General features: G+C 44.6%; 57 protein-coding genes (2 of these 57 cut by a window edge). 38 read left to right on the forward strand and 19 right to left on the reverse strand.

Annotated features, from left to right (window positions below; genetic code table 11):
* The 4 genes in view from MZO41_RS03635 to MZO41_RS03650 are tightly spaced (at most 36 nt apart) and all read left to right on the forward strand, a layout consistent with a single transcriptional unit that may run on beyond the window.
* On the forward strand, positions 1 to 716 hold the 3' end of the coding sequence (locus MZO41_RS03635; RefSeq protein ID WP_013355133.1) for a PTS mannitol transporter subunit IIBC. The gene continues 1,123 nt to the left of window position 1, outside the view; 716 of the gene's 1,839 nt are visible here — the last part of the coding sequence; its start codon lies off the left edge, out of view; it ends in the stop codon at positions 714 to 716.
* A 36-nt stretch (positions 717 to 752) separates the two neighbouring features.
* Entirely contained in the window at positions 753 to 2,828 is a 2,076-nt protein-coding gene (locus MZO41_RS03640; protein ID WP_003641823.1) for a BglG family transcription antiterminator, read from the forward strand.
* Positions 2,829 to 2,842: 14 nt separating this feature from the next.
* Positions 2,843 to 3,292, forward strand: a complete 450-nt coding sequence (locus MZO41_RS03645; protein WP_003641824.1) for a PTS mannitol transporter subunit IIA — start codon at positions 2,843 to 2,845, stop codon at positions 3,290 to 3,292.
* Position 3,293: 1 nt separating this feature from the next.
* On the forward strand, positions 3,294 to 4,451 hold the full coding sequence (locus tag MZO41_RS03650) for a mannitol-1-phosphate 5-dehydrogenase (RefSeq protein ID WP_011100927.1): 1,158 nt from the start codon (positions 3,294 to 3,296) through the stop codon (positions 4,449 to 4,451).
* Positions 4,452 to 4,705: 254 nt separating this feature from the next.
* Here MZO41_RS03650 and MZO41_RS03655 read toward each other — a convergent pair whose 3' ends face one another.
* Positions 4,706 to 5,257, reverse strand: a complete 552-nt coding sequence (locus MZO41_RS03655; RefSeq protein ID WP_003641826.1) for a MerR family transcriptional regulator — start codon at positions 5,255 to 5,257, stop codon at positions 4,706 to 4,708.
* 180 nt (positions 5,258 to 5,437) lie between these two features.
* Between MZO41_RS03655 and trxA the strand changes: the two genes are divergently transcribed.
* Positions 5,438 to 5,770 carry a thioredoxin gene (gene trxA / locus MZO41_RS03660; RefSeq protein ID WP_013355134.1) on the forward strand — a complete coding sequence of 111 codons (333 nt, stop codon included), beginning with the start codon at positions 5,438 to 5,440 and terminating at the stop codon, positions 5,768 to 5,770.
* Positions 5,771 to 5,863: 93 nt separating this feature from the next.
* Here the strand turns inward: trxA and MZO41_RS03665 are convergent, their stop codons facing one another.
* Positions 5,864 to 6,190: a hypothetical protein gene (locus tag MZO41_RS03665; RefSeq protein ID WP_013355135.1), complete on the reverse strand. Its 327-nt coding sequence runs from the start codon at positions 6,188 to 6,190 to the stop codon at positions 5,864 to 5,866.
* Positions 6,191 to 6,480: 290 nt separating this feature from the next.
* On the opposite strand from MZO41_RS03665, the gene MZO41_RS03670 reads away from it, so the two are divergent.
* On the forward strand, positions 6,481 to 7,035 hold the full coding sequence (locus tag MZO41_RS03670; protein ID WP_003641829.1) for a YdeJ family lipoprotein: 555 nt from the start codon (positions 6,481 to 6,483) through the stop codon (positions 7,033 to 7,035).
* Between the two features lie 64 nt (positions 7,036 to 7,099).
* On the opposite strand, the gene MZO41_RS03675 is transcribed toward MZO41_RS03670, so the two are convergent.
* Positions 7,100 to 7,501 (reverse strand): hypothetical protein, encoded by a 402-nt coding sequence (locus MZO41_RS03675; protein WP_003641830.1) that lies wholly within the window; start codon positions 7,499 to 7,501, stop codon positions 7,100 to 7,102.
* A 241-nt stretch (positions 7,502 to 7,742) separates the two neighbouring features.
* The gene (gene ndk / locus MZO41_RS03680) at positions 7,743 to 8,207 is read right to left on the reverse strand and encodes a nucleoside-diphosphate kinase (protein ID WP_003641831.1); all 465 of its coding nucleotides are present in this window, start codon (positions 8,205 to 8,207) and stop codon (positions 7,743 to 7,745) included.
* Between the two features lie 234 nt (positions 8,208 to 8,441).
* Between ndk and MZO41_RS03685 the strand changes: the two genes are divergently transcribed.
* From MZO41_RS03685 to MZO41_RS03730, 10 genes are all read left to right on the forward strand, one after another.
* Positions 8,442 to 9,788, forward strand: coding sequence for a DUF2252 domain-containing protein (locus MZO41_RS03685; RefSeq protein ID WP_003641832.1), 1,347 nt, complete (start codon positions 8,442 to 8,444; stop codon positions 9,786 to 9,788).
* Between the two features lie 300 nt (positions 9,789 to 10,088).
* Positions 10,089 to 10,637 carry an NADPH-dependent FMN reductase gene (locus MZO41_RS03690; RefSeq protein WP_011100931.1) on the forward strand — a complete coding sequence of 183 codons (549 nt, stop codon included), beginning with the start codon at positions 10,089 to 10,091 and terminating at the stop codon, positions 10,635 to 10,637.
* Positions 10,638 to 10,914: 277 nt separating this feature from the next.
* On the forward strand, positions 10,915 to 11,610 hold the full coding sequence (locus MZO41_RS03695) for a GntR family transcriptional regulator (protein ID WP_013355137.1): 696 nt from the start codon (positions 10,915 to 10,917) through the stop codon (positions 11,608 to 11,610).
* 577 nt (positions 11,611 to 12,187) lie between these two features.
* Entirely contained in the window at positions 12,188 to 13,465 is a 1,278-nt protein-coding gene (locus MZO41_RS03700) for a PTS sugar transporter subunit IIC (RefSeq protein ID WP_011100933.1), read from the forward strand.
* Between the two features lie 9 nt (positions 13,466 to 13,474).
* Positions 13,475 to 13,741 carry a hypothetical protein gene (locus tag MZO41_RS03705; RefSeq protein WP_011100934.1) on the forward strand — a complete coding sequence of 89 codons (267 nt, stop codon included), beginning with the start codon at positions 13,475 to 13,477 and terminating at the stop codon, positions 13,739 to 13,741.
* The gene (locus MZO41_RS03710) at positions 13,738 to 14,832 is read left to right on the forward strand and encodes a DUF871 domain-containing protein (RefSeq protein WP_013355138.1); all 1,095 of its coding nucleotides are present in this window, start codon (positions 13,738 to 13,740) and stop codon (positions 14,830 to 14,832) included. The genes MZO41_RS03705 and MZO41_RS03710 overlap by 4 nt, the downstream gene beginning before the upstream one ends.
* Positions 14,825 to 15,943 (forward strand): amidohydrolase/deacetylase family metallohydrolase, encoded by a 1,119-nt coding sequence (locus MZO41_RS03715; RefSeq protein ID WP_013355139.1) that lies wholly within the window; start codon positions 14,825 to 14,827, stop codon positions 15,941 to 15,943. Before MZO41_RS03710 ends, MZO41_RS03715 begins: the two co-directional genes overlap by 8 nt.
* 69 nt (positions 15,944 to 16,012) lie before the next feature.
* Positions 16,013 to 17,113 (forward strand): DgaE family pyridoxal phosphate-dependent ammonia lyase, encoded by a 1,101-nt coding sequence (locus MZO41_RS03720; protein ID WP_011100937.1) that lies wholly within the window; start codon positions 16,013 to 16,015, stop codon positions 17,111 to 17,113.
* Entirely contained in the window at positions 17,104 to 17,838 is a 735-nt protein-coding gene (dagF, locus tag MZO41_RS03725; protein ID WP_011100938.1) for a 2-dehydro-3-deoxy-phosphogluconate aldolase, read from the forward strand. Before MZO41_RS03720 ends, dagF begins: the two co-directional genes overlap by 10 nt.
* A 13-nt stretch (positions 17,839 to 17,851) precedes the next feature.
* Positions 17,852 to 18,874 carry a sugar kinase gene (locus MZO41_RS03730; RefSeq protein WP_013355140.1) on the forward strand — a complete coding sequence of 341 codons (1,023 nt, stop codon included), beginning with the start codon at positions 17,852 to 17,854 and terminating at the stop codon, positions 18,872 to 18,874.
* A 163-nt stretch (positions 18,875 to 19,037) separates the two neighbouring features.
* Here the strand turns inward: MZO41_RS03730 and epsC are convergent, their stop codons facing one another.
* The 4 genes from epsC to map all read right to left on the reverse strand — a co-directional run bounded on the left by epsC (position 19,038) and on the right by map (position 23,057).
* Positions 19,038 to 19,580, reverse strand: coding sequence for a serine O-acetyltransferase EpsC (epsC, locus tag MZO41_RS03735; RefSeq protein WP_013355141.1), 543 nt, complete (start codon positions 19,578 to 19,580; stop codon positions 19,038 to 19,040).
* A gap of 4 nt (positions 19,581 to 19,584) precedes the next feature.
* Positions 19,585 to 20,730: a trans-sulfuration enzyme family protein gene (locus MZO41_RS03740; protein WP_003643702.1), complete on the reverse strand. Its 1,146-nt coding sequence runs from the start codon at positions 20,728 to 20,730 to the stop codon at positions 19,585 to 19,587.
* 11 nt (positions 20,731 to 20,741) lie between these two features.
* Positions 20,742 to 21,653 carry a PLP-dependent cysteine synthase family protein gene (locus MZO41_RS03745; RefSeq protein WP_003641836.1) on the reverse strand — a complete coding sequence of 304 codons (912 nt, stop codon included), beginning with the start codon at positions 21,651 to 21,653 and terminating at the stop codon, positions 20,742 to 20,744.
* Between the two features lie 612 nt (positions 21,654 to 22,265).
* Complete coding sequence (gene map, locus MZO41_RS03750) at positions 22,266 to 23,057, reverse strand: type I methionyl aminopeptidase (protein ID WP_003641837.1); 792 nt, start codon at positions 23,055 to 23,057, stop codon at positions 22,266 to 22,268.
* Between the two features lie 362 nt (positions 23,058 to 23,419).
* Here map and pnuC point away from each other — a divergent pair, with 362 nt between their 5' ends.
* The 7 genes from pnuC (at position 23,420) to MZO41_RS03785 (ending at position 31,872) form a co-directional block, all read left to right on the forward strand.
* A complete protein-coding gene (gene pnuC / locus MZO41_RS03755; RefSeq protein ID WP_003641839.1) occupies positions 23,420 to 24,208 on the forward strand; it encodes a nicotinamide riboside transporter PnuC in 789 nt (262 codons plus the stop codon).
* 198 nt (positions 24,209 to 24,406) lie between these two features.
* Complete coding sequence (locus MZO41_RS03760; RefSeq protein WP_003641840.1) at positions 24,407 to 24,685, forward strand: DUF2089 family protein; 279 nt, start codon at positions 24,407 to 24,409, stop codon at positions 24,683 to 24,685.
* On the forward strand, positions 24,678 to 24,965 hold the full coding sequence (locus tag MZO41_RS03765; RefSeq protein ID WP_003641841.1) for a hypothetical protein: 288 nt from the start codon (positions 24,678 to 24,680) through the stop codon (positions 24,963 to 24,965). The genes MZO41_RS03760 and MZO41_RS03765 overlap by 8 nt, the downstream gene beginning before the upstream one ends.
* Positions 24,966 to 25,280: 315 nt before the next feature.
* Positions 25,281 to 26,000 (forward strand): trehalose operon repressor, encoded by a 720-nt coding sequence (treR, locus tag MZO41_RS03770; protein ID WP_003643703.1) that lies wholly within the window; start codon positions 25,281 to 25,283, stop codon positions 25,998 to 26,000.
* Between the two features lie 24 nt (positions 26,001 to 26,024).
* Positions 26,025 to 27,668 carry an alpha,alpha-phosphotrehalase gene (gene treC, locus MZO41_RS03775; protein ID WP_003643704.1) on the forward strand — a complete coding sequence of 548 codons (1,644 nt, stop codon included), beginning with the start codon at positions 26,025 to 26,027 and terminating at the stop codon, positions 27,666 to 27,668.
* A 16-nt stretch (positions 27,669 to 27,684) separates the two neighbouring features.
* Entirely contained in the window at positions 27,685 to 29,682 is a 1,998-nt protein-coding gene (locus MZO41_RS03780; RefSeq protein ID WP_003643705.1) for a PTS sugar transporter subunit IIABC, read from the forward strand.
* A 219-nt stretch (positions 29,683 to 29,901) separates the two neighbouring features.
* Positions 29,902 to 31,872, forward strand: a complete 1,971-nt coding sequence (locus MZO41_RS03785) for a PTS sugar transporter subunit IIABC (RefSeq protein WP_003643706.1) — start codon at positions 29,902 to 29,904, stop codon at positions 31,870 to 31,872.
* Positions 31,873 to 31,913: 41 nt separating this feature from the next.
* Here MZO41_RS03785 and MZO41_RS03790 read toward each other — a convergent pair whose 3' ends face one another.
* The gene (locus MZO41_RS03790) at positions 31,914 to 32,696 is read right to left on the reverse strand and encodes a hypothetical protein (protein WP_003641846.1); all 783 of its coding nucleotides are present in this window, start codon (positions 32,694 to 32,696) and stop codon (positions 31,914 to 31,916) included.
* A gap of 246 nt (positions 32,697 to 32,942) precedes the next feature.
* Here MZO41_RS03790 and MZO41_RS03795 point away from each other — a divergent pair, with 246 nt between their 5' ends.
* Positions 32,943 to 33,506, forward strand: a complete 564-nt coding sequence (locus MZO41_RS03795) for a UbiX family flavin prenyltransferase (protein WP_003643707.1) — start codon at positions 32,943 to 32,945, stop codon at positions 33,504 to 33,506.
* A gap of 2 nt (positions 33,507 to 33,508) precedes the next feature.
* Positions 33,509 to 33,919, forward strand: a complete 411-nt coding sequence (gene lpdD / locus MZO41_RS03800; protein WP_003643708.1) for a gallate decarboxylase subunit LpdD — start codon at positions 33,509 to 33,511, stop codon at positions 33,917 to 33,919.
* A 290-nt stretch (positions 33,920 to 34,209) separates the two neighbouring features.
* Here lpdD and MZO41_RS03805 read toward each other — a convergent pair whose 3' ends face one another.
* Entirely contained in the window at positions 34,210 to 34,650 is a 441-nt protein-coding gene (locus tag MZO41_RS03805; RefSeq protein ID WP_003641849.1) for an Rrf2 family transcriptional regulator, read from the reverse strand.
* 184 nt (positions 34,651 to 34,834) lie between these two features.
* Between MZO41_RS03805 and MZO41_RS03810 the strand changes: the two genes are divergently transcribed.
* Together MZO41_RS03810 and MZO41_RS03815 are read left to right on the forward strand one after the other, a co-directional pair.
* Positions 34,835 to 35,524, forward strand: coding sequence for a TetR/AcrR family transcriptional regulator (locus tag MZO41_RS03810; protein ID WP_003643709.1), 690 nt, complete (start codon positions 34,835 to 34,837; stop codon positions 35,522 to 35,524).
* Positions 35,525 to 35,727: 203 nt separating this feature from the next.
* Positions 35,728 to 37,089 (forward strand): Nramp family divalent metal transporter, encoded by a 1,362-nt coding sequence (locus MZO41_RS03815; protein ID WP_033099006.1) that lies wholly within the window; start codon positions 35,728 to 35,730, stop codon positions 37,087 to 37,089.
* A gap of 123 nt (positions 37,090 to 37,212) precedes the next feature.
* Here the strand turns inward: MZO41_RS03815 and MZO41_RS03820 are convergent, their stop codons facing one another.
* The 4 genes from MZO41_RS03820 to MZO41_RS03835 all read right to left on the reverse strand — a co-directional run bounded on the left by MZO41_RS03820 (position 37,213) and on the right by MZO41_RS03835 (position 40,214).
* Positions 37,213 to 37,860 (reverse strand): hypothetical protein, encoded by a 648-nt coding sequence (locus tag MZO41_RS03820; protein ID WP_003643711.1) that lies wholly within the window; start codon positions 37,858 to 37,860, stop codon positions 37,213 to 37,215.
* A gap of 55 nt (positions 37,861 to 37,915) precedes the next feature.
* Entirely contained in the window at positions 37,916 to 38,221 is a 306-nt protein-coding gene (locus MZO41_RS03825) for a hypothetical protein (protein WP_003643712.1), read from the reverse strand.
* Between the two features lie 40 nt (positions 38,222 to 38,261).
* Entirely contained in the window at positions 38,262 to 38,513 is a 252-nt protein-coding gene (locus MZO41_RS03830) for a hypothetical protein (protein WP_003641854.1), read from the reverse strand.
* A 300-nt stretch (positions 38,514 to 38,813) separates the two neighbouring features.
* On the reverse strand, positions 38,814 to 40,214 hold the full coding sequence (locus tag MZO41_RS03835; RefSeq protein WP_003641855.1) for an MFS transporter: 1,401 nt from the start codon (positions 40,212 to 40,214) through the stop codon (positions 38,814 to 38,816).
* Between the two features lie 91 nt (positions 40,215 to 40,305).
* On the opposite strand from MZO41_RS03835, the gene MZO41_RS03840 reads away from it, so the two are divergent.
* Positions 40,306 to 40,698, forward strand: a complete 393-nt coding sequence (locus MZO41_RS03840; RefSeq protein ID WP_003641856.1) for a MerR family transcriptional regulator — start codon at positions 40,306 to 40,308, stop codon at positions 40,696 to 40,698.
* Positions 40,699 to 40,849: 151 nt separating this feature from the next.
* On the opposite strand, the gene MZO41_RS03845 is transcribed toward MZO41_RS03840, so the two are convergent.
* Positions 40,850 to 42,226, reverse strand: coding sequence for a sensor histidine kinase (locus MZO41_RS03845; protein WP_013355144.1), 1,377 nt, complete (start codon positions 42,224 to 42,226; stop codon positions 40,850 to 40,852).
* A complete protein-coding gene (locus MZO41_RS03850) occupies positions 42,213 to 42,917 on the reverse strand; it encodes a response regulator transcription factor (RefSeq protein ID WP_013355145.1) in 705 nt (234 codons plus the stop codon). The genes MZO41_RS03845 and MZO41_RS03850 overlap by 14 nt, the downstream gene beginning before the upstream one ends.
* Before the next feature lie 165 nt (positions 42,918 to 43,082).
* Between MZO41_RS03850 and MZO41_RS03855 the strand changes: the two genes are divergently transcribed.
* The 3 genes from MZO41_RS03855 to celB all read left to right on the forward strand — a co-directional run bounded on the left by MZO41_RS03855 (position 43,083) and on the right by celB (position 45,809).
* Positions 43,083 to 43,370 (forward strand): hypothetical protein, encoded by a 288-nt coding sequence (locus tag MZO41_RS03855; RefSeq protein ID WP_022638095.1) that lies wholly within the window; start codon positions 43,083 to 43,085, stop codon positions 43,368 to 43,370.
* 80 nt (positions 43,371 to 43,450) lie between these two features.
* Positions 43,451 to 44,182, forward strand: a complete 732-nt coding sequence (locus MZO41_RS03860; protein WP_003641860.1) for a MurR/RpiR family transcriptional regulator — start codon at positions 43,451 to 43,453, stop codon at positions 44,180 to 44,182.
* Positions 44,183 to 44,483: 301 nt separating this feature from the next.
* Positions 44,484 to 45,809 (forward strand): PTS cellobiose transporter subunit IIC, encoded by a 1,326-nt coding sequence (gene celB, locus MZO41_RS03865; protein ID WP_013355147.1) that lies wholly within the window; start codon positions 44,484 to 44,486, stop codon positions 45,807 to 45,809.
* A 152-nt stretch (positions 45,810 to 45,961) separates the two neighbouring features.
* Here celB and MZO41_RS03870 read toward each other — a convergent pair whose 3' ends face one another.
* On the reverse strand, positions 45,962 to 46,273 hold the full coding sequence (locus tag MZO41_RS03870; protein WP_003641862.1) for a hypothetical protein: 312 nt from the start codon (positions 46,271 to 46,273) through the stop codon (positions 45,962 to 45,964).
* A 228-nt stretch (positions 46,274 to 46,501) separates the two neighbouring features.
* On the opposite strand from MZO41_RS03870, the gene MZO41_RS03875 reads away from it, so the two are divergent.
* Positions 46,502 to 46,756: a hypothetical protein gene (locus tag MZO41_RS03875; RefSeq protein ID WP_003641863.1), complete on the forward strand. Its 255-nt coding sequence runs from the start codon at positions 46,502 to 46,504 to the stop codon at positions 46,754 to 46,756.
* A gap of 154 nt (positions 46,757 to 46,910) precedes the next feature.
* Here the strand turns inward: MZO41_RS03875 and MZO41_RS03880 are convergent, their stop codons facing one another.
* Complete coding sequence (locus MZO41_RS03880) at positions 46,911 to 47,942, reverse strand: LCP family protein (protein WP_003643716.1); 1,032 nt, start codon at positions 47,940 to 47,942, stop codon at positions 46,911 to 46,913.
* Positions 47,943 to 48,214: 272 nt separating this feature from the next.
* Here MZO41_RS03880 and MZO41_RS03885 point away from each other — a divergent pair, with 272 nt between their 5' ends.
* From MZO41_RS03885 to MZO41_RS03895, 3 genes are all read left to right on the forward strand, one after another.
* A complete protein-coding gene (locus MZO41_RS03885; RefSeq protein ID WP_022638098.1) occupies positions 48,215 to 49,609 on the forward strand; it encodes an FAD-binding oxidoreductase in 1,395 nt (464 codons plus the stop codon).
* Between the two features lie 146 nt (positions 49,610 to 49,755).
* Positions 49,756 to 50,061, forward strand: coding sequence for a hypothetical protein (locus MZO41_RS03890; RefSeq protein WP_003641866.1), 306 nt, complete (start codon positions 49,756 to 49,758; stop codon positions 50,059 to 50,061).
* A 44-nt stretch (positions 50,062 to 50,105) separates the two neighbouring features.
* Entirely contained in the window at positions 50,106 to 50,798 is a 693-nt protein-coding gene (locus tag MZO41_RS03895) for a GTP pyrophosphokinase (protein ID WP_003641867.1), read from the forward strand.
* A gap of 255 nt (positions 50,799 to 51,053) precedes the next feature.
* Here MZO41_RS03895 and MZO41_RS03900 read toward each other — a convergent pair whose 3' ends face one another.
* A complete protein-coding gene (locus tag MZO41_RS03900) occupies positions 51,054 to 51,593 on the reverse strand; it encodes a TetR/AcrR family transcriptional regulator (protein ID WP_015379717.1) in 540 nt (179 codons plus the stop codon).
* Positions 51,594 to 51,806: 213 nt separating this feature from the next.
* Between MZO41_RS03900 and MZO41_RS03905 the strand changes: the two genes are divergently transcribed.
* From MZO41_RS03905 to MZO41_RS03915, 3 genes are all read left to right on the forward strand, one after another.
* Positions 51,807 to 55,760, forward strand: a complete 3,954-nt coding sequence (locus MZO41_RS03905; RefSeq protein ID WP_013355149.1) for an MMPL family transporter — start codon at positions 51,807 to 51,809, stop codon at positions 55,758 to 55,760.
* A gap of 179 nt (positions 55,761 to 55,939) precedes the next feature.
* Positions 55,940 to 56,503, forward strand: coding sequence for a DNA-3-methyladenine glycosylase I (locus MZO41_RS03910; RefSeq protein ID WP_003643720.1), 564 nt, complete (start codon positions 55,940 to 55,942; stop codon positions 56,501 to 56,503).
* 241 nt (positions 56,504 to 56,744) lie between these two features.
* On the forward strand, positions 56,745 to 57,671 hold the start of the coding sequence (locus MZO41_RS03915; RefSeq protein ID WP_022638099.1) for an L-type lectin family protein. 1,131 nt of this gene lie beyond the right edge of the window; only the first 927 of its 2,058 coding nucleotides appear in the window; its start codon is at positions 56,745 to 56,747; its stop codon lies beyond the right edge, outside the window.

The following is a 57,671-nucleotide window of genomic DNA, read 5'->3' on the forward strand; positions in this document are numbered from 1 at the left end:
AGAGTGGCAATGCTGAAGCTGCTAGTGCGACTGACGCTGAACCAGCTGATGTGATTGCTTCATACAAAGATGTTGACCATATTATTTTTGCCTGTGATGCCGGAATGGGATCATCCGCAATGGGGGCTTCCTTATTACGGGATAAAGTCAAGAAGGCTGGCATTAGCATGTCCGTCACCAACACGGCGATTAGCAATTTGAAAGACGAACCTGGTTTATTAGTGATTACGCAAAACGAATTAGCTGATCGGGCGGCTCAAAAAGCACCACACGCCTTACGGTTAGCCGTTGACAACTTCTTGAGTAGTCCAAAGTATGACCAAGTTGTGGTTAACTTAAAGGCTCGTGATCAAGTTAGCGATGCTGCACCTGCATCCGCAGCACCACAAGCAACGACGGCTGCACCCGACGACCTACCAGCTAACTTAGATTTGAGTGTTGTTGATGAAATTGTCTTTGTTCACCACGATGGTCATTTAGGAACAGCCACAATGGCAACGTCCTTGATGAAGGATCGGGTCAAGAAAGCCAACAAGCATGTGAGTGTTAAGAACTTAGGAATTGACGAATTGGCTGATAATAATAGTTTATTAGTTGTTTCAAGTGCAGAAGCAGCTAAAAACTTAAAGACCCGTTACACGCAGGTCCAAGTATTAATTACTGACGATCTATTGAGTTCACCTAAATATGATAAGATGGTATCAGAATTGAAATAAAATGATATTATTACCATTATCGTATGAGGTGGCATCATGGTTAAGTTTACACAACGTCAAGATGAGTTGCTACAGCTGCTACTAGCGAATCCCGCCGGCCTTTCAATGAGTCAGATTGAAACCGGTCTCAATAGTAGTCGCCGAACAATTTATCGCGAGTTCAGTAATTTGGAATTGGTATTAGCCAATGCTGATTTGAAAATTGTTAATGAGAAGCATCACTTTCAACTAAGTGGATCGCAGACGGCCCTGGCCAAGTTTCAAAGCCAATTGACAGCAGAGCGGAAGATTGCACCGGCGTTTGACTCACAAACGCGGCAAAACGCCCTAGCTTGTCGGTTACTGATGACGGGCCATTCCGTAAAATTAAAAGAACTTGCGCTTGACTTTGATGTGAGCGTTGCAACGATTTCAAACGATTTGACGGCATTAGCAACACCATTCGCTGACTACGACTTATCAATTGAACGGTTGAAGTCCCGGGGGATTCAGGTGGCTGGGACTGAGGGTAGTATTCGCAATCTGTTTGCCACCATTTTGAATAATGAAATCAACGACTACGAGTTTTTTAAAACAATCGGGAAGTTGAACCAAGGCTTAGCAATATCAGCAAGTGATGAGCAATCGTATTTTTTGAACTTACTGGACGCCCAAACGTTGATTATCTGTTATCAAGCAGTGCGAAGTTTGAAGAAAAAGTACTTTTCTTCGGTGCCGGATGGTCAGCTACAACAGTTGATCATCACGTTGACGACGGGAGTAATGCGGTTACAGCATGAACGTCGGGTCACGTATTTGCGCGGGATCAATCGGGATGATTTCTTGAAATATCAACGGATTGCTCTGGCAATTATGACCCAACTACCCGCTGAGATTAAGACGGTGGTGACGGGAGCTGAAATTGATTTTCTCGCCCAGCAAATTAAGGGCTTGACGTTTCGAATCGATCAAGACGCGTCGCTATCGAATTATGATTTGCAACTAACGTATCGGGTCAAAAAGTTTATTGACGCGGTTGCGACTAACTTTAACTGGTCGTTTGGGACGGATGACCGCTTGTTGAATAACTTGACGGCGCATATGCAAATTGCCCTACAACGTAACGGTGTTAATGGTCCCGTGCCGCCAACCGCTGAGTTACAAGAGGTCCGTGAACAGTATCCTAAGCTGTATTCGGCGGTGGTGCGCGGCTTCGCAACGATTTTTAAAGACCAGGATTTTACAACTGATGAGTTGACGTACTTGTTGATTCACTTTGCTAGTACGTATGAGCAACAGTTGAGTCACCAAGCACTCAAGGTTTTGGTCCTGTGCCCGAATGGGATGACGACGGCGCGAATTTTGAAAACGCGACTGATGCGGTTAGTACCTGAAATCACGGCTATCGAGGTTGCGCGGATTGGTAATTTAGGCCAAGTTAATTTACAAGACTTTGACATGATTTTATCCACGACAACGTTACCGGGATTTAAGTTGAATTACCGCGTTGTCAGCCCACTGTTACTAGAAAACGAAGTCACTGCCTTACGGGAATATATTCATCAGTATTTTCCAAGCACCAAAGTGATCGATTCACCGGTTGATGAGCCGACGAAAATCAACTTGGATTTTGACACCGTTTACCAACAGATGACGATTGCTAAACAGATCTTAGACCGTTTCACTATCACGCCGATTCGCAACGATGATGAGACGGTGGCCGAGATGCTAGTTAAGATCACGCGGCATATTGATTCGAACTTGATTCATGATCCGCTAGAAGTTGCGGGCCGGTTGTTACACCGCTTAGGACTGGCGCCGGTCGGTATTCCCAATACGAACTTGGCGTTGGTGCATACGTTAAGTCAGGAAGTCACCGCACCATATTGTGCGATTTTCGAACTTGACCAGCCATTACCATTTAAGAGTATGGACAACCAATCGATTCGGTTGCAGCGAATCGTCCTAATGCTCGGGCCCGCCAATATCAGCGATTTTGAAAATCGGTTGATGGGTAAGTTAAGCGCACTAGTCATTGAAAGTCAGGCCAATACGCAGACGTTTATGACTGGCGATCGCCAGCAACTTTATCAATTAATTAGTAAAGCATTTTTGAACGAACTAACGAAATAGCGTAGGTGAAAACAATGGAAGCTTTAGATAAGAAAATGATTGCGTTGAACCAGCAAGTGGCTACGCAAGAAGAAGGCATCCGCTTAGCCGGTCAACTATTGGTCGATGGCGGTTGTGTCGAACCAGAATACATTGATGCAATGCAGGCTCGTAATCAGGATGTCTCCGTATATATGGGTAATTTCATTGCCATCCCCCATGGTACTGAAGATGGCATGAAGTATATTAAAAAGACCGGGATTTCCGTGGTCCAAGTACCAATGGGTGTGAGCTGGGGTAATCCAGATGATAACGATGATGATAAGACTGTAACGGTTATCTTCGGGATCGCTGGGTTGAACGGTGAACACTTGAACCTCTTGTCTCAGATTGCCATATACTGCAGCGACGTTGCCAACGTTGCTAAGTTAGCGGACGCTCAATCTGAAGATGAAATCATAAATCTATTAAAGGAAGTTGATTAGCATGTTAGACGTACATTTTGGCGCAGGGAATATTGGTCGGGGCTTCATTGGCGAAACCTTGGCTGACAACGGGTTTAAGATTACTTTCGTTGATGTTAATGATACTTTGATTGACGAATTAAACAAACGGAATGGTTATACCATTGAATTGGCTGCAGAAGGTCAAAAACATATTGAAGTTCACGATGTTAAGGGTATTAACAACGGTAAGGATCCTAAGGCGGTTGCTGAAGAAATTGCCCAAGCCGATATGGTTACGACTGCGATTGGACCTAAGATCTTGAAGTTCATCGCGCCATTAATTGCTGACGGGTTAAAGTTACGGCAAGCTAACAACAATACGACACCAATTGATATCATTGCTTGTGAAAACATGATTGGCGGGAGTCAGTCATTAAAGAAATCCGTTTATGAATCATTAAATGAAGACGAACAAGCTTGGGCTGACCAAAATGCGGGCTTCCCTAATGCCGCTGTTGACCGGATCGTACCGCTTCAAAAGCATGATGATCCATTGTTCGTTTCAGTTGAACCATTCAAGGAATGGGTTATCGACAAGTCCCAGATGAAAAACCCTAAGATTCAATTAAAGGGTGTTGATTATGCTGACGACTTGGAACCATACATTGAACGGAAACTCTTCTCCGTTAATACTGGTCATGCCACCGTAGCCTATACTGGTAACATGAAGGGCTACAAGACGATTGGCGAAGCGGTCAAGGATGACAGTGTTGTTGACCAAGCTAAGCACGTTTTAGGTGAAACCGGCGACTTGTTGATTCAAAAGTGGGGCTTTGATCCTGAAGTACACCATGCTTATCAAAAGAAGATTTTGAGTCGGTTTGAAAACCCATATATCTCTGATGATATTGAACGGGTCGGCCGGACACCAATTCGGAAATTAGGTTTCAACGAACGTTTCATTCGCCCAATTCGGGAATTGAAGGAACGTGGTCGCGATTACAGCGCCTTAGTTGATACAGTTGGTGAAATGTTCTTCTTCAACTATCCTAATGATAGTGAAAGTGTTAAGTTACAACAATTATTGAAGGATGAACCAATCGAACAAGTCATTCGCGAAACAACTGACTTGAAAGATGAAGATTTAGTTAATGAAATCAAAGCTGCGTACGAAAAGCACTTAGCTGCAGCAAAGTAGTTCGATAAAAAACTAATTACTAACCGCCATGGTAATTAGCTGCAAAAGGCGCCCAGAAATTTAATTCTGGGCGCCTTTTGCGTCTTGCCTGACAAAGAGCCACTTGATAGCAGCCATCGCTGGGCGAGTTAACTGGAACGATGAACGGTAGGTAGCTTATTTTTAAGACTGGCAGCACGCGTTAATTTGGATGGTAGGTAATGCTTGCCCTACCGAAGTAAGTCTGATGAGCAAGTATGTTGACCAGCATATGGCTACTTTTCCCAAAAATGCCACCAAGGTTTGGCCGCTTGACTGGCTTGTTGATCAAGTTGGTCAAGGACTTGGTTTAAGCGGTCACTGAGTGAATCTAAGCGCCGGATGATCATTTCTTGCTGCTTATAGAGCTCAGCATTAGTCGGGCCATCTGGCTTGGCCGCTGGTGCCATTTTGCTGGGATCGACGGTGGTTGTCGTGATGAGGGGCGACTTGGTGGTAGTTGCAGGCGCTGATTTCTCAGACTGAGTCGTCGTTGCCGCCGGTTGTTTGGATGTCGGGACCTTAGCACCAAACGCCCGTCCTAGCGCAGTGGCTAACGTTGTGCCCTGTTCGGCGAGTTCGATGGCCGCCTGAAAAGTTTTTAAATCAGCGGCTGTATATAAGCGATGACTGTTATCGGCCGGGCGGAAGCGATTTTCATCGTTAAGCTGTTTTTCAACCATGGTGCTATATTTGCGCAACGTCACGGCTTTAATACCGAGTTGTTCAGCGGCGACGGAAGCGACTAATTCGGAGTCCTGTTCGGGACTGATTGTTTGTGTGGACACAAAAATTCCTCCTTTAGGTTATATCGTTTCTATAACGCTATTATATCGAATTTTTGATTGGTAGAACACCGATATACCAAGATTTTGTGACCTATGTACGTGATTCAGACCCGGAAGTCATAATTTTGTGGGAAAACATGCTATGATAGAACGGAAATCAATTGGAAATGAGGATTAGATATGATCGAACCAGTCGATAAGACGACTTTTGCGACGGTGGCTGATGGTACCGCGTTAACTGTGGTTGATTTTTGGGCGGATTGGTGTGGCCCTTGCAAGATGCAGGAACCAGTGCTTGAAGCGTTAGATGAACTGTACGATGGGCAAGTGAAATTTGCTTCGCTCGACGTTGATCAACATCAGAAAATTGCGCAACAATTTGAGATTATGAGTATTCCGGCGTTAGTGATATTCAAGAATGGCCAGCCCGCTGAAAAGGTGGTTGGTTTTCATCCCCAAGCAGCATTGAAGAAATATCTGGATCAAAAACTAGCCGAAGTGAAGCCTGCCTAACGAGCGTTATTTAACGGTAGCTGTTGAAGCAATCAATAAGTCCCCCAGAAACGGTTACCGCATCTGGGGGACTTATTTTTCTTGGTGAGTAATTTACGCGTTATGACGTAATTGATAAGCTGCCCATGTGCTGAAAATGGCAATGCCAAGAATTGCGAGGTTAATGAGAATCGTTTCTGTCAGTGGCTGGGTTGATGGGGAGAAATACCTTTGTTCTAGTAAAAAAGTGTACAAAAACACGGGTGCGTAGAAGAAGCGGAGCCATCGTTGCTGGCGGTGTAACCACACCAGCGTAATTCCCGACAACCATATCAGTACTGATATAACAACCGTTGTCAGTGGACTAACTAGCATCGTCAGTGTGGCGATTATGGCTAGCAGATAGGGTGTTGTCATAAGTGGGTTCTTGAATGAGTTCATCAGTAGTGCCTCCTTATTGAAAAAGCTAATGCTCGTCTAAGTATATCGCGATAATCAAAATGTTTGTATTGCCATCATAAAATAAAATATTTAAATAGTGATTTTGACAATAAATCAGTTTAGCTGTCAAGTTAGAAATCGTTAATAGTTTAAGGGGAAGCGCAACTAGAAATGGCGAGTTGGTGCGACTGCCCTATTAATAATTAAATTATTACCGGCTTTGCCAATATAATTAGCTAAGACCATGTTAAATTAAGTAGCGTAATTATGGTAAAGTGGGGGGCTAATCATTGAAAAAATTGATTTGGGCATTACGGGTCGGTATCGTCCTCTTTGGTGCTTGTTTGGTGTGGGAACAAGTGCAGCTTGAACGGCATACAAGCCAGCGCCGGACCTATCATCAACGTCGGCTGCAGCGTAGTACCGCAGCAACGTTTAAGGCAATCCGTCAGCCACAACTTAGTGATTTTCCGGCAGCTAAGGTGGAAGCCGCACAAGTTTGGCTACACCTGAAGGGGACTCGGGTCATCAACGAGGCAACCCCGTTACATATCCGCAAAATTGCGGCCGGACAGCGAATTCAGCCAGACGATCCGCACAGCGCGGTCTATCATCACCAAATGACCCAGATTTATAGTGATGATTTACAAGATGCTACTAATAGTGTGATATACGCGCGGAATGCGGATAATACCGTATTGGTTGCGCATAGTCGTTCGGGGCAACGCTCGCAAGTGGGTCCGGTCGCCCAAAATGTTCACACAGCAATGCCAGCCGTTCAAAAGATGAAGATTCCGGCTAAACCATCCGCGACACTGCTTAAAGTCGTTCAACTGATCATTTAATATGGGGCAATTTAAAAGGCTAACCCACACGGTGGGTTAGCCTTTGGTGCGTGATGCTGGCCAGCTAATAGTGGTCATAGAGTTGCTCAATTAAGTCATCACTATTGGTAATGAGCTGGCGATTTAGTGAAATCAGATAGTCTGGTTGTGCTGGGTGAACGGCGTTGTAGAGCGTGTCTTCAATGAGACAGCCAGTCAGCGTGAACGACCGCTGCCGACCTTGAACAATGATGGTGAAGGAACGTCCACGACTAGTTACGATGACATTCAATCCCATTAAGTGGGTTAGGTTCAAACCTAACGTTGCAGTTGAATCAATTAATCCTGGTGTGCCAGTACGTTTAATCAAGACTAGGCATTCATCAATCCGTCGTAGCGAATTAAACATCGAAAATTTACTGGTGTTGCGCGGGTCCGATTTGACAGCCCGCGGCCGCCGTACATATGGTCCAACGACTATGTTCATAATGATTCCCCCAAACCATTTAGTTGATTGGTTTAATCATAACTAGTGCGAACGATTAGTGCGAAAATTTCGGCGCGTGTTGGTAGTTAGTGGGGCCAGTTTACGAGTTATCTTTGGAAGCTTTACTAACGTTGTGACGGAAAACACCCAGTGTATACAAATTCGCAATTACTGGACGCAATGGCGTTCAGACCATTGATCAGTAATTGCGAATTGCGTAATCGTGATGTTAAAAATGAAGCTAGGCTTTTACTTTGTTGTCTGCTTTTCGTGCTTTGACAGCTAATTCGGGAAACCAAATTGCAATTTCGTGATGCGCATTTTCACGGCTATCTGAGGTATGGATAATATTTCGTAAAATACCGTCTGGATATTCATGAGAGAAATCCCCCCGAATTGTGCCAGGTTGTGCTTCGGCAGGCCGGGTGCTACCAGCTAAACGATGCACCGCTTTGACGACGCCAGTACCACTTACGATAATGGCGACGAGTGGACCTTCCATCATGTAGGTCTCGATTTCCTTAAAGTAAGGCTTACCAACCTTCTCACTGTAATGTTGTTGAAGTTGCTCCGCGGTTGCTTTAATAACCTTTAAGGCGGCAATTTGATAACCCTTGCGTTCTAACCGGGTGATAACCTCACCAATGTGTCCTTCACTGACACCATCGGGTTTAACTAGGACCAATGTTTTTTCAGAATTTGCCATAATACGTGACCTCCTCGCTTTTTGAAAGCGGTATCATTTATAACTTAAATTGTAGGTGACTTTGAGGGGTACGTCAACTAGAATCGCCGTTTTATCATGAAAATTGCTTGTAAATTGGCGTCAGCTGGTCAATAATTGGGACGCGAGAAGCGGGCTCAACTAGCTGAATTATTTTCTATCGTTGGAAGATATCGCTATAATAAAATTAGTAAATCATAAAAGGATTTGATACTTATGCCACCACTTGATTTAACTCATATTCGACAACATCATACGGTTGCTGAATTAATTGCGCTAGGAAAGGCGCGGCGCCAAGTCACCCCATTTGAAAAATTAGGGACATTTACACCGGTGAAGCGAAACGCCAGTGATTATCTGAAACATGTGCGGGAGATGCTGGTACCAGAACTATTACCATTGCGGCGTGAACGAATGTCCGCTTCGGCTTTTGCATTCTTCCGGGGATCAGTTGAGTTAATGGATTACGATTTGGATTACCAGTCGTCCACTGAAATTCCCGCCGTAGTTTGTGGCGATGCTCATATTGGTAACTTTGGATTCTATGCGTCACCAGAACGGCGACTGGTATTTGACTTAAATGACTTTGACGAAGCTGGCGTCCATCCGTGGGAATGGGATTTACGTCGGTTATTAGTTAGTGTGTTGCTAGCTGCTCGTGATTCTAACTTTAAACCAAAAAAGGTCGAAAAATTGATACAGGCGGCGAGTGCGAGTTATCGGGAAGCACTCAAACGGATGTTTGATCAGACGACGTTAGACCGTTTTTATCGCGATAACGAAGTTCAGGCTGTCTTGAACTTCGGTGGTGCTCCCGAAGATACGGCCGATCTAATTGCATCCTTGGTTAAAAAGGCTCAAAAACGTAATTCAGAACAAGTTGTGCGTAAGTTTACGGTCACTAATAGTCGCGGTGAACGGCAATTTAAGGAGAACGCGCCCCGTTCTGTCCATATTGATCGGCAAACTTATCAAGGGCTAAAGGCCGGAATTAGCGAGTATTTATTGAACGTACGGACCGATGTCGCTTTGCTGTTGTCGCAATATGAAGTTACTGATATTATTCGGCATAGTGTGGGCGTCGGGAGTTTTGGGTCACTATGTTACTTGGTTCTTCTGACGAGTACGGATGGTAGCCATATGGTGTTACAAATCAAGGAAGCTTTACCAACGCGGAAAGTCGGGAGCCAGTCGCGGCCAGCGTTAACGGCCGCCATGGAATTGACGGAAGGGCAACGGATCGTCAGTTCGCAACGCATTTTACAAGCAACCTCGGATGCGTTCCTGGGCTATTTCCAAATGGAAAATAAGAGTTTTTATGTCCGTCAATTTCGGGATATGAAGGAATCCATTGATATTCCAACCCTAGACTGGGGTCAATTCCAAGCCTATGCAAATACGTGCGCAATGATTTTGGCAAAGGCTCACGCGCAAAGTCCAACGGCGGCCATGATTCGGGGATACGTTGGAAATTCGGCGAAGTTTGATGAAGCCATGGCTAAATGGGCCACGGCGTATGTTGAACAAGTTGATAATGATTATCAAGATTTCTTAGATGTTTGATAGTTTTAAACGAAGGGTTGATCAAATATCGCGCTGAAATGCGTGACGATTAGACGTGTATTGAAAATAAAGAAAGGGTCATCGGAATCATTGATACTCCGATGACCTTTTCTGTCGGTAATTAGACATAGACTAAAATATTTTTCTGGAGCGTAAGTCTTGATTTAACAACGTTTTTTGGCGATTGAACAAGTGATTTTGAAAATTGATAGGCTAAAATGGTTGCACTTTTTCAACAACTTGATATACTTACTATTAGTAAGTGAAACGAAGAAATTAGTTTTGAAAGGATTGTTTGATATGACAAAATATGGTGTAATTGTAGGTTCTATTCGTAAAAATTCTTATTCTAAAGGGGTCGCTGAAGCCATCGTTGCTGGGTTACCAGACGACGCTGAAGTAACGTACTTAAATATCGCTAAGTTGCCACTATATAACCAAGACTACGATGCGGATTCACCCGTAGAATATACAGAATTTCGTCAGGCCGTTGCGGCTCAAGATGCGTTCATCTTTGTCACACCTGAACATAACCGTAGCATCCCAGCAGCCTTGAAGAATGCTTTGGACGTTGCTTCACGTCCATGGGGTCAAAGTGTTTGGGGCGGCAAGCCTGCTTTGGTTGCTTCCCAATCGATCTCTGGTATCTCTGGCGTCTTAGCACACCATGTTTTACGTCAATCCTTGGTCTTCTTAGACATGCCAACGATGCAACAACCAGAATTGTACATCGGTAATACTGATAAGTTGGCTGATGAAAATGGTCATATCACAAATGAAGGCACCCAATCATTCTTAGCTGGTGCTGGTAAGCAATTCAGCGAATTTGCAGCGAAGTTTATTGGCTAAATAAGTCGTTGAATATTTATGAATAAGGTCTATCAGTGAAAGCACGTTTAGCCACTGATAGGCCTTATTTTTTATTAAGACTTTGTGCGTGGCACTCAAAAAAATTATTTAAATTATTTATACAAATAATTATGAAGTGCTGACAGAGTCTGACGGCCAAACTTGATTGTTAAGTCCGCTTAATAAACCGATTTTGACAGTTTTGTAATCTGGTGTTTTAGATCGAAATGTAATAGAGTTATATTAATAATTTATGTACGTGAAAGGTAACGATAGCATGGGAACAAAAATTCTATATCAAAAAGTTGCCGCAGATCTTAAACGACGGATTCTAGATGGTGACTATGAAGTAGGTGGCTTAATTCCAAGTGAAGGGGAACTTGAACGTTACTATCAAGTCAGCAAGATTACCATTCGCAAGGCGGTCGAAGTTTTGGTCAGTGAGGGCTACTTGGAGAAGAAGAGTGGTATTGGCACGCGCGTTATTAGTAACGATCTATTTAACAAGTTGACGCAGACGCAGTCGTTTACGGCAACGGTCGGTCAGCAAGGAAAGTTGACCAAAGAGTTGATCAAAATTGAACGCGTGCCAGCTGTCCCTGCATTGCTACCCAGCGAGTCTCAAGGGACGATGTTACGTATTAAGCGCCGTTATTTATTAGATGGAAAACCATTTGCGGTTGTCGATCATTATTTACCGAATACTTTGGTTCCTACTAAACTAACGGCCCTTCGGCATCGTTCACTGTATAAAATTTTACAGGAGAATGGTCAGACGATTACACATTTTCAAGATAAATTCAGGGCTGTCACCCTGGCGGATAGTGAGCGGGCGTTGCTTGAAAGTCAAACGCCATTAGCGATTCGGCGCGAACGTAAGGGGTATGATGGTCACCAGCGGCTAGTTGAATTTTCTATTGCGACTTATCAAACGGATGTTGTCCCGTATCAAATAAATTATGACGTTTTATAAATTGAACCGATACGCGGTCTGATATGCGCTGATGCACTGTGGTGGTCAGCGCATTTTTATCAGGTCGGAAGTTCAGGCGGATGCTATGCAGATAACAGTGGCCGAATATGTTGGGTGAAGTCTGGGGCCTTGCCGTTAATGCTGGGGCAATGGCCTTATTTCAGCGGACCTTAAAAGGTGTGTTCAGACATTTAGAGATAGGCGAGGGATAAAAATGGTGTTTATATCAGCTGGTCCAACCAACAAGTTTAAAATACGATTGGGTTTCACTATTTTTTACATCATAACATTATAATGTTATGATGTTTGCCAAAAGGAGGGAACGCCATTCTGAAAATAATACGTGAATTTTGTCGAAACCAGCACTGAATCTGTTCCATGAGAAAGTAAATATGGGGTGGAACGGATGTTGATTATTAGCTCAGCGACCGTAGCAGCATTGGTTGGTCAGGATTGCTGATGTTGCGTAATTAACAATACACTCATCGGTAAACTCATGAAAGGAAATGTACAAACTTTCTTGGCGCGGAGGACACTAAGACTTCTACGCATACCATATTTGTATGACTGGTGTAATATGGATAACTTTATCAACATGTTAAATGCTAAAGTTTTGCCAGTAGCGAATAAAGTCGGCACGCAGCGGCATATGACCGCGATTAGAAAAGGAATTATCTCAACGCTGCCATTAACGATTGTCGGCTCGTTCTTTACCATTCTCAATAATATGCCGATTGAAGCGGTGGCTAACTTTTTGGCGCCTTACGCTGAAATTTTGGACGTGCCGTTTCGTTATACGGTTGGAATCTTGGCCTTGTACGCAACGTTTGGAATCGCATCTTCACTTGCCGAAAGTTATCAGTTAGATAAATTAACTAATGGTGTTTTAGCCGTCTTAGCATTTCTCGTGTCGACCGCAGTACCAGTTCACGTGACTAAAAATGTTAGCGGTGTCATTAGCAGTGGGCGATACATTAACATTGCTAACTTGAGTGCCTCGTCGTTGTTCGGCTCGATTATTACGGGATTATTGACGGTAGAAATTTTTCGTTATTTAAAGAATCGCAATATTACCATTAAAATGCCAGAAGGGGTACCACCAGAAGTTTCTAATTCCTTCGTAGCCTTAGTCCCAGCTGCCGTTATCCTAGTGTTGTTTTGGGGCATTCGCTATCTTTTGGACTTTAATATTTCTTCATTTTTAAGCACGCTACTGATGCCCCTCAAAGGTGTTTTGGTCGGCAATAGTTTGTTTGGTGGTCTACTGACGATTTTTCTCATTACTGGATTTTGGACATTAGGAATTCATGGGGCTGCGATTATGGACCCTGTTATCCGGCCGTTCTGGGAAATGTCGATTGCCCAAAATATGAGCGAGTTCACTAGTGGCACGAGCGCCCATAATCTGTCGACCATTTTTACTGAACAATTTTTGCAATGGTTTATTTGGATTGGTGGAGCCGGAGGGACGTTAGCGTTGGTTGTGTTGTTTATGTTTTCTAAATCGACCTATTTACGCGATCTAGGCAAGTTGTCCTTGTTACCCGGTCTGTTTAATATTAACGAACCGATTATTTTTGGGGCACCCATCGTGATGAATCCGATTCTAGGGATTCCGTTTATTATTGGTCCTTTAATTACTGGAAGCTTAGCTTACGTGTTGACAATCACCGGCGTCGTTCCGATGATGATGGCCAGGTTACCGTTTACTGTTCCGGGACCACTCGGTGCGTTTATTAGTACAAATTGGAGTGTTCCGGCGCTGATACTCTCTTGTGTTAACTTTGTCATTGACCTTGTTATCTATTATCCGTTTTTCAAAGTGTTTGAGAAGCAACAGCTTAGCAAAGAATAGAGGGATAGCATGTTTGGAATATTGATATTAGCAGCATTCGTAATCGGCAGTGAATGGTTAGTGAGTCGGGGGGTGATGCCAGCATATTTGATCAAAGCACGAACGGGTCAGACTTTGTGGCGTGCTTTACTGAGTATCCTTGTAACGGTCGGGCTAGTCGGCTGGCTTCATTTACCAGCTGTGATTGCCATAGTAGTGACGATTTATTTTGCAACAATTATTGCGAACCGCTACCTGCAAGTTTTTGAAGCAATGGAACGGGGGAAACGCGGATGACGAAGCGGACATTAGGAATTTCGTTGTACCCAGATCACAGTGTCTTTGAACGCGACCAGGCTTATTTAAAGGTCGCTGCCAGTTATGGGTTTACGCGACTGTTCGTCAGTATGTTGGAAGTACAAGACGGTAAAGAACGAGTTACGGAGAAATATCAGCGGATTATTCAGTCGGCGCATCAGCTGGGCTTCACCACGACCCTGGATGTGTCCCCGAATATTTTTGACCAACTAGGTGTGTCCTATCAGGATCTAAGCTATTTTGCGTCATTAGGAGCGGATGCAATCCGATTAGACGCCGGCTTTGATGGGCATCAAGAAGCCTGGTTATCGTATAACTCACAGGGACTTAATCTTGAACTGAACATGAGTAACGACGTTGAGTATTTGTCTAATATTTTGTCATACAGTGCCAATCGACCGTTTCTTTATGGCTGCCATAACTTTTATCCGCAACGTGGGACGGGGTTGCCCTTTGATTTTTTCGTTGCGTGTTCACGCCGGTTCAAACGAGCTGGAATTGAAACGGCAGCGTTTGTCACGGCGCCAGGCGCAACAATCGGTCCATGGGATATCAATGATGGCTTACCAACTTTAGAGATGCACCGTGACTGGCCGCTACAAGTACAGGTACAGCACCTCTTTTCGACAGGATTAATTGATAGTGTGCTCATTGGTAACGCCTATGCGAAGCCGGAAGATTTGCAAAAGCTCGGCGCGCTTAACCGCTATCAAATCACGTTTGCGGTGACCCCTAGTGCGGACATCCAGCCCGTAGAACGCCAGATCTTACTCGATAATTTGCACGAGCGGCGTGGCGATATCAACGATATAACGATTCGGTCAACAGAGGTTCGCAAACGCTATCATGATTTTAATCGTGTCAACGATGACCGGCACACTTTTCAACGCGGTGATGTTGTGATTGGCAATGAGCAGTTCGGTAAATATCAACATGAATTACAAATTGTGCAACAGCCACACACAGATACTCGGAAGAATCTGGTGGCAACGATCAATCCTGACCAACTCGTATTATTGGATGCAATCGGGCCGTGGGCGAAATTTTCCTTTGAGGTCGCTCATGACTGAGTTATATATTCATAATGGCCGAGATGTTAGCGGTGCGCCCGTGGCAGTTTTAATCACTGATGGAGTCATTGCGGAAGTGGGGACTGAACTGACTGTCCCAGTCGGCTGTCCAACTTTGGATGCCCAGGGATGCTATATTACAGCTGGCTGGATTGATGATCATACGCACTGCAATGCGCACGCGGCGCTTTATTATGACGACGCCGATGCAATCGGTTATCGAACGGGTGTGACCACCGTTATTGATGCGGGCTCCACCGGTGCGGATAATGTGGCTGATTTGTACCAGCAGGCGCATCGGGCGGCTACTAATGTTTATGCCTTGCTTAATATTGCGCGTACGGGCATTGTGGCTCAAGATGAGCTGGCCGATTTGAACCAGCTTTCATTTTCAGCCCTACGAACAGCGATTCAACGTTATCCAGACTTTATTGTAGGACTGAAAGTACGGGTCAGTAAATCAGTAGTTGGCGACAATGGTGTCGAGCCACTCCGAGTAGCGAAACAATATCAAGCGGATCTGACGGCTCAGTTGCCGTTAATGGTTCATATTGGTAGTAATCCCCCTGAATTGGCGGCTATTATCGCGTTAATGCGGCCTGGTGATGTCTTAACACACTGTTTTAACGGCAAGCCGAACGGTATTGTGAATTCCACGGGTGAAGTCGCACAGTATGTTCGGAAGGCGTATCAAAAGGGCCTTATTTTTGATGTCGGTCATGGGACCGATAGCTTCAGTTTTCGAACAGCAGCGCTTGCCCGTACCGCACACCTATTTCCACAAACATTAAGTTCAGATATTTATTATCGTAACCGTCTGAATGGACCAGTTTATAGTCTGGCAGTTTGTGTGGAAAAGCTACTATTGCTAGGATATCGGCTTGAGGAAATTATTCCTATGATTACCACCAATCCGGCACGTATTTTCAAATTAACCCATAAGGGGCAGCTTTGTCGGGGTTACGATGCTGATCTTACAATCTTTCAGACAGTGACGGCTCCCCAGATCGTTGTTGATTCAACGGGAGAAGAGCGAATTGCGCCCACCCAAGTCATACCCACATACAGTGTTATTGCCGGAAGGGTCTACACGTGTGGTGTAGACAAGTGAAACTAATTATGACGAAAGGAAACCGTGCCATCGGTGAGATAGTTACTCACTGGGGACGTTAGTGAATACATGGATATTTATGAGAAATACGGGTTGAAGCCCGTAATTAATGCGGATGGGAAGATGACGATTTTAGGCGTTTCTCAAGTCAGTGATCAAGTTGCGGCCGCCCAAAAGCAGGGCGCCCAGAACTTTTTTGAAATGGCCGAACTGACCGTTCAGACGGGTCGTTATTTGGCAGATTTAATCGGCAGTGAGGACGCGTTGATCGTCAATTCTGCTTCGGCCGGTATTGCGCAAGTGCTGGCCGGTATTATTGGTCGTGGTAACGCCTATCATGTGACTCATCCATATACAACGCAGATCACGCAACGGGAGGTTATCATGCCACTTGGACATGATGTTGATTATGGGGCCCCTGTTGATGTGATGCTCGCGGTTGCGGGAGCCCAACCCGTGTTGGCCGGTTATGCTAATCGATGTACGGCTGAGCAGTTGGCAATGCAGATCACGCCACAAACGGTCGCAATCCTTTACATTAAGAGTCACCATACTGTTCAAAAGAGCATGCTAACGATTGCGGATGCCCTGCAGGTGGCGCATGATCATCATTTACCGCTGGTGTTAGATGCAGCGGCAGAAGGCGATCTTCGTCGGTATTTACAATTAGGCGTGGATGTTGTGATTTACAGTGGCGCTAAGGCAATTTCGGGGCCGGCATCTGGGCTGGTTCTAGGACGTCAAACGTACGTCGAATGGGCACGACAACAGAACTACGGTATCGGTAGGGCCATGAAGATCGGTAAGGAAAACATTCTTGGTTTGGTAGCTGCCGTCGAACAATATTTAACAACTGGTCCCGAGAGTGGCGCATCGATGAAAGCCCGCTTAGCCCCCTTTATTGCGGAATTACAAACGCTACCGAATGTCCAGGTTGAAATGGTTCAAGACGGCGCTGGGCGTGATATTTTTAGAGCGAGTGTGCGGATTGCTGAAGCGGCCAAAATCTGTCAGGCGTTACGGCAAGGTCGACCAGCCATTTATCCACGAGAATATCGTGTTAACGAAGGACTGATTGAATTTGATATCCGCGCTTTGACAAGTGCTGAAATGACACAAATTGTTGAACGATTACGAACCATTATTGAGGAGGAAAGCACATGCAACTGACACCTAATTATTTACCAAATGGGATTTGTTTGAACGTATTGGCTAATTCAGTGACGAACGCGGAAGCTTGTTATGCAGCTGCGGAAGGACACGTGGTGTTGGGTGTCCTCACGAAAAACTATCTGAGTGATGAGTCTGCCATTACTGATATGCGGCGTTACCAAGCCGCAGTGAACAATGCAGTTTCGGTTGGTTTAGGTGCTGGTTCACCGCAACAAAGTGCAATGGTGGCGCGAGTTGCCGCAGAAATCCAGCCACAACATGTTAATCAAGTCTTCACTGGTGTGGCGACTAGCCGGGCGTTGCTAGGTCAAGCCGATACTGTGATTAATGGGCTAGTCGCGCCGAGTGGTGAAGTCGGTTTGGTCAATGTGGCAACGGGGCCACTTAGTTCGCAGTCAGCAAAAGCGAATATTCCCGTTGCAACCGCAATTACAATGCTCAAGGATATGGGCGGGACGTCACTGAAGTACTTTCCAATGCAAGGAACGGCTCACCTGGAAGAATTTAAAGCAGTGGCTGCGGCGTGTGCTGACAATGAATTTGGTCTAGAACCAACCGGTGGACTGGATCTCACTAATTTCCAACAGATTGTACAGATTGCGGTCGCCGCTGGGGTACGGCAGATTATTCCCCATGTATACAGTTCGATTATCGATGCAACTACTGGTGAGACGCAACCGGAAGCGGTCGCCCAATTGCTGACGATAATGAAACAATTCTAATGGGCGGTGACTTATGAAAATCCTAGCGTTTGGGGAAGTGTTACTTCGCATGACTGTGCCCGAACATTTAATGCTGACACAGACTGATGAGCTGAGAATGAGCACCGTTGGCACTGGCGTCAATCTATTAAGTAGTTTGACACACTTCGGTTATCGTACGCGACTACTGAGTCGTCTACCAGACAATGCACTTGGTCAACGAGCAGCGGGCGAACTTCGACGATATGGCATTCAGGATGACTACGTTACCTTTGGTGGACAACATATGGGTGCTTATTTCGTCGAACTTGGGTACGGGTCGCGGCCGGAGCGGGTCACTTATCAGGACCGGCTCAGTAGCGCATTCTGTCAGCAGCCTCCTGATGATCAGGAAATTGCGGCGGCGTTGGTTGGCTGTCAGTTTGTGCATATCTGCGGTATCACGCTGAGTCTGACTGCACCAGTTCGCCAAGCCGCGCTGCGGTTAGCACAACAGGCTCATGCGAACGGACAACGCGTTTGTTTTGATTTCAATTATCGTCAGCAGCTCAATACGGGAGTCGCCCATGAGACGCTTAAAGCGCGATATCAGGAAATTCTGCCATATGTGGATATTGTATTTGGGAGTAAACGAGACTTGACGGCGTTATTAGATTATCCCGATGATGAAGATCGCACTCAATCTGCAAATCGTGAATCCGAGGCAGCACTCTATGAACAATTTGTGCGTGATTATCACATTGACTATTTTGCGGGAAGTTATCGTTATCAAATTGGCCAGCAAAAGTGGTTTGCTGGTTTTAGTTATCAGCACCAACAACTAGTTGTCGGCAAAGCTCGGCCATTGATGATCTTGGATAGAATCGGCAGTGGTGACGCCTTTGCAAGTGGCATTATTACTGGCCTGATTGAGGGGTGGTCACTACAAAAAACAACAGATTTTGCAATTGCTACGGCGATACTAGCGCAAGCGACAGTTAATGATGCGCCCGAATTTACTAAAGAAATGGTTTTGGCGGATATGGCTAGTGACGGACAATTAGAACTAATTCGCTGATGACGGTGGTTGTCACTTGATAAGCAACATGAAATTAATGAATTTTCAAAGTAACGTAAAAACGTACTTATAAAATCAATTTTGATTTTATAAGTACGTTTTATTGTTGATACAATAACTGATATCAACAACCGGTTATTATAAGCCACAGTTTTGATAAGAATCAAGCTTGATTGCTGGTTGCTTCATGATAAGCATGCAATTGAGTGGCAACTAGATGGGCCGGGTTACCGACCGCAGTAACGTGGGTGGGAACGCTGTCTAAAACAATCGCACCAGCACCAATTTTACTGTTGGCGCCAATCGTAATAGGACCCAAGAGTTGGGCGTGGGCACCAATGAAAGCACCGCGACAAACATAGGGATGCCGGCGCCCAGCTTGTTCGGTTTTACGTGCGCCTAAAGTGACGCCGTGTAAAATTGTAACGTCGTCTTCAATGACCGCCGTTGCACCAATGACAGTACCAATACCATGGTCAAAGAAGACCCGGTGACCAATTTGCGCGGCCGGGTGAATCAGAATCCCGGTACGCCGGGCCGCATGTTGGCTCAGCAAGGCGGCCAATAATGGTAAACGGTGTGTTTCAAAATAATGGGCAACCCGGTACCAGGCGAGCGCGTGAATACCAGGATAGGTCAACATAACTGTCCGCAAATTGATCGCGGCGGGGTCACGATTGAGAATGGCACGAGCCGTCTGAAACACCAGCTTAATCTGCCTGAATGCTAGCGAACCCGCGCTCAAGGTCTGCTAACAAATCGTCACTGGCTTCAACACCGACTGATAAGCGAATCAGCTCGTCTTTGATGCCATTCTGTAGCCGAATTGTGCGTGGGATGGCACCGTGAGTCATTAAGGCTGGAATTTCAATTAAACTTTCCAATGCTCCGAGACTTTCGGCGAGCGTGATGACTTGTAAATGTTCAACGAAGGTCTGGGGGTTCATTCCTGGTTGTAATTCAAACGAGATCATTGCGCCGAAGCCATTCATCTGTTGCTTGGCAATCGAAAAATCGGGATTATCAGGATCGCCTGGATAGTAAATCTTAGCAACTGCTGGGTGAGACTTTAAGTAAGTAAAGATTTTAGCGGCATTATTCAGGTGGGCTTGCATGCGCAATGCCAGAGTCTTCATACCACGTTGTAATAGCCAGCTTTCTTGCGGGGCCAAAATACTACCGATGGCATTTTGCAAGTAGCCGATTTTTTCGCCAAGTGCTGGCGTCTTGGTGACAACCAAGCCACCGATAACATCACTGTGACCACCGAGATACTTGGAAGCACTGTGTAAAACAATGTCAACGCCTAAATCCAGGGGCTTCTGGACGTATGGGGAGGCGAAGGTGTTGTCGATGATACTCAGTAAATCGTGTGCTTGCGCGAGCTTCGCAATGGCAGCAATATCCGTAATGTGTAATAACGGGTTCGTCGGTGTTTCCAAATAAATCGCCTTAGTTGTGGGGGTAATTGCGGCTTCAACGGCGGCCAAGTCACGCGTATCTACGGCTGTAAAAGTCATGCCAAAGTGTTTCAAAACGGCGTCGATCAAGCGGAAGGTGCCACCGTAGACATCATTTCCCACAATAATGTGATCACCAGCCGAGAATAGTGAGAAGACGGTATTAATGGCAGCGGAGCCAGAAGCAAATGCGAAGCCAGCGCTGCCATGTTCGAGGGTGGCAATTAATGCTTCGACGGCGGCCCGGGTTGGATTTCCCGTCCGTGAATATTCGTATTGATTTTGACCGATTTTTGTTTGGCGGAAGGTCGAGGCCATGTAGATGGGTACCGAAGTCGCGCCAGTAGTGGCGTCCTCACTGATACCACCGTGAATTAATTGGGTTTCAAATTTCATTGTTAAAGTCCTCATTTCGTATAGATTTTTTGGCTCAGATAACGCTCACTACTGTCTGGAAAGATGGTCACGATATGACTATTGGCAGGCAGGTTGGTGGCAAGTTGTAAACTAGCGGCTAGCGCAGCGCCGCTAGAACTGCCAATCAGTAAACCGTGGTCACGGGCTAGGTGTCGAACTTGGGCAAAGGCATCATTGTCCGCGATGGTCAGTGTCTGGTCGATGCGAACCTGATCGAAAAATGGTGGGATGAATTCGACGCCGATTCCCTCGGTACGATGTGCGTGAGCTGGTCCACCATTTAAAATGGAACCTTCTGGCTCAACGACTACGGCTTTGGTTGCTGAATCTTGGGCTTGAAGATAAGCCGCTACTCCGGCAAATGTCCCACCGCTACCGGCTCCAGCGACGAAGGCGGTTATAGGTGCAGGCATGTCCGCCAGAATTTCTGGTGCCAGTGTGTGGTAATAAGCCGCGGGATTAGCCGGATTCTTGAATTGCATGGGGACGTAACTGTTGGAAATCGTTGCGGCTAGTGCCTCAGCTTTGCGAATGGCACCTTTGATTCCTTCCTCGCTAGGTGTATGAACAATTTCAGCACCCAATGCTTGCATTAAAACTTGTTTTTCCATACTGAACTTTTCTGGGACGACTAAGATGGTACGTAGGTGGTGCGCTTGAGTTGCTAAGGCTAAACCAATTCCGGTGTTACCAGCAGTTGGTTCAATAATCGTTGTCTTGGCGTTAACCCGGCCCCGTTGCAAGCCGTCTTCAATCAGATAGGCTCCCAGCCGGTCCTTAATACTGCCGCCGGGGTTGAACATTTCAAGCTTGGCATAGATGTGACTGTGATTTGGAACCTCGATGGGTAACGCCATCAGGGGGGTGTGGCCGATAAGTTCTTGAACGTGCTGAATGAGCATATAAATTCCTCCAATCGCTGCGGTGGGGTGCCAAAAGCGACAAAAAAGGCGCGAGAATTCGAATGAATTCCTCGCGCCCAGTACAATATCCAGCCATGCTGGACATTGATTTTTAGGATGACACTCCTCAAAAAGTCAATGCTTAACAGGCCGAACATCGCGATAAGCGCGCAGTTCGGCAACAACAGTTATTCAAAGCACTACTTGTTAATTGAGTCATGTCTGATCCTCCTCTGGATTGATTGGGACTAACTATACAAGATGATTTTGAGCGCGTCAAGTGGTGAATGACGATTTGCAATAAGCGGTAAGAGATGAAGATTGGCTGAGAACGTTATTGAATCAGCGTTAGTTTTGCCAAACGGTTGTCATTAAAATAAATATATTAGGTGGTTGAATCAGTTGATTGTGACCGAGGATAAAGATGTTAAAATTTATCCAATATCAGTTTTTCATGTCTTATAATCAAGACGTTTTCCAAGACACATATAACTAGTTTTATTCTGACAATAGCTAGTGAACGTGCTGTTGATAATAACTAAAACAATCCCACCCTGATTAGCAAGTGACTAAACTAGGGTGGGATTGTTCGTGATTATAATTTAAATGATATTACTTATTCCATAAGTATTTAGCATCAAAATCATTATCGAATGATGATAAAATCTTAGGACCGTCATCGGTAACGACAAGGGTGTGCTCGTATTGGCAGCTAAGACTGCCATCTAAAGTGCGAACAGTCCAACCGTCATCGGCAGTTTCGCCAGAACGCCAGTCACCAATATTGACCATTGGTTCGATAGTAATGGTCATACCAGCTTTTAGACGGGTGCCGTGACCAGCTTCGCCATAATGTGGAACATCAGGCTTTTCGTGCATCGTCGGTCCAATACCATGACCAATGTATTCGCGTACAACGCCGTAACCCATTTCGTTTTCAGCGTAATTCTGAATAGCCCAGCCGATATCACCAATTCGGTTGCCAACAACGGCTTGGTCAATACCGAGGTATAGCGCTTTATGGGTCACTTCCATGAGTTTTTTAACTTCGGGTGATGGTGTACCAGCAACAAAGGCGTGGCAAGAGTCACTAAGGTAGCCATGGTAGTTAATAACGGTATCAACTTTTAATAAGTCTCCATCTTTGACCAAGATATCTTTACTAGGACAGCCGTGACAAATCATGTCATTGACGCTGACACAAGTTGAGTACTTATAACCTTCAAAGTTGAGTTCGCCAGGAGTAGCGTCGTGTGCAACGATGTATTCGTAGGCAAAGTGGTCAACATCCCAAGTCGTAATTCCGGGCTTGATGTAGTCTTCAAGGGCGTGAAACAGGCCAACCATGATGTCACCGGCAGCTTGCATCCCTTTGATTTCGCGATCTGATTTAAGCGTAATCATGAGGTTCCTCCAAAAAAAATTAATTATATTGTGATGCTAAAAGTTTGTTCCTCTCCAGTATACTGCAAGCATTGTATTGCGACAAAACGCATTGTTTTGACCTGATATTGATAACGCTATCAGTAGGCCGAAATCAAAAAAATATAAAAAAATCAGCACGCCAAAAATACCAAATTGCCGGGGCGCAGTTGGATTAATTGTAAACAATTCAATATAAATTTGGAATTTTACCCTTTTCATCGGCCAAGATAATGATACAATATATTGTGTTGTTTTAAACGGAAACACTACATGTAGTAGTGTGACGTGACTGGTTGGCCAACTAGACACCTACAACCGCATATGAAAACGGAAAGAGGAGCATGATTTTGAGTAATTATTTTAAATTCTTATCACACCAACTAAAAGGTTGGCCACAACAGAACTACTATCTATTCTATTTTAGCCTAGGATGTCAAGTAATGACGTTAGTAAGTGCGCCAATTACAGCATTGTCTATTTTAACATTTATTGGGACCACTTTGGGTGTTCTTTGTGTGTTAGCCATTAATGCGGCTAAGTCAGTCAATGGATTATTAGGCGTCATCTCCGCCGCTTGCTTCATCGTAGTTGGTTTTTCAGCTAAGAACTATTTAAGCATTGGGGAACAATTAGCCTACGTCGTAACGCTTGATATTCCAGTACTATTAAGTGCTAATTGGAACGTCAACATGGTTTCAAAGATTCGGAAGTTTACGGGTAAGACGTGGATCGTCGCAATTGTCGCAACTTTAGTTGTTTATGCCATCTCCGGCTATCTTATTGGTGCCTTAACTGATGATCCCCGGCCATGGGTCGATGCCATTAGTTTTGCGATTTGTTTAACGGCCGGCGTTATTTGCTTCCTCCGTTACAACAACCAGTATTTCTGGTGGATTGCCTCTGGTTTAGCACAAATGGTCCTCTGGTTCATCTCGTTCCGTCAAGGTTCGGCGACACTAGCAATGTTCATTAATAGTTCCGTTTATCTGATGAACGATGTCTTGGCTTTCACTGTTTCACCTTGGTATAACAAACATGAACGCGCTCGGTTGATGGCCGAAGAACAAGCAGCTAGTGATGCAGCTAGCGCGGATGCTAGTGATAATCAGGCATTTGGATTGAATCACTAAAGGTCAGCTAATAAATTTACTGAGACTAGTAGCGTTAATATTCTAAATAAGGCGAGTACTGTAATTCTTTTGGATTAGAGTACTCGTCTTTATTTGAATAGCTCCGGATTGTATCAGTTATCAAATATATGCTTTTTTATTGACATTATAATAAACAATGTCAAAGTTTAATAAACAATATTAAAAAAGAGGGATGCTATGGACTGGTTTGTGAATTTAGAACGTGAGGATCAGGAATTTGTTAAACAATTGGTTATTGCCTCAGGTTCTCTAAAACAACTCGCTAAGATTTATCAAGTGAGTTATCCAACCGTGCGAATGCGGTTAAACACGATTATTCAAAAAATTAACTTTATTGAGGACAACGGTGCAAATACGTTTGAAACGAAGGTTATGAAATTGGTAATCGATGAGAAATTATCGTTAGAGGTAGCAAAACAGATTATTACTGACTTTAGGGAGGAACAACATGAGTGATTTTAAAGGAATTCTGATTGGTATGTTGGTCGTTGCAGTGCTCTATATGTTAGATCGATACTTACCAAGGTGGTTTGGGGCAATTCCGGGAGCTGGCTTTTTAGGCTTTATTATTTACATTGTTTTTACAAAAGAGGTCTCTTTATTATCAATAGTAACCGTATTGTTAGTTGGCGAAGCCGTGCTGAATGGTATCTGGATAGATGCACTCGTGAACCGAAAGAGAAAAATGAAAAAAGAAGTAGCAACAATGAAAGCGAAAGATTTATTGCGAAAATAGTAATATTAATGAAATCATCAGATATAGAATCGACATTGGTTGGAGATTGCTGTTAGCGCTCTGCGAATGTCGATTTTTTATTGTGGTGCGGACTATCCTGCTAGTTCAACCAATACTGTATAGGTGTTGGCACTTATTATGAAGCAGTTATTGAATACTGAAATATAAGCTCGAATTTTGTGAACTCTAGACATGTCTAGACTTGATCTGTCTGGTATAATCTACAAATTTAATTGGGTTATTACTTAAATATTGACAACTTGTCTAAACAAGTCTATATTCATAAATGAAAACGATAACAAAGGGGTGGTTGCCGTGAATAAAGCGGCCTTAGTTTATCAAGATTTGCTCCAGAAAATTGATGCGGAGGTTTACCCGATCGGGAGTTATTTGCCGAGTGAACATCAACTTTGTGAGCTATATGGGATTTCACGTGAGACTGGGCGCAAAGCATTAGCGACATTGGCTGAGGATGGCTATATTCAAAAAATTCGTGGTAAAGGGTCCATTGTGATTGAGCATCGACAGTATGAATTTCCAGTTTCTGGCATTGTGAGTTATAAAGAGTTAGCCGAAAAGTTACACATTAAGACGCAAAATATTGTTTATGACTATCAACCGGATGCAACGTTACCGGTTGCTGACTTTACGTCACTTGGTACCGAATTGACGGAAGCGCCAGTGACGGCCATCAAACGAGTCCGAGTGATCGATGGCGAACCAGCTATTATTGATAAGGATTATATTTTGAAATCGATCGTTCCGAAAGTTCCCAAGCAAGCGGCGGAAGACTCACTGTACGCGTATTTTGAAAATCAGCTTGGGTTGACGATCGGTTACGCGACGAAGGAAATTACGATGGCGCCGGCAACTGATGAGGACCGCGAACACCTCGCTATTAGTAAGGGCGCCTATGTGGCAGTTGTTCGAAGCGTGACGAGCCTCACGGATGCGCGAGCGTTCCAGTATACGGAATCACGACACCGGGCGGACCGCTTTAGTTTCCGCGATTTTGCTCGGCGAACTAAGAAATAAGATGTGGCATGAGAGGGATAGCGCATGAAATTATCAGAACAAGTGATTTATCAGATTTATCCGAAGTCGTTTTACGACAGCAATGGCGATGGCGTCGGTGATTTACGAGGTGTTATTGAAAAGATCGACTACCTCAAAAAGTTGAATATTGACATGATTTGGTTTAATCCGTTTTTTGTCTCACCACAAAATGATAACGGTTACGATATTGCAGATTACTACCATATTGACCCCATGTTTGGCACGATGGCTGATTTTGAAGAACTCGTTGCAAAGCTGAAGGCAAATGGTATCGGGGTCATGTTGGATATGGTTCTTAATCATACTTCAACTGAACACGAGTGGTTTCAAAAGGCTTTGGCGGGTGATGAGAAGTATCAGAAGTTTTACTATCTCCGTCCTCCCAAGGCTGATGGTAGTCTACCGACCAATTGGGAATCTAAATTTGGTGGTCCGGCCTGGGCGCCGTTTGGTGATACTGGTTTGTACTATTTACATTTATATGATCCGACTCAGGCCGATTTGGATTGGCATAATCCGGCCGTACGACAAGCGTGTGCCGCCGTTGTCAATTTCTGGCGGCAAAAGGGCGTGCAGGGTTTTCGTTTCGATGTCATCAACGTTACCGGTAAAGCTGAGAAGTTGGTGGACGCACCTAAGGGGGTCCCTAGCAAGACGTTGTATACTGACACCCCCGTTGTTCATGATTATTTAAAGGAATTGAACGCGGCAAGCTTCGGCCAGGATGTAGATAGCGTCACAGTGGGGGAGATGTCTTCAACAACCGTTGCGAACAGTGTTGGTTATACTAATCCGGCTAATCACGAACTCTCAATGGTCTTTAATTTCCATCATTTGAAGACGGATTATGTTGATGGACGGAAGTGGTCCCGAATGGCCTTCGACTTCCCACGATTGAAGCAATTATTAGATAGTTGGGCCGGTGGAATGGCAGCTGGTGGTGGCTGGCAGGCTTTGTTTTGGAATAATCATGATCAGCCACGAGCGCTGAATCGCTTTGGTGACGCCGGTCGTTATCGTGTCAAGTCCGCTGAAATGCTGGCGACGGTCATTCACCTCTTGCGTGGGACACCATTTATCTATATGGGTGAGGAACTCGGCATGACTGATCCGGACTATGACAATATGGCTGATTACGTGGACATTGAGGCATTAAATGCTTATCGGGCTTTAATTCGTAGTGGGTACAGTCATCACGATGCGTTTACGATCGTTAAGACCAAGGCGCGCGATAACTCGCGGACGCCGATGCAATGGGATGATAGTGCCAAGGCTGGTTTCACTACTGGTAAACCGTGGTTGACACCGACTAATCAGGCGACGATTAACGTGGCCCATGAATTGGCTAGTGGCGAGATTTTTGACTATTATCAACGGCTCATTAAGCTAAGAAAAACGATGCCGATCGTCGCGGATGGTGGTTATCAATCGTGGCGCTTAGATGATCCGCAAGTCTTCGGCTATTGGCGGACATATCACCAACAAAAGTTATTAGTGCTTAATAATTTTTATGGTCAGTCAACAATGGTGACACTTCCGGAAGAAATGGTCGGTGCACAGGTGTTACTTTCCAATTATCAAGATGTTAATGTCACAGCACAATTGACGATGCAACCCTATCAAGCGGTTGCGCTGTTGTTAGGTTAAGAATGGAGGAATGGGTATGGCAAAGGCACAAACAGTAACAATTTTGTCGCCGGTCAATGGGGACGTTATTGCGTTAAATAAGGTTAAAGACCCGGTCTTTTCAGCCGGTATGATGGGACTGGGCTTTGGCGTTCAACCTTCAAGTGGAGAGGTTGTTGCACCAGTCAGTGGTCAGGTCACGATGGTGGCTGAGACGAAACACGCGATTGGGTTCACAACGCCTGATGATCATTTGGAAGTATTAGTGCATCTCGGAATCGACACGGTCGACTTAAAGGGTGCCCCGTTCACGGTCAAAGTGGCCGCGGGCGATGATGTTCAGGCGGGGGACGTGATTGCCACCATGGATTTAGCTGCTATTCAAGCCGCTAATCGTCAGACCACAGTGATTTTAGCAGTGACTAACACTAGTGATAAATTAGAATCGTTGGACGTCGTTACGGGGGCAAAAGCTGCCGGTGACGTGACAGCTACGGGCCGTCTGAACGCCAACACATTTAATGCTAAGCGGCAGAATCGATTACCAAAAGCGGGTAAATATGATCAGTTAGCCGCGGACATCGTGGCTAATGTTGGTGGTGTCGAGAATGTTAGTAGTTTGATTCACTGCATTACTCGCTTGCGTTTTTATTTGAAAGATGAGAGTAAAGCCAATGATGACGTCGTGCGGGACTTAAAAGGGGTCATCGACGTAGCAAAAGCGGGCGGTCAATATCAGGTCGTGATTGGTCCTGCTGTCACGGATGTCTATGATGCGATCATCAAGCAAATCGGACCGGGATTTTCAAATGATTCGGAGACGGCTAAAGCTGTTGCTGAGACTGCCGCAGCAGCTCAGCGGCCAACGACGCCGTGGGGCAAAGTTAAATGGGGTATCAGTAATTTAATTGGTGTTATCACGGGTTCAATGATTCCCGTCATTGGATTATTAGCAGCCTCTGGTATTTTAAAAGGAATTCTTGCGTTACTTACCACGTTTAATTTAGTTAGCCCGACCGCACCAACGTACGTGATTATTAATGCGATGGGCGACTCGGTCTTTTACTTCCTGCCAATCTTCGTCGGTTTTACGGCTGGTAAAAAGTTAGGGGCAGATCCGGTGATTATGGGAATCATCGGTGGGGTGCTGACTTATCCAGCTATTGTAACGATGGCAAGTGGTAAAGCGACGAGTACGCTTTTAGGAATGGGAATCAACGCGAACTTCTTTGGCTTGCCGGTACACGTTGCCTCGTATACGTATTCAATTTTCCCGATGATTGCGGGGGCCTGGCTAGCAAGTAAGTTGGAACCATGGCTAAAACGGGTGATTCCAACGGTATTACGAATGATTTTTGTGCCATTATTTGAAGTTGTGATTGTTTCCGGTGCGATTCTATTATTCCTTGGTCCAATTATTACTGTGCTTTCAACGGGATTGGCAAATATTATTGTGTGGGTCTACAATTTGAGCCCTGCGATTTCTGGCTTAATCATTGGTGGCTTCTATCAAGTATTGGTGATCTTCGGGTTGCACTGGGCGGTTATTCCGATTGTGGCCAACGATATTGCAACGACGGGTCACAGTTACTTGAACGCGATTGTTTCAGCGACGATGGTTGCCCAGGGGGGCGCAGTATTCGCAATCGCCTTAAAGTCAAAGCTGGCTAACATTCAAGAACTTGCTTGGCCAGCAACGATTTCAGCCTTCTGTGGTGTTACCGAACCAGCCATGTACGGGATCAACTTGAAATATGGTCGGGCCTTTGTGACTGCCAGTATTGGGGCGGCAGTTGGTGGCTTCTTGACCGGCTTGATGAATGTCAATATGTGGGGCTTTACGGGTTCACTGATTGGCTTCACGTCCTTTGTTAATCCGAAGGGCTTGGACTTTAGTTTTTATGGTTTCTTGATTGCATCCGCAGCCACGATTGTCGTGTCCTTCGCCTTAACTTGGATGTTTGGTTTTAAGGATGAGGATGCAAATGCAGTTAAAGTAGCGCCTAAAAAGCGACACTTAGGTGCAACCGCCTAGTTAATGGCGACGTCAAATAATTAATCAACGTTAGGATAAACAAGTATTTTTCCGATTCGGAAAAATACTTGTTTTTGATATTTAGTCGCCCTAACGAAGTGATGGTAAGTGATGGAGATTGGTCTAATTGTGATGATAGAATTTTAATGGATCATGATTGGACGTGAGACGGTCGTCTTAAGGATTTTTGAAGGTTAGGTTAAGGGTTTTACATGGGGGATGACGATTATGGGAAAAATCGATGAAGTATCCATTTTAGCACCAGTTACTGGTCAAGTATTGTCATTGGCAACGGTTCCGGATCCTGTTTTTGCGGCGGGAAGGGTAGGGCCGGGATTTGGTGTTCAGCCGACAGCTGGTCACATCTTGGCACCAGTTAGTGGTCGAATCACAGTAGTCACAACAACCAAACATGCAATTGGCATGGTGACTACGACTGGCCTCGAAGTGTTGGTACATCTGGGTGTCGATACGGTGGCACTCAATGGGGCACCGTTTGAAGTTCACGTGAAGGTCGGTGATGAGGTGACGGCTGGCACACTACTAGTCGACATGGATTTAGCTGCTATCGAGCAGGCCCACAAACCGACCACGGTGATCATTGTCGTGACGAACGCTCAGCGGGTACTCACTGACTTGACGCTAGCCCCACTGCCACAAGCTGTCGCGGCCGGTGCAGTCGTCGCAACGGCTCACTTGATAACAGTGACAACAACCGCGTCACCGGTAGTGGCAGCGGTACCGCAGTCAACGACGCGTTACTCGGCATTAGCCACGGCAATTGTAGCTAATGTGGGCGGGCAGCAAAATATTAATAGCGTGATTCATTGCATAACACGGTTGCGATTTTATTTGAAGGATGAAGCACTAGCGCACGATGCGGTTATTGCGAACTTGGACGGCGTCATTGATGTTGCAAAGGCCGGTGGTCAGTATCAAGTTGTGATTGGTCCGGCAGTCAACGATGTTTTTGATGCAGTGATCGCACAACTAGGGCCTGAATTTGCGGACGGAGTGCCAGTACCACCGGTTCAGGAGGCATCAAGTGACGTTAATTGGCTAAGCCACGTGCGTAATGGCATTAGTGGTGTCATTGGTGTTATGACCGCGGCAATGATTCCGGTGATTGGCATTTTGGCAGGTTCAGGGATTTTAAAAGGAATCTTGGCCGCGTTAACGGGCTTCAAAGTCTTGGCGGTCACGAGTGGGACGTACATGGTATTGAACGCGGTAGCTGATGCAACGTTTTACTTTTTACCAGTTGTCCTAGGCTTTACTGCTGCCAAAAAGTTAGGTTCAGATCCAATCGTGCTGGCGATTGTCGGTGCTATTCTTATCTATCCAAGTCTGATAACGGCAGCTAGTAAGGGAGCCACGGCCCAAATCACGTTCTTAGGTGTTCCGACGCATTTAATGTCGTATTCGGCATCCGTGTTCCCGATGATTGTGGCCGCATGGCTAGGCGTGTACGTTGAGCGGGGGTTAAAACGAGTTGTTCCGCTGTATTTACGGAGCGTCTTTATTCCGATTATCGAAGCCCTGATTTTGGCGATAGTGGTATTAGTGGTGGTCGGTCCCTTAATTACGATTATCAGTAAGGGCTTGGCCAACGGTTTGGTCGCCGTCTATAATTTTAGCCCGGCCTTATCAGGATTGGTTATTGGTGGTTTATACCAGACGATGGTCATTTTCGGGCTCCACTGGGGCATTATTCCCATTGTGATCAATGATATTGCGACGAATGGGCACAGTTATTTGAATGCAATCCTCTCGATTACCATGGTCGCTCAGGGTGGTGCGGTGTTGGCCGTCTTCTTAAAGTCTAAGGATAAGCACCTAAAGGAGATCTCACTGGCAGCTGCAATTTCAGCCTTTTGTGGTGTTACCGAGCCGGCGCTATACGGGGTCAACTTGAAATACAAACGGGTCTTTGTCGTTGCTAGCATTGCGAGTGGTCTAGGTGGCTTACTGACCGGCCTGTTGCGCGTTAATAACTATGCTTTGTCAGGGTCGTTGATCGGTTTCCCCGCGTTTATCACCCCGGGTGTCGGCATCGGGTCAAACTTTTATGGTTATTTGATATCCCATTACGGGACACTAGTGATTGCAACGATGTTAGTTTATGTATTTGGTTTTTCGGATAAGTTGTTAGGTCCTAAGGAAAACTTAAAAGCGACTAATAGTCAGTAACTAAAATAAGGCTCCTGCTGAACGTAGCGGGGGTCTTATTTTTATGAACTAATCGCTTGCAAGCGTGCTTGTTGTCGAATCGCTTCAACATAAATGCGGACAAAGTCGGTGCCATACAGGACTGCTAGTTGCTGTTCCAGATTTGGTGTGGGTGGCAACACCTTTAGTAAGGGTCGAATCCATTGATTGGTGGGCAATAGTCGCAATAGATGGTGGCTGGTGAACTGTGAGAATAGGAGATTGCGGCCGAAGTATTGTCCAAGATGATTTTGGAAAGCTGGTTGCTTAACTGGCACCAGTTGGAGACTACTGTTATTCATGTTGCCTAGTAACAATTTGGCCTGACCAAAGTCGTCACGAAGGTCAAAATGCTGATTCTTGTAGGCCTTAGCGATTTCAGGTGCTAATTGGACCAACCAAATGAGCTGATGTTGTTCCAAATGCAGAATCAAGCGCAGTGTCATAATATCAGTTGTCGTGAGTTGATAACTGTATTGTTGCAGAGTGGCTGGTGTTAATTCTTGACGCAAGGTCCGTTGAACGGCGTCAAAATTACCAGCCTCCCAACTAATGGTTAATTGATCATGGTTCGTCAGCCATAGCAAATGATCCGCGATCCGCAAGGTCAAAAAGCGCGGGGCAGCCGTCCCCGGCGTCTTTAGCATTAGTAGCCAGTAAGAGCTGGCACTAGAACGCGCAAAATTGCGTGCTAAGACGTGCGCACAGGTTGGCAAGGCTAATTGGACAGCCAATTGTAAGCGTCGCCGGTCAGTAGCAGTATTAACAAACTGGTGTGGGTCGTGTGTGATTCGTCGTTTTGCCATAGACATCCCTCCCTCATTAATACACTACCTTAATTATAGGCCAAAAAACGTGGTGTGGCGCATTGAATGTTTGGTTTTAATGATAAATCAAATGTTATTAGAGTCGTTTGATTCGCTGATATTCCAGTTAAGAATATTAACCAGTCAAAACTCGATTTGTTTCAACCAATCGCGCAGGTTAAGATAAAGATGAAGGCTTAATTGAATCATAATATCATTAATCTACAGAAACGGGGCGATGTTGTCATGAAACGAATTGTTGTGGGAATCACGGGAGCGTCCGGTACGATTTACGCGGTCGACTTATTAGAAAAGTTACATCAGCGGCCAGATGTTGAAGTTCACCTGGTAATGAGTGCGTGGGCTAAAAAAAACTTGGAGTTAGAGACTGATTACTCGCTCGCGCAGCTGACGGCGCTCGCGGATGCTACTTATCGGGCTAATGACCAAGGCGCAGCGATTGCCAGCGGTTCGTTTTTGAATGACGGAATGGTCATTGTCCCAGCTAGTATGAAGACGGTAGCGGGGATTGCGTACGGCTTCGGTGATAATTTAATATCGCGGGCTGCTGATGTCACGATTAAAGAACAACGTAAACTTGTGATTGTTCCACGTGAAACACCGTTAAGCGTGATTCATTTAGAAAATCTAACGAAGTTGGCAAAACTCGGTGCCCAAATTATTCCACCGATTCCCGCGTTTTATAATCATCCGCAATCCATTCAGGATCTGGTCAATCATCAAACCATGAAAATTTTAGATGCGTTTCATATTCATAATGAAACTGATCGCCGTTGGGAGGGGGATTAAGTATGGCAACTTTTACGACTGAGCAGGCCGGGTATCAAATGCAAGCAACACTCCAAGTGATTGGATATGACTTGTTGATCGTCGTTACCGGTGGGACCAATCCCCATATTGGTGACGTGACCATACTAACTGCCAGCACGGTTCCCGAAACGGTTAAGTTTCCCAGCCATGATGGTCGCTTCCATAAAGATAACTTTATTTCGGAACGAATGGCCAAGCGGATTCAGCGTTATCTAGCTGGAAGCTGTACAATTACTGCGGGAATTCATGTCAACCAAATTACTAAAGCACAAATAGCAGCTGCGGCACCAATGACGGATGACCTCAGCCGCCAGATTATTAGCTGGTTACAGGCCCATCCCGTCCAGGCTGAAAAGCCGGAATATTATGGACAAGATGAGCAACCGCGGTAGATTCGTGACGCATGGGGTGTCGAAAACAGCGCAATATTGTCTTTGCGCCCTATTGCTGGATAATATGCACCGAGCTGGCCGTTTATTGTTATTAAAGTTGTACTAGATGAAATAATTCAACAAAAAAATTGCGCTTCAGATGTTGATTCTGAAGTGCAATTTTTTGTCCAAGTTAGGCATAAACATACTAGCATGTTTGTATTTAAACGGAGTGGCTTGCAGGGTGAATTATTTAGTATCGACATGCGCGCTGGCTTCCGCAATCGCACACCGTCAGCTAATCTGGCAGCTTATTTGTGGGCATCTTTCTTTGCTTGTTCCACTAAAATGTTATCGACCACGTCTTGTAAGCTAGTCTTAGCTAACCGTGCTTCGGCCGCCGTTTGCGCGTCTTGATAGTATTGTTTCAGAACGGTTTGAATATTGCCACCAACAATACAATCCGGATTGGTCTTAGGATCGACGGCGAGTAGTGGCTTATCGCCTTCAATTGCGTAGAAGACGCTGAGCAGTGAAATTTGACTTAAAGGTTTGGCGAGTGCCGGTTGAGCAGTACCGGGCGTTGTTGTGATTAGTCCGGCTTGTCGAAGCTTGCTCATCAATCGGCGAACAACGACTGGACTAGTTTCAATGCTACGGGCAATGGCGTCACTTGTTAATTTAGTATCTGCGTAAATTTTAATGTAGGCTAGTAAATGGATCGAGTCGCTAAAGCGGGTTGAAACACGCATATAATCACTTCCTGTAACTTAATTGGTTACTATGATTATAAATAAATCCACTTATAAAAGCAATTAACGAGTTTAGTAAAGCTAATGATGTAACTTTTATAAAGATGGTTGTTTTGGGGGACCGAATCAGTTATGATGTAAATGCCAAAATTGAGCAGTTACTGCAAAAAAGGAGCTTATCATCATGAGTGAAATTGAAACCATCCAGGCCTATTATGCGGCTTCATTGGGGAAGGATGGTCGTATTACCCGGACCCAACGGCAAATTTTAGCCGCCGCGCTCGACTTATTTGCAGAAAAAGGTTATGAAGAAGTTGGCACTCGGGAGATTGCAGAGCGGGCCGGTGTCGCTGAAGGAACTTTATTTCATAATTTTGTTAATAAGAACGGTATTCTGGACGCCATTATGCAGCCGATTGTGCAGAATATTTTGCCAACGATGTTGAACACTTTGGACCAGGCAGTTTTAGATAGTCCTAACCAGACTTTGCAAGCATTTGTTGTCGCCCTTGTGCGCGATCGGGTCGCATTTGTCACACGTAACCGAGCCTCCTTAGCCGTCATTTTGTCCCAATTTTTCAATAATGCTCAGGATCGAGCGGCTGTCTTAGGGATGGTCTCACCTAGCATTTTGGCGCAGGCGAATGAAGCGATGGATCGCTTGAAAGCCGCTCGAGAATTAGTTGATTGGCCGAATCGCATGATTTTACAATTGGTGTTTTCAACCATTGGGGGATATTTAGTCGAACAGGTTCTCTACCCACAACTGGATGATTTGAGTGATGAGCAATTGATTCACTATCTCAGTGATTTTTTAGTTAATGGTTTGAGCCCACGGAGAATCCCCTTACAAGATGATAATACCGCGTCATAACAAGCTTTAGGGATGCCAAAGTAATAATTAATAATAGTTGACTAATAGGTTAATGGTGCTATACTACCAATTGGAATTAAAGTGAGTGCTCAATTAAGGGGACGCACTGTTGAGGATCACGTAGTAGTCCACAACCTGAATTCTAAACCAATAGAAGAGAGGGTTTCATAATGAAATCAGCAAAAACGAAGGATCACGCTAAGATGAAAGCTGCCGAAGAAAAGGCGATTCATTCAACGGGTGCCGATAGTAAGAGCTTGGACGAAGTCAATGGGAGTGTCCGGGTCCCTAAGGATGCCAGCTTCTGGCGAACTTTAATTGCCTACACTGGACCGGGTGCACTAGTTGCAGTTGGGTACATGGATCCTGGGAACTGGATCACATCAATCGCAGGTGGATCACAGTACAAATATGCATTACTTTCTGTGATCCTGTTATCAAGTTTAATTGCCATGTTGCTACAAGCCATGGCCGCTCGTCTGGGAATTGTGACGGGTAAAGATTTAGCACAATTGACGCGGGAACGAACGTCAAAAGGAATGGGGATTTTTCTCTGGATTATTACTGAACTAGCGATTATGGCGACCGATGTTGCTGAAATCATTGGTTCTGGGATTGCTTTGAAGTTATTATTCGGATTTCCATTAATTGTCGGTATTTTGATTACCACTGCCGATGTCTTGATTCTGTTATTATTAATGAAACTTGGTTTCCGGAAAATCGAAGCAATTGTGGCAACGCTGGTTGCCGTGATTCTCTTCGTCTTCCTGTATGAAGTTATTATTTCACAACCTAATATTCCAGAAATGTTAAAAGGGTATGTCCCAACTAGTCGGATTGTCAGCAACCGTTCTATGCTATTCCTAGCACTCGGAATTGTTGGGGCAACCGTTATGCCACATAACTTGTACTTGGGATCATCAATTTCACAAACACGTCAAGTTGACCGGAGTGACGAAAAAGAAGTTGCCAAGGCTGTTAAGTTCACGACAATTGACTCCAATATTCAATTGTCAGTCGCGTTCGTTGTTAATAGTTTGCTATTAATTCTTGGCGCCGCACTGTTCTTTGGAACTAAGGGTGATCTTGGCCGGTTCGTTGACTTGTACAATGCACTTGGCGATAGTAAGGTCGTTGGCTCGATTGCGAGTCCGTTACTCAGTATGCTCTTTGCCATTGCGCTGTTGTCTTCTGGTCAAAGTTCTACGATTACGGGGACGTTATCTGGTCAGATTATCATGGAAGGGTTTATCCGTTTGAAGATGCCACTCTGGGCACAACGGTTACTAACTCGGTTAATCTCGGTTACACCAGTGTTGGCTTTTGCGATTTATTATCATGGCAATGAAGCGAAAATTGAAGATCTGCTGACGATGTCGCAAGTCTTCTTGAGTATCGCGTTACCATTTGCCATGATTCCGCTAGTCATGTTCACGAGTAATCGGGCGCTGATGGGGAACTTCACCAACCGTGTCTGGGTTAAGTGGACGGCTTGGATTGTGACGGTGATTCTAATTATTTTGAACATTTACCTTATTTTACAGACTGTCGGTCTGGTTAAATAAGCAAACATTAAAATGAGCTTTCTAGGGATTACAAGGATTCCTGGAAAGCTCATTTTGTCTTTCGGGAGCAGCGGCAATGCAAGATACCGATTCAAAGTGCTAACACGTAACGGCAATTGGCGCTTAACTGACTTTGGATGGCCAGTCTTGCTTAGTTGGTATGATGGTAAACGGGGTCGCAGTGATGAGGTCCGTGAGGCAGGGGAGCAATCCGGTCTCAAGGTTATATAAATCGTGAACGTGTGCGCTAGTTTGACCATGCTCAGCCATCTTAAGTAGCTGGGACTGGGTGAACTGGAGTTGACTGGCTGGTAGTATCAGGTCCGGTTGGCTGCGGCGTGTTAACGGTTGAGCGTGGTCGTGAACTAGGTAAGCAAAATTAGGCGCCGTATTAAGAATTAACGTTAAAACGCTGATTTCATGGGGATCTAATTTGGTTGCTAACTGGTTCGTTTGTCTAGGGGAATAAACCATGGCGGCGTAGATTTGAGGCGCCAGCTCGGGTAATTGGCGACTAGGCGGTGTCAGGGTGACCGTCAGTCCCAATTGCCAGCTGGCAAGCAACAATCCCGGAATCGTTACGACTTGTGCGGGGCTCAGTAGAATGGCTTGTCCGGCATGCACGTTCTGTTGTTGCAGACTAGTTTCACACAGTGCGAGGTCTTCTAAAACATCGGCCCCGGTATACCAGTTGCCATTTAGATCTTTCAGAACTGGTTCGGCATATTGACGTTGTAATTGGCGGGTAATGGCCTTAGTCAGCTGACTCATCGCGGGGCCTCCTTTAAGGGCTTAAGTGACGGGGCGGAAATTAAGGGTGGCAGTACTACTTTGCGTTAGTGAGATACTTCATCTTAGTGATACTCTGGCTACTAGCATCAATGGTTGCTAACACTTGATTTTGGGTGGATTTAACAACAAGCTTAGTTGGCTGCGGTGTTAAATCATGTTTCGGTTGGCTAGTCGTGGCACCCGTTGCGAGTTTAGTATCACGAGTGACTTTATTGACGAGTGTGGTGGATGTCACTTCAGGATTTGTTGTCGTCGTGTCAGCAGAGGCGGAAACGGAAGTCGCAAAGAGGGTTCCGGCAGCCATTAGAGTAAGGGTTAGTTTTTTGAATGTGTTTTTCATAATAATCGAACTCCTTTTAGTTGTTATTATTAGTGAATGATTATTGGGCAGCTGGCATTAACCAGTCGTTAGAGAGTAGTTGATGGAAGTGACGACCAAGTGGGACCCATAATTGCGAACGGCGGATGTTTTTTAACGTGTCCCAGAATAATGGATCTTGTAGTTGTTCATCACTAAGTTTGACTTTAACGAATTCGCCCTCTTCAGTTTTCGCAATCACCAGTGGGTAGGTCACCTTAACCAATTGAACGGCGGTGATATTTTTAATTTTTGGATCAGTATCTAATAACATATCTACATAGCTCCTTAGTTGTTGTGAGTCATTCTATTTTTATGAGTTAATTTTTAAAGTTGGTTTGTTTAATTGAATGACTATAGTTTACCGGCATATCGCCGCGGGAACTATCGACTTTCCATAAACTTTATCTAAGAAATTCTTAGATTCAGACTTAGAATATAAAAAATACCATGAAAATTGAATCTGAGCAGGTAATACTTTGGCAGGATCAAGTACTAGTTAAATTAACAACCGTTTCAAGACTGTTAATGTCCTTAAAACGGTTGTTAAGAGTTTATTTGTAAATGAATTAGCTTAGTGTGCAGGGCGGTTAATAATACTAATGGCAAAGCCTAATAAAGCACAAATAAGAGAAACACTAAAGGACCAGGTTAAACCATGGGCAAACCAAGCAGGATGTGCTGGCAAGTAAGTACTAACTCGATATCCAGCATCGATGCTCATTGTTGTAAATAGTGCAAGAGAACCAAGTGCGACGCCTAAAATATTGCCAATATTATTTCCCAAAGACTGTAGAGAACCCGCTACTCCTAGCTGATTTTGTGGGACGACTGACATTAGTAATGTGTTATTTGGTGCAATGAAAAATCCAGTGCCGATACCGTTGGAAATTAACAAAGAAATAATGAGGGTTAATGAAGTATGTGAATCTAGGAATAAGAAGCCAATTTGCGTAATTATAATTAGGACTAGGCCGGTTAGTAGAACAAGCTGTTGAGAGAAAAGATCACTCAACCAGCCACCAAGTGGGGCAGCAATAGCCATAATAAGTGGAAAAATCAGCATTAATATTCCAGTAGTACCAACTGACCAGTTCAAATAATCTTGGAGATAGAGTGGGAATATAAAGCTGAACAGTGCATTAATAAGTGGTATCAGCATTCCGACTAGCAATGCTAAGCTGAAGGTACGATTCTTAAAAATGGATAGTGGTAATAGCGCATTTTTTCGATGCTTTTCCAAATAAATAAAGTATAGTGTAAGTGCTAATGTGATAATGAAGCCAATGATAATTAGCGGCTGCCTGAAACCAATAGTCTGCCCTGCTTCTAATACAACAAAGAATAGTGTGATGATAATGAATAGAATCCCTGCGCCCCAACCATCAAGTTTAGTGGCTTGTTGCCGGCCATGATTTTTGGGAAGAAATAGGTGGCCTAAAATAATGGCAATGATTCCAAGTGGAATGTTAATCATAAAAATAGCATTCCAAGCAAACTGCTGTAGTAAAAAGCCACCTAAGGCAGGTCCGGCAACAAAACCAGCGGAAATAAACATTGTATTGATACCCATGGCAGTTCCCCGGGTGTGATTATCAAACAGTTCCGAAATTAAACCATAGCTGTTTGAAAGCGTTGCGGCAGCGCCAACTGCTTGCACAAAACGAGCCAATAGTAGAAACTCAAAGCCGAAGTTGACACTGGCCATTAGTGAGCCGATAGTAAAGCTATACATACCTAAAGTAAAGATTCTACCTTTACCCCAAATATCACCAAGTTTACCGAATGTTACCAGTAAGCCTGATAGAATGACCATATAACCCATCACGGTATATGTGATCTGACTAATTGGAACCGCAAGTGATTTTGACATGATAGGTAGTGCGATATTAATGATTGATGCATCGAGATTAGCCATAATTGTAAAAATACCGATGACAATCATTGCTAACCAAGAACGAGTTGTTGTTTTCATGATAAAAATTCAACCTCCTATTTTTTGAACATTTGAAAGTATAACAAGTTCGTGTTACACTAACGCAAGCAAAATTTAGGAGGATACGAGTATGTTTACAATTACGGCGACCGCTCAGAAATATGGTGTGTCGAATAATGCACTACGTTACTATGAAAGTGTTGGTCTAATTGGCCCGATTAAGCGTGATCAAAATGGTATCCGACAATTTTCGGCTAGTGATCAAGAGATGGTTAACCGAATTGTACATCTCCGGCAATTAGGCGCGTCAATTAAAGAGATTCAGCAATACAGTTTCCGTCCTGAAGAAGTAACACTAGAACGTACAGTTGCACTAAAAAAATTTCTGTTACGTCTAAACGGAGATCTAGAAGCACAAGAGGCGCAAATTAAAATAGAAAAACAATATTTAAAAGCAAAAATAGAACATTTGGATGGTGATATTTTGAGTATGAAATCTCATAAAACCACGCAGATGGGTTAGTAGTAATTAGTTTCTGAATATCAATTCAGAATAGTCTTGGAGGTATCTTTGTGATTGGGTGGCCCAAGACCAAAAGCGAGTCCTAGATTTTTCTAGTGACTCGCTTTTTTATGAGAGTAATTATTAGAAAATAAAATAATAGTACTTGTTACTATAGTTGCCAGCTGACCGCAAAGACACTCCCGGATGGCTGGTTGTCGGTGATTTTAATGGTGGCCTGATTCAATGTAACTAACTGTTGAACGATTGCTAAGCCTAGGCCACTGCCTTCGATTGCTTGTGACCGAGATTGGTCAACGCGGTAAAAGCGCTGAAAGACAGCCTGTTTTTGGTCGTCTGGAATTCCCTCACCATGGTCGGCTACAGCTAGTTCGACTGCTTGATCAGTCTGGTACAAACTCAAGGTAATCGGTTGATCATGTGGCGAGTATTTATGGGCATTATCGAGTAAGGCCACAACGATTTGTTGTAACATTTCCGCATTACCTTGAACGTGGATGTTCGGATCAATTGCGAGCGTCAATGGTTGATCAATTGACGGCTGGTAATGTTCAGCCAGTGACAACATTAATAGTGATAGGTCTTGGTCAGTTAAGACTAGCTTAGCGCGATCAGCTCGTGAAAGGTGAAGTAGGTTCTCAATCAGATGTTGCATTCTTAGTGATTCTTCATCAATAAACTGTAATGATTCTGGAATCACTTCGGGGTGGGCGTCACCCCGCCGCTTGATTAGACTGAGATTACCGCGAATCGCAGCAATCGGGGTTCGCAGTTCGTGTGAAGCATCAGAAATAAATTGACGCTCATGCTGCAATCGTTGATTTTGCGTGACCAATAGTTCATTAAAGGCCCGACCGAGGTCGTTGATCTCGCGGGGGCTAGCAGGCACGTCTAAGGTGGGCTGGTCGCTATCTGGATTGTTCGATGTGTACTTGGTTGCGTGTAACAGTTTAATGGTTGGGTCACTCAGTCGCAGTGCTAAACGATGGGCCCACCAAGTCCCCAATGCCAGGGCGGCACAAGTGACAGCCAGCATGAGCAGAATCAAAATAAGCAGACTGTTGAACAATCGCCTTAAGCTGACCCATAGTTGGTAAGTGTTATGCCCATCTTTTTCACTATAAGATAAGAAGAAACCAAATCCGCGAACGTAGACTAACGGCCCTACTAGCTTAGTCTGTTGCTTGGTGAAAAACGATTTGGACGATGGGGTAGTGATGATCGTCCGCTTCGTTTTAGTGGCGGTCGTCAAGGTTGCTTTCTTGGTGGTTACCCGGATAAATGCCGGTTGTTTCGTATTGCGTGTCGTCGTATTGTTCCATTGAATAAAACTGGGGACGTCTTTGATATTCGCCTGGTTAAGACTGCTCATCAAGTCACGGGCTTCCCTAGTCGTATTGATTGTTTGCTGAGTGCCGACCATCAGAAGGGTGATCAAGCTAACCAACAACGTAATTGTCAGCATTAGTCGGCGGATGGCCTTATTGATCAGCTGTTCATAGGTCGGAGTGGTGTTATTTTTGGGCATCAGACATCGGCTCCCTTAGTTTATACCCGACGCCGCGCACTGTTTGAATGAGTGGGGAGGCGCCGGTTGTCGTGATTTTATTACGTAAATAACCGACATAAACGTCAACGACATTTTGCTGACCGAGAAAGTCGGCGCCCCAGACTTGGTCAAGCAAGTCATCACGGGTAAAGACTTCGTCGGGATGAGCGAGGAAGAATTGCAGCAAATCATATTCACGGTGAGTTAAGGTAACTTCTTCCTGCCCGTTAGTAACGCGGTGGGCTTTGGTATCTAGCTGGATATCATCCAGTTGGTAGACTTGATTGGGTTCAACTTGATTTTCAATGCGTCGTTGGATAACCCGGATTCGGGCCAATAATTCTTCGATTTCAAATGGTTTGGTGATATAGTCGTCGGCACCATTATCTAACCCGGCGACTTTATCACCGACATAATCTCTAGCGGTCATAATAATGACTGGTACTTGATCGTGTTTGCGAATGCGGCGAAGAACTTCCATACCGTCAAGTTTTGGCAACATCCAGTCTAGCAGGATGAGGAGCAACTCGTTTTGATGCGCTTGGTAGGTTTCCATAGCTGCCAAACCGTTAGCCGCTACCAAAACGTTGAAATCCTCAAATTGTAGTTCTTTAGTCAAGTAGCCAGACAGACTGCCTTCATCCTCAACAATTAAAATCGTGTTTTTCAATGTTATGCTCCTCTCAATAACCCTGGTTTATGTCTAATTATAGCGAATAATTATGACGCTTTTCCGATATTTTGACTTATTTTTATGGATTTGTGTGAACTAAATGAAAGCGTCACCGGACTTATGCTAAAATTGGACTATGAAAATGGAAGGTAAGTGAGTGACATGGGACTTTTTCGTGACGCCATGCAGGCACTGTATCACAGTGGTCATTATGGTTACAACATCAATGTAAAGAAGTCGGCTCCCGCCGTTGATCCGAAGGAAGTACCAGCGATTGCGGCGTTAGGACGTATTAATCGAACGCCCAACTTTAAGACGTGGTCCGTTGATTCGCCATATAAAACGGCCGAATTTACGGCTAAATTAACTGACGCAGTAGCAACTTGTGATTTGGTAATGCAGGATCTTGAGATCAAACCGCAGATCGATGGTCGGTGGGGCGATCAATAAGCGGAATTTGTTCCCATAAATTCTAATGGTCATATTAATTTAATGATAGACCAATTAATCAATAGTGACGGGGTGAGTCAATGTTTTCGTACGATCAGGTCCAGCAGTTAAACCGCTTGGAAATTGAAATTTATAAGTATATTGTGGGTCATCCCGCTGAAGTAAGTACTATGACGATTCGACAATTGGCCGACCATAGTCACGTCTCAGCAACGACTATTTTGCGTTTTCTAAAGCACATGGGCTATGATGGCTACGCAGAATTTAAGTTCACATTAAAAGAACAGTTACGGCAAGATGCCACACAACCGTTAGCTCAGACAGTTGTACCGATGCGGACGTTTTTTGACCGCATGAACTTACCTGATATCACGGCTAAACTTCATCGGGTCGCAGAACTGGTTCATCAAGCTCGAATGGTCGTACTGATTGGGTCAGGGACGAGTGCTGGCCTGGCCGCGTATGGCAGCCATTTATTCGCTAACTTTGGTTTATATAGCTTGATGATTAGTGATACGAGTCAGCCCCATCCGGTTCAGCAACAGGATTTATCGGATACCGTCTTTTTCGCACTTTCAGTATCTGGAGAGTCTGAAGATATTATTGAACAAAGCGTTTATTATCGGCAGAGTGGCGCGAAGGTGGTCGCTATTACCGCTAGCAGTCATTCGACGTTAGCTGGGATTGCGGACGTGGTGTTAACTTACGATACCCCGGAAGTTCAAGCAATCAGTGGTGGTAGCACCTTGTCCCAGTTGCCCGTCGTTTATTATCTGGAACAATTAGCTATGATTATTCAGCCATTAACGTAAAGGTAATTCAAACCAATCTTTGGAACATGTTCTAAAAATGGAACAAATTCCGATGGATGGAACAACACCCATTTTAGAGTGAAAGGGTATACATTTTGAGAATGACAGGTATAATGAATTTTGTAGGAAGCGTATTCATGGGTACAAATGTCAGATGACAGGACTACTTTGTAACGGACGAACTCAATTTTATGTAAACGGTTAACTATTGATTGACCGTTAGCTTACTTAAATTATTCTGATTGTTTGAGAATGTTCGTTAAATGAATATGCACAACAAATTATTTTAGGGGGTCACGACATGAGCGAAAACAATAACAAGTCGAGCTTTGTTAATGACCGACTTGTCCCTTTCTTTGGCAAGATTGCTGGTTCTCGTCACTTAATTGCCTTACGTGATGGGATGACATTGGCAGTGCCAATGATTATTATCGGGTCGGTCTTCATGATCATTGCGCAATTCCCTATCAAGGGTTATCAGACCTTTATGGCCGATACCTTTGGTTCGAATTGGGCAACGATCGTCCAATATCCAACTAACGCCTCGTTCCATATCATGGGCTTGATTGCGGTTATTGGGATTTCTTATAACTTGGCAAAGAGTTATAAAGTCGATCCAATCTCTGCCTCAATTGTTTCGTTAGGCGCTTGGTTCTTAACGATTCCATTAAACACCGATAAGGCAGGAGCACTGTGGGTACCATTAACCCAACTTGATTCGGCGGGGTTATTCACGGCGCTACTGATTGGGTTGTTTATTACTGATTTTTACGTTTTCATGGTGCATCGCAATTGGACGATTAAGATGCCTGATAGCGTGCCACCGGCAGTTAGCAACTCGTTTGCAGCCTTAGTACCCGGTTTCGTCATCTTATTCTTGATGTGGTTACTGCGGTTGGCTGTTGAAGCATCACCAATGCAGAGTATTCCTAACGTGATTTCATTCGTCTTAGCTAAACCATTAGGCTTGTTGAGTAACACGTTACCAGGGGCCTTGGTTGCTGAATTCGTTGTATGTATTCTTTGGATTTTCGGGATTCACGGTGCCAACGTGGTTTCTGGGGTCATGCAACCAATCTGGTTAGCTGCGATGTCTCAAAATGCGGAAGCGCTTAAGGCTGGTAAGGCTTTACCAAACGTTGTGACACAACAATTCTTCGACAACTTTGTCCACATGGGTGGTTCCGGTGCGACCTTGGGACTGGCTTTCATGATTGCCTTTGTTGCCAAGAGTGCCGAATTCAAGACATTAGGCAAGCTGGTTATCGGACCCGCATTGTTCAATATCAATGAACCAATTGTCTTCGGGTTGCCAATCGTTATGAACTATCGGATTGCCGTTCCGTTTATCTTGGCACCGTTAGTTAATGTTACGACGACTTACATTGCAATGTCGACGGGCTTAGTTGCAAAGACGGTTGGGGTCATGGTTCCTTGGACGACGCCGCCAATTATCTCTGGTTACTTAGCAACGATGCACATCTCAGGTGCGGTATTACAAATTGTTAATATTGTGCTTGATGGTGCCATCTACTACTTCTTCTTCAAGGCCTTAGATCGTGATAAGGTTAAGGAAGAAAAGACCTTTGCTGCTAAAGAAGCTGCTGGCGAAACGGTCGAAGCTTAAGTTAAATCATTAATGTAGTAATCGTATAAATACCACCATTAGCGACTTGCTGAAAGTCTGTTGATGGTGGTATTTTAATGTCGATTTTTGAGAAGCGCGTGCAGATTAAAGCGAACCGAGTGACTTGGAATTGTCACCGGGTTCGCCTTTTATTAACGGGTATGAAATTGTGGGTGCAACATTCGGGGGTGACCATGGTCAGTACCCTTGTACTGCAATAGCCAATAAGCGTTTTGCGGCAAAGCGCTACGGGCAATGACGTGTGCAACGGTGTAGCGAATCGTGTCGGCATTAGCGTCAGTCCATAAACGCCAAGTTGGTAACTTAGCTGCTTGAACCGGTTCCCAATCGCCCAATTCTTGTTCACTAGTAGTTAGTGCGGTGAGTAAATCAGGCCGTTCGGAACCAGTCAGTTCGATGTAGTAGCAATACGCTTGCGGATGCAGGGTGTTGGGCTGGCTCATGATGAGATTGCTCCTTTGGATGGTTTTAACGAGTTATCGTTGACTTAAATAACCTTATCATCAATCATAGTACAACCGTTTGACTAAATTGACTAGCTTTTTCGCTTACTGTTATTAAAATGTAATATTCAAACTTGCAATTAAAAATAATTGAGTGTTGCGCCTTGACCTGGAACGCGTTTCAGCACGTATATTAAGTGGTGAAAATGACGAGGGGGTGCAGCACGAATGGAAACGGGAATTTTAAAACAGATTGATTTAACAACGACAACGGAACGGTATTTCTTCGTGCAAGTACAACGACTGGCCGACTATGTCTGGATTCGCTCAGTTCAAAACTTTAAGCCTTTAGAATTAACGGTTCGGGTGAGTGATTTACAGGTGAACAAGCACCAGGCCGTTGCTGACCGGGGGAATATCAAATATGAGTTTAACGACGATACCGGGGGACTGGTGACGCAACTTGCTGGCTGGGTGCACTAAGACGGTGACAGACAAGCAGTAACTGTGATACTTTAGGCAATCAACAACCAATAATACTAATGGCAGCAATCAATTTTAACTAGGTTAGGACTAAATCAGGCGCGCCACTGAAGGCTATACTGCTTCAGTGGCACGCCTGATTATCATTAAAAGATCACTTGGTATTATCACTGTAAGTGATTTTATCTAAACCTTGGGTGTCATAATTGAGATTGGTTTTGCCGTCATACACGGTATTCTTGGCATTTAGCTTGGTTTCCATGTTGGTAAGGGTCTCAGTACTGAGCCCCAGTTGGGTCCGAAGGCGGTCCGACGTTTGTTGCAAGGTCTTTGTACTTAAAATCTGATAGGAACTCGTATTGATCCAAGCAGGTGAGCCAATGACTTGAGTCGACTGGATGTGTTTCATATTGGCACGATCATGCGTCGCTAACCCAACAAGGTCGTTAAAGCTAAGGTCAGTTTGTAAATTACCCTTCAGTGAAGTGAGTAATTGATTGTAGCGACTATAGGTCTTAGTCTCGGCGAGTTTGGCGAGAACCGCCCGCATGACTTGTTGTTGCCGTAATTGACGGCCGTAGTCGCCCCGGGGGTCCTGATAACGCATCCGTGTATAAGATAGCGCCTGTTTACCATTGAGATGGTGTTTGCCCTTGGTTACTGTGATGTGGTCGAATGAAACGTTGAGTGGACTAGTGATCGTCACGCCTCCAACGGCATCCACGATTTGTTTGAGACCGCCCATATTGATAGTTGCATAGTAATCGATAGGCACGTTGAATAGCTTGCTAACACTAGCCTTGGCCATCTTGGAGCCACCAATATTGTAAGCGGCGTTGAGTTTTTGAACATTTGTGTCCTGATCACCGACCATTTCTGCTAATGAATCGCGTGGAATGCTGGTAATGAGCGTTTTCTTGGTCTGCGGATTGATCGTAACGACCATAATGGTGTCAGAATTTCCCTTATCAATACGACCGTCTGCCCCGGTGTCAACACCTAGTAGTAAGATGCTGAGTGGCTTAGTCGTATCGATTTTAGTACTGCTGTTTCCCGTATAGATCGTCGATTGGTAGCGCGCCTGTGCCTGGCGAATAATTAAGCCAATCGCTACGAATGCGATAACGATAATGATGCCGACCGCAATTAACACTGGCCGTAATTTTGAAGATGCTGAATGCCGCATGTTCAAATCCTCCCTTAATTAAAGGCGTTAAGATGGTTCCCCGGATAACGTCTTTGTCTTGAAATCACTGTTTCTAGCATACCCGGTCAGTACGATCCCGGAAAATACTTATTTTGAGTGTACTTAATTTAAAAAATAGATACCACCTAAAAGAATTAGATTGGAAACTGAGCAAATTAGGAGCGGTCACTTACGGACAGTATTACGGCAGAAAACGGATTCTTGGCTTATACTGACAGTGAACTTAAATATATGAAGTGAGGTTTGGTAATTTGACAGTCTTTCGCGCATTTTCTAACCAAGAAGTTTTAGATTATTTAGCAACGCAAGTCACTGACGGGCAGGTCTTCACTGACGAGGAGACGCTGAAAAAATACTCTTTCAGTCCGCGGTTGACCGATGACGATAGTGGCCTTGCCTTAGCCTATGTTGAAGCACATACGACCAAGGACATTCAAGGAACGTTGAAAACGGCCCGTAAATACCACATCGCAGTGATTCCCCAAGACCAAACAACGAGCACTGTTATCGGTGCGGACGGGTTAACGGACAGTCTGATTCTTTCAACCGCCAAGATGAACCGAATCATCGAAATTAGCAAGGCTGATTCCATCGCCGTGGTTGAACCCGGCGTCGTTAACGGTGATCTGGATAAAGAAGCACGCAAGCAGGGTATGTTCTACGCGCCGGACCCTGGTTCTAAGCCCATCTCTGGGATTGGCGGTAATGTGGCGACAAACGCTGGCGGGATGAGTACGGTCAAGTATGGGGCTACTAAGGACAATGTCTTAGGCGTTAAGGTCGTTTTAGCCGATGGTCGCGAAGTTAAGTTAGGCGGTCGGACGCTAAAGCAGGCCTTTGGTTATGATTTAACGCAATTGATGATTGGCTCGGAAGGCACGTTAGGAATCATTACCGAAGTAATCGTTAAACTGTTGCCGATTCCGCTAGGGACCCCCGTGATGGGCGTCGCCTTTTTCGATAATATGACGGTCTTGGCTAAAGCAGTCACGGCGATTCGAATCTCCGGTGTTTATCCAACGATGCTAGAGGCATTGGATGGCAATACGGTTGCGGCACTCGATCGATACGAGAAGACGCACTATGCTAAGAATAGTGCGGCGATGTTGATTTTTAAGCTTGATAATGGTGGTCAGGATAGCATGGCAGTCGTTAAGAAGATACTGGCCGAACAGCAAGCCAACGATGTTAAGATTACGACCGAGCCTAAGGAACAGGCAGCGCTAGAACAATTACGGCGCGATATGCTGCCGGCAGTTTTTGCTGGTCAGAATCATATTATGGAAGATATGGCCGTGCCATTATCGCAATTAGCCCCATTAATGGACTATATTCAAGAACTATCCAAGCGGTTAGACGTCGAAATCTATACGGCTGGACATGCTGGCGATGGTAATGTGCACCCGACCTTAGTGTGGCCAACGTCGGTAACCGAAGTGCCTGAAAAAATCATTATTGCGCTACAAGAAATGTTTAAGAAGACGCTGGCACTTGGTGGGACGATTTCGGGTGAACACGCAGTCGGAATGTTGAAAAATCAATGGAACAATGCCGAATTAGGCGAAGATGTTGATATGTTGCAACATCAGATCAAAGCACTCTTTGACCCGATGAATATTTTGAACCCGAAACGTAAAATCAATTAACCCAACGATTACAAAGCGCTTAAGTTTTGATAGCAGTTGTTGGTCAGATATTGCGTAACTTGGTCATCGTGTCTTATTATTGAGATAGTCCCAAAAATGAGTTGTTGGTTAATGAGTCACTAAGAATGTGCAGTGTGGATTAACCGATGCGAAGGAGGCCCCAAGTGATACCTAAGAGTGCACGAATCCGAATTGAATTTGATGCCGAAGTACTCCGCAACGAGATTTTTGATGTGCATGATTTCGCCAGTTTTCAAAGCTTCTGGCAGCGATTTGAGAATTTCTTGGCCGATCGCATGGTCGTTGGTCACCTGAACGTGTTAGAGGGCCGCGGCCTGATTCCTAGTGATTTTGCAGATGTTGACGGACACTTAGCTTACCAAGTTGGTGAAGATGCGCACCAAATTGCGTATGACCAAATTGCGCGTGAGTGGACCATCACGATCCGTTAAGGTAGATTGAGAGAGAATAGAGTCTTATATTGGAGCGATATTGATTGAGCACAACAAATTCCCAAGCAAGTGCAGATAATGATCAGCTTTTGCCAGCACCCCCGGAACTTTTGCAAGCTGTTGATCAGTTGAAAGCTTATTCGTTACGTTATGAAGTTGCGATGAAGCTCGTTTTAGATAAGTTAGATTATATTAGTCGAGAGTATGAGCTTCGTTACGGCTACGCGTTAATTGATAGCAAGCAGTCCCGGATCAAGTCGCCTGAGAGCATTGTTGGTAAGATGCAACGTAAGCATTTACCGTTAACGTTAAATGCGGTGTTTAATAATTTGCATGATATTGCGGGTATCCGGTTGATTGTTCGTTTCCTAAGCGATGTCAAGACAGTCGAGAATTTATTGGCGACTCAGGCTGACATTAAAGTATTACGAGTGAAGGATTATATTCATCATCCTAAAGCTAATGGCTATCAGAGTTTGCATTTAATCCTCGGGGTGCCGGTCTACACTGTTGATGGGCCGAGCATCATTGAGGTCGAACTACAAGTACGGACGATTGCCATGAACTTTTGGGCGTCGTTGGAGCATGAATTAAATTATAAGAAGAACGTTCCGCATCAGGACGCATTGCGAGCGTCATTGACTAAGAAGGCGCAGTTAATTACGGAGCTGGATCAGGAAATGGACGATATCAAGCAACGGATGTATGAACCTAAGACGCCCCCAAAAGAAGTCTAAAAAATGCCCGATTATTAGCAGGTAATTGCTAATAATCGGGCATTTTGGGGTTTTCTTGACGCGAATCAAGTCCATCCATGCACATGACTGGTATCCTATATAGAAGAAAGTAATTAAGAAGTTAGATTGCTTTTGCAATTAAAGGGTTCATGTTACTTTTAATATGCAAGATAATTTCCAAGGCATATTGATAATAATTAATTTAATGGGAATAGCTAGATTAATTAAACTAACAATCGAATAGTGGGGTTAAATTCAGTGTTCAGCCAAATTTTTGACTGGTTTTCCTCGGTACCACCAGTCGTTGATAAAACTGGCCAGTTCTTCCGGTGATTCATGTAGTCCTGTTTTTAACCAATAACGGACAACACCAACGATACCATTGAGATAATACTCAAACATGTACTCTTTTTCGCGATTGCCAATACCAGTGATCTCAGCTTGGTTATGTGCTAAGATCTCACGCTTAGTTGTTGCGATAAAGCTCATCAGAAAATCCTGGTCGGTTGTTAAGATGAAGGAAGTAACGGCGTGGCGTTTCTTAACCACCTCAAAAATTCCCGTCAGAATGGCTTGTAAAGAGTCGGGATTAAGATGTTTATCAATAACAGCTAGCAGTTCTTCCGTGGCATCTTGTTCCATCTTCTGCATGCAATCTTTGACGTCTTCATAATGGGCGTAAAAGGTGCCCCGGTTGATATCTGCGGCCTTGCAGACAGCAGTGACCGTAATCTCATCTAGCGACTGATGTTGGAGTAAGTTGATTAGACTATCTTGAATTAGGCGTTCGGTCATTTGCGAACGACGGTTGTTTTTAGTACCTACCACTGAAGTTCACCTCATTATTTGAACAATATACTATTGTTTGTTTATTTAATGACGATTTTATGAAAATTGTTGGTTGAAATTACACCGGTTTTCATTTAACATGTTGTTATTATTTAAACACATTGTTGATTAAATGTCACGATGTCGTTTTAAGAATCTGAATTAGGGAAGGGATATAACGTGAAAGGGAGCCGTAGACGTTTTACAATCCAAGCGATTGTTTGGCTAGTTGTGATGGTAGCGGCCATCATCTTCCTGCCAAATATCAGCAGTCTGGTACGTGATAAGGGCCAGACCAAGTTGCCAAGTAGTGCTAAGAGTCAAGTCGCACAAGTCATTCAGAATCATTGGGGGCGTAATCAAAATAATACGCGCCAAGTGGTGGTGGTCTTCAATAATGGTGATTCACCGTTAACGAGTGACCAGAAGCAAGCAATCGATGGGACGATTCAACGCTTCAAAGTGCAAAAATCAAAATATCACGTGAAATCAATGACGGCTGCCAGTGATAATGCTGCTGCCAAAAAGCAATTGATTTCAAAAGACAAATCCACCCAATTACTACAATTAATGGTTGGTAAGAACCAGACCGTCGCGAACATGACCAAGAATATTACGGCCGGTGCTAAAACGGCTGGAGTTAAGACGTACGTGACGGGGAGTGACATCTTAAATGATGACTTCACTCAGGAAACGGAAGCAGGGATTCAGAAGACTGAAATTATTACCGTTATTTTCATTTTCATCGTGTTAACGTTAGTCTTCCGTTCGCCGATTACGCCGTTAGTTTCACTGTTGTCAGTTGGGGTGTCGTTCATTATCTCGCTGAGCGTTGTGATGAACCTCGTTAATAAATTTAACTTTCCATTGTCGAACTTTACCCAAGTCTTTATGGTCGTGGTCTTGTTCGGGATTGGGACCGACTACAATATTCTACTGTTCGATCAATTCAAAGAAGAACTCAGTCATGGCGATAGTCCGGTCGCTGCGACTGGGCGCGCGTTAAAGATTGCCGGACGAACGATCCTATACAGTGGATCGTCACTATTAATTGGGTTTAGTGCCCTTGGGTTAGCGAACTTCTCAATTTACAAGTCAGCGGTTGGGGTTGCCATTGCGGTTGCTATCCTGTTGCTCGTCTTGTTAACGTTGAACCCATTCTTCATGGCGTTATTAGGACCGCGGTTATTCTGGCCAACGAAGAAGTTTGCTGGTGGTAGTACGAGCAAGATGTGGCACGGCATTGCAGCGTCATCAGTTCGTTACCCAATCATCGCCCTAGTCGTTGTTTTGGGTGTCTCATTACCGTTTATCCTAACGTACAATAATGAATTAAACTACGATACGTTAGCTGAATTAAACGACACGATTCCTGCGAAGAAAGGCTTCCAAGTTGTTCAGGATCACTTCTCCAAGGGGACGGCTGAACCGTCAACGTTATATATCAAGACGGATCATGCCTTAAACAATGAAAAAGATCTAAAAGTCATCGACAGCTTAACGAAACAGTTACAAAAAGTTAAGGGTGTTAAAACCGTGGCGTCTGTCACCCAACCCGGTGGCTCACAAATCGATCAATTATACGTTGGCAACCAATTAGGCACCGTCACTAGTGGGATGAAGTCTGCTAGCAAAGGGCTAACTAAGATTGGTAGTGGGTTAGATAGCGCCAATAGTAAATTGAAGAGTGCCAATATGTCGGATAGCGCGAAGTCGGCCAAGAAGTTGGCGGATGGGGCGGATGAAGTTTCATCAGGACTCAATACTTTAAATGGTAAGACTGGAACCCTTTCAAGTGGGGCTAGTCAGTTGGCAAGTGGTTCGAGCTCGTTAGCGAGTGGATTAGTTACTTATACTAATGGTGTCTACACGGTCAATAATGGTTTGAACCAGTTGAACAGTAAGACTGGAACGTTGGCTAGTGGAGTTAATCAGTTGACTACAGGTGCCAATAGTCTGTTTAGTGGGACGAGTACTTTGAGTTCTGGGTTAGATACCCTGAATGGGTACAAAACCAAAATCTCTAGTGGAACTGGAACTTTAACTTCTGGAGTTTCACAATTGCAAACTGGTGCAACTGCACTAACAGCCGGTCTTCAAAAAATGCAGACCAGTGTTAACTCTAGTGTTTCAGATGCGACAAGTACTGCTAATACACAAAAATTAATTGCATTACAAAAGGGTCTGAAGGAATTAAATGAGGCTATGACCCCGCTTCTTTCTTACGATCCTAGCTCACTTCCTGATGTTAGTGGAATAACAACAACCGCTACAACGTTGGAAAAGAATAGTACAGTTGTTCAAAACGATGCAAGTAATTTACAAACGGCGCTAACTAATTTGGAAAAAGTGGCCTCAAGTAATGGAAATGTTAGTTTAAGTGAAGCTGACATTCAGACGGTGGTAAATGCCGTTAATAAGAACGGTGGAACTGCGTTAACTACTCAACAGACTGCTGCATTAACCGCTGCGTTAACTGTCGTCGGAAAACAAATTACTCAAAAGGTTGATAGTGCAAGCTCCTCAATGTCATCAAGTATTAGTTCAACTCAGACAAGCGCACAGCGGCTGAAAGCAGATTTAGCAACAATGAGTGAGACAGGTACTGCCTTAACTGCTGACTTGAAACAACTTTCGACATTGAGTAGTGAATTGAAGCAGCTATCTAACTTGAAACAATTAGCTACAAAATCAATTGAAGCCAATAATGGTTCTTTGGAGGCTATCTCAAAGCTACAATCTGCGATTAGTGGGATGCAACAGATTCAATCTGGTTTAAATGGTACCAATGGATTGGTAGATGGATCTCAACAAATTACTACTGGTTTAAACCAGCTTCAGAGTGGCGCAAGTTCCTTAGCATCACAATTAAATACGTATACCAATGGTGTCTCAACAGCTGCGACTGGTGCAACTAAAGTCAATAGCGGTGCATCACAAGTGTCAACTGGTTTGACAAGCTTACAAGGGCAAATTCCAACGCTAACGAGTGCCATCAGTGCGCTTGATTCTGGGACTAACCAATTAGCTGCCAACTCTTCAACGTTAAATAGTGGTGCTTCACAATTAGCTAGTGGGACTGCAAGTTTGAACTCGCAAGTACCAACCTTGGTAAGTGGTGTAAGTAAGCTTAACAGTGGTGCCTCGCAAGTGGCCTCTGGTAATGAACAAATGTACACCAGTATCCAAAGCTTAGTAGGTCAGATGCAGACGCTCCAAGATGGTTTGAAGACTGCCAGCGACGGAACTAAGACAATCAACACGGGTGTTGGCTCAGCTAACAGCTACTTGACTGGTTTAAAGGATTCCGCGGCTGCGAAGACGTATTACGTGCCAAAGAGCACTTTGAAGGGTAAGACTTACAAGTCTGCTTTGAAGGCTTACATGTCTGGTAACAACCACGCAACGAAGTTAACAATCGTCTTGAACGAAAATCCAAGTTCGAAGTCAGCGATGGATAAAGTAACGGCAATTCAAAAGCAAGCAACGAACAGCTTGAAGGGAACTGCGTTAGATGGTGCCACCATTGCGATTGGTGGTCAAACGTCTGAAACGAACGATACCCAAGCAATTGCTTCTAGTGACTTCGTTCGGACCGCTGCAATTATGTTAGTCGGAATCCTGATTGCCTTGATGGTTATCACGCGTTCTGTCTTACAACCGTTCTACATCTTAGGGACTTTGTTATTGGCTTACATTATGTCCTTGAGTATTACACGGATCTTGAGCAACTGGTTCTTGGGTCAAAGCATGTTAACTTGGAACACACCGTTCTTCGGGTTCATCATGTTGATTGCGCTTGGGGTCGACTACAGTATCTTCTTGATGATGAAGTATCGTGAATTTGATAATTCGGCTGCGACACCAAGTACTCGAATTGTCAGAGCTTCCGCCGTCATTGGGGCCGTGGTCTTATCCGCTGCCTTGATCTTGAGTGGGACGTTCGCAGCCTTGATGCCATCCGGTGTCTTGACGTTGATTCAAGTGGCGATGGTTGTGATTATCGGGTTGATTATTCTGGTATTCGCCATCCCAACGATTATTCCAAGTTTGATTCGCTTAACTTATCCGTTGACGGATCGTATGGAAGACGAAACCACTGCTGAAAAGCAGACGAAACGAAATCGTCAATAAAATAAGTCAGTTATGCGATAATAAGTGTAACCAACTGGCGCCGTCTAACGATTCAAGTTGGACGGCGCTTTTTTTAGGGGCTGCACTTAGATTTTAAAACCAGTGTTAGTTTTAGTCTAAGAGTATGCGGCGAGTATGAGATAGCCGGATTGGATAGTGGCGATAAGGAGATGTTTTTAATGCAACGATGTGCATGGGCGGATTCATCACCAGCAATGCAAGCGTATCATGACAACGAATGGGGGCGGCCGCAACATAATCAGCAACGACTTTTTGAACTGTTGTGCTTGGAGACTTATCAAGCAGGACTGAGCTGGCAGACCGTCCTGAATAAGCGGGCGGCTTTTAATGAAGATTTTGCGGATTACGATGTTGACCAGGTGGCCGCTATGACGACCGCCGATGTTGAGCGACTACTAACCGATGCTCGAATTATTCGGCATCGTCAGAAGTTAATGGCAACGATCAACAATGCTCGTGTGATTCGAGATTGGCCGGCCGGGGAAGACTTTGCCACTTGGTTATGGGCGTTTGTTGATAACCAGCCCATACGCCAGGCGTGGGCGTCAATCGATGAGGTTCCAGCAACAAACGACTTGGCGCAACAAGTGTCTAAAGAGATGAAACGCCGCGGCTTCAAGTTTGTCGGGCCGACAACCATTTATTCTTATCTTCAAGCGACTGGTCTCATTAATGATCATGTGGTGGACTGCCCATTTGCTCCAGAAAATTTACCGGCCTAACGCGCTTAATTCCTGGCGCGGTGAGTAAGTGAGCCGTCAATTTAAAACCAGCGCGATGACAACTGTCAGGCGCTGGTTTTTATTAAAATCAATATGTTTTGGTATAAGTGCGATTGCTTAAATTTTATGTATAAATAAATACTTATTATAACCATAAAAAATAATTGACATGATGTCGCTTAATTTGCTAAGATACGGCGTAAGAATAGCTGCGGAAGGCAAGTGATGGGAGCGACGTTAGGTGAAAGAAGTAAGGTTTTGGGGACTCTTGTTAGGACTGTTTGTCTGTTTAGGGGCAGTGATACCGTTAGTTAGTAAGGCTGACGTACTTGATACGGCACCCGCTGGACTGAATCTGGAAGGCTTATTTGAACCGGGAAAGTTTGACCGTAATTCGGCCACAATGCAGACTGTTTCAAAGAATGGCCATTCGCAGCATGTTATCGAATTAACAAATGACGATAATCAAGTTGGGGCAATGTGGTCGACCCCTGTTAATCGCTTTAACATGCGGGTCGATAACCAAGTCTCAATGTGGGTGAACTTTGGGGACAAAGCCGTGGGTGAAGGATTGGCCGTTGTTTTACAGAATGATCCCCGCAAAATGAGTGCGATTAGTCGGTATGGAAAGAAAAGCATTATTGGTGAGAACTTGGGTGTTTATGGGACGGATACCTATACACGGCGAACGGCGCCGGCCACGATTGCTAAGACGGCGATTCAAAAAAGTTGGGCGTTGGAGCTGGATACCAAAGTGAATGACGGTGGTTTTTGGGGGTTGTATCCCCGGGGGAATTCTTTCGATGAAAAGCCTAAAAAAATGCATATGGCCGCGAGCTACCCTGCAAGTCCGGATACTTATACGCAACGGGGTGGTTTAACGTCCTCTTATCGTTTTGAACAGAACCATGGGAGTATCGCTGATAAATTACCACTCGCGGACGGTAACTGGCACCATCTTGTATTGAAGTGGGTCGCCAGTAAACAAATCATGAGCTATACCCTGGATCAGGGACCAACACGAATGACCACAATTGATACGACAGTTTTTGGAAAGGATATCCGGAATGTTACTTGGGGATTAACTAGTACGGCGACAACCGCTAATGCCAGAACACTAGTCGTCTTTGACCGGTTGCCACAACCGATTGAAATCGAGTCAGATTTA

It is taken from the genome of Lactiplantibacillus sp. C232, assembly GCF_023806725.1.
GTDB classification, from domain to species: domain Bacteria; phylum Bacillota; class Bacilli; order Lactobacillales; family Lactobacillaceae; genus Lactiplantibacillus; species Lactiplantibacillus plantarum.

Excerpts from the sequence above, each read along its gene's own strand:
- MZO41_RS03640 (WP_003641823.1), top strand. The coding sequence starts at position 753 with ATGGTTAAGTTTACACAACGTCAAGATGAGTTGCTACAGCTGCTACTA.
- MZO41_RS03645 (WP_003641824.1), top strand. The coding sequence starts at position 2,843 with ATGGAAGCTTTAGATAAGAAAATGATTGCGTTGAACCAGCAAGTGGCT.
- MZO41_RS03650 (WP_011100927.1), top strand. The coding sequence starts at position 3,294 with ATGTTAGACGTACATTTTGGCGCAGGGAATATTGGTCGGGGCTTCATT.
- trxA (WP_013355134.1), top strand. The coding sequence starts at position 5,438 with ATGATCGAACCAGTCGATAAGACGACTTTTGCGACGGTGGCTGATGGT.
- MZO41_RS03665 (WP_013355135.1), bottom strand. The coding sequence starts at position 6,190 with ATGAACTCATTCAAGAACCCACTTATGACAACACCCTATCTGCTAGCC.
- MZO41_RS03675 (WP_003641830.1), bottom strand. The coding sequence starts at position 7,501 with ATGAACATAGTCGTTGGACCATATGTACGGCGGCCGCGGGCTGTCAAA.
- ndk (WP_003641831.1), bottom strand. The coding sequence starts at position 8,207 with ATGGCAAATTCTGAAAAAACATTGGTCCTAGTTAAACCCGATGGTGTC.
- MZO41_RS03685 (WP_003641832.1), top strand. The coding sequence starts at position 8,442 with ATGCCACCACTTGATTTAACTCATATTCGACAACATCATACGGTTGCT.
- MZO41_RS03690 (WP_011100931.1), top strand. The coding sequence starts at position 10,089 with ATGACAAAATATGGTGTAATTGTAGGTTCTATTCGTAAAAATTCTTAT.
- MZO41_RS03695 (WP_013355137.1), top strand. The coding sequence starts at position 10,915 with ATGGGAACAAAAATTCTATATCAAAAAGTTGCCGCAGATCTTAAACGA.
- MZO41_RS03700 (WP_011100933.1), top strand. The coding sequence starts at position 12,188 with ATGGATAACTTTATCAACATGTTAAATGCTAAAGTTTTGCCAGTAGCG.
- MZO41_RS03705 (WP_011100934.1), top strand. The coding sequence starts at position 13,475 with ATGTTTGGAATATTGATATTAGCAGCATTCGTAATCGGCAGTGAATGG.
- MZO41_RS03710 (WP_013355138.1), top strand. The coding sequence starts at position 13,738 with ATGACGAAGCGGACATTAGGAATTTCGTTGTACCCAGATCACAGTGTC.
- MZO41_RS03715 (WP_013355139.1), top strand. The coding sequence starts at position 14,825 with ATGACTGAGTTATATATTCATAATGGCCGAGATGTTAGCGGTGCGCCC.
- MZO41_RS03720 (WP_011100937.1), top strand. The coding sequence starts at position 16,013 with ATGGATATTTATGAGAAATACGGGTTGAAGCCCGTAATTAATGCGGAT.
- dagF (WP_011100938.1), top strand. The coding sequence starts at position 17,104 with ATGCAACTGACACCTAATTATTTACCAAATGGGATTTGTTTGAACGTA.
- MZO41_RS03730 (WP_013355140.1), top strand. The coding sequence starts at position 17,852 with ATGAAAATCCTAGCGTTTGGGGAAGTGTTACTTCGCATGACTGTGCCC.
- MZO41_RS03740 (WP_003643702.1), bottom strand. The coding sequence starts at position 20,730 with ATGAAATTTGAAACCCAATTAATTCACGGTGGTATCAGTGAGGACGCC.
- MZO41_RS03745 (WP_003641836.1), bottom strand. The coding sequence starts at position 21,653 with ATGCTCATTCAGCACGTTCAAGAACTTATCGGCCACACCCCCCTGATG.
- map (WP_003641837.1), bottom strand. The coding sequence starts at position 23,057 with ATGATTACGCTTAAATCAGATCGCGAAATCAAAGGGATGCAAGCTGCC.
- pnuC (WP_003641839.1), top strand. The coding sequence starts at position 23,420 with ATGATTTTGAGTAATTATTTTAAATTCTTATCACACCAACTAAAAGGT.
- MZO41_RS03760 (WP_003641840.1), top strand. The coding sequence starts at position 24,407 with ATGGACTGGTTTGTGAATTTAGAACGTGAGGATCAGGAATTTGTTAAA.
- MZO41_RS03765 (WP_003641841.1), top strand. The coding sequence starts at position 24,678 with ATGAGTGATTTTAAAGGAATTCTGATTGGTATGTTGGTCGTTGCAGTG.
- treC (WP_003643704.1), top strand. The coding sequence starts at position 26,025 with ATGAAATTATCAGAACAAGTGATTTATCAGATTTATCCGAAGTCGTTT.
- MZO41_RS03780 (WP_003643705.1), top strand. The coding sequence starts at position 27,685 with ATGGCAAAGGCACAAACAGTAACAATTTTGTCGCCGGTCAATGGGGAC.
- MZO41_RS03785 (WP_003643706.1), top strand. The coding sequence starts at position 29,902 with ATGACGATTATGGGAAAAATCGATGAAGTATCCATTTTAGCACCAGTT.
- MZO41_RS03790 (WP_003641846.1), bottom strand. The coding sequence starts at position 32,696 with ATGGCAAAACGACGAATCACACACGACCCACACCAGTTTGTTAATACT.
- MZO41_RS03795 (WP_003643707.1), top strand. The coding sequence starts at position 32,943 with ATGAAACGAATTGTTGTGGGAATCACGGGAGCGTCCGGTACGATTTAC.
- lpdD (WP_003643708.1), top strand. The coding sequence starts at position 33,509 with ATGGCAACTTTTACGACTGAGCAGGCCGGGTATCAAATGCAAGCAACA.
- MZO41_RS03805 (WP_003641849.1), bottom strand. The coding sequence starts at position 34,650 with ATGCGTGTTTCAACCCGCTTTAGCGACTCGATCCATTTACTAGCCTAC.
- MZO41_RS03810 (WP_003643709.1), top strand. The coding sequence starts at position 34,835 with ATGAGTGAAATTGAAACCATCCAGGCCTATTATGCGGCTTCATTGGGG.
- MZO41_RS03815 (WP_033099006.1), top strand. The coding sequence starts at position 35,728 with ATGAAAGCTGCCGAAGAAAAGGCGATTCATTCAACGGGTGCCGATAGT.
- MZO41_RS03820 (WP_003643711.1), bottom strand. The coding sequence starts at position 37,860 with ATGAGTCAGCTGACTAAGGCCATTACCCGCCAATTACAACGTCAATAT.
- MZO41_RS03825 (WP_003643712.1), bottom strand. The coding sequence starts at position 38,221 with ATGAAAAACACATTCAAAAAACTAACCCTTACTCTAATGGCTGCCGGA.
- MZO41_RS03830 (WP_003641854.1), bottom strand. The coding sequence starts at position 38,513 with ATGTTATTAGATACTGATCCAAAAATTAAAAATATCACCGCCGTTCAA.
- MZO41_RS03835 (WP_003641855.1), bottom strand. The coding sequence starts at position 40,214 with ATGAAAACAACAACTCGTTCTTGGTTAGCAATGATTGTCATCGGTATT.
- MZO41_RS03840 (WP_003641856.1), top strand. The coding sequence starts at position 40,306 with ATGTTTACAATTACGGCGACCGCTCAGAAATATGGTGTGTCGAATAAT.
- MZO41_RS03845 (WP_013355144.1), bottom strand. The coding sequence starts at position 42,226 with ATGCCCAAAAATAACACCACTCCGACCTATGAACAGCTGATCAATAAG.
- MZO41_RS03855 (WP_022638095.1), top strand. The coding sequence starts at position 43,083 with ATGGGACTTTTTCGTGACGCCATGCAGGCACTGTATCACAGTGGTCAT.
- MZO41_RS03860 (WP_003641860.1), top strand. The coding sequence starts at position 43,451 with ATGTTTTCGTACGATCAGGTCCAGCAGTTAAACCGCTTGGAAATTGAA.
- celB (WP_013355147.1), top strand. The coding sequence starts at position 44,484 with ATGAGCGAAAACAATAACAAGTCGAGCTTTGTTAATGACCGACTTGTC.
- MZO41_RS03870 (WP_003641862.1), bottom strand. The coding sequence starts at position 46,273 with ATGAGCCAGCCCAACACCCTGCATCCGCAAGCGTATTGCTACTACATC.
- MZO41_RS03875 (WP_003641863.1), top strand. The coding sequence starts at position 46,502 with ATGGAAACGGGAATTTTAAAACAGATTGATTTAACAACGACAACGGAA.
- MZO41_RS03880 (WP_003643716.1), bottom strand. The coding sequence starts at position 47,942 with ATGCGGCATTCAGCATCTTCAAAATTACGGCCAGTGTTAATTGCGGTC.
- MZO41_RS03890 (WP_003641866.1), top strand. The coding sequence starts at position 49,756 with ATGCGAAGGAGGCCCCAAGTGATACCTAAGAGTGCACGAATCCGAATT.
- MZO41_RS03900 (WP_015379717.1), bottom strand. The coding sequence starts at position 51,593 with ATGACCGAACGCCTAATTCAAGATAGTCTAATCAACTTACTCCAACAT.
- MZO41_RS03910 (WP_003643720.1), top strand. The coding sequence starts at position 55,940 with ATGCAACGATGTGCATGGGCGGATTCATCACCAGCAATGCAAGCGTAT.